The 57,671-nt window shown below is 73.1% G+C and carries 49 protein-coding genes and 1 pseudogene (2 of these 50 only partly in view); 22 read left to right on the forward strand and 28 right to left on the reverse strand.

Annotated elements, in window-relative coordinates:
* On the reverse strand, positions 1 to 1,031 hold the 5' portion of the coding sequence (locus tag QMF98_RS11840; protein WP_337973222.1) for a 5-(carboxyamino)imidazole ribonucleotide synthase. 148 nt of this gene lie to the left of the window's left edge; only the first 1,031 of its 1,179 coding nucleotides appear in the window; it begins with the start codon at positions 1,029 to 1,031; the stop codon falls past the left edge of the window.
* 132 nt (positions 1,032 to 1,163) lie between these two features.
* Between QMF98_RS11840 and QMF98_RS11845 the strand changes: the two genes are divergently transcribed.
* A complete protein-coding gene (locus tag QMF98_RS11845) occupies positions 1,164 to 1,751 on the forward strand; it encodes a GtrA family protein (RefSeq protein WP_337973223.1) in 588 nt (195 codons plus the stop codon).
* 114 nt (positions 1,752 to 1,865) lie between these two features.
* Here QMF98_RS11845 and QMF98_RS11850 read toward each other — a convergent pair whose 3' ends face one another.
* Together QMF98_RS11850 and QMF98_RS11855 are read right to left on the reverse strand one after the other, a co-directional pair.
* Entirely contained in the window at positions 1,866 to 3,188 is a 1,323-nt protein-coding gene (locus QMF98_RS11850; protein WP_337973224.1) for a sensor histidine kinase, read from the reverse strand.
* 3 nt (positions 3,189 to 3,191) lie between these two features.
* Positions 3,192 to 3,890 carry a response regulator transcription factor gene (locus tag QMF98_RS11855; protein WP_263729324.1) on the reverse strand — a complete coding sequence of 233 codons (699 nt, stop codon included), beginning with the start codon at positions 3,888 to 3,890 and terminating at the stop codon, positions 3,192 to 3,194.
* Positions 3,891 to 4,055: 165 nt separating this feature from the next.
* Here QMF98_RS11855 and QMF98_RS11860 point away from each other — a divergent pair, with 165 nt between their 5' ends.
* Complete coding sequence (locus tag QMF98_RS11860) at positions 4,056 to 7,940, forward strand: FtsK/SpoIIIE domain-containing protein (protein WP_337973225.1); 3,885 nt, start codon at positions 4,056 to 4,058, stop codon at positions 7,938 to 7,940.
* Positions 7,941 to 7,950: 10 nt separating this feature from the next.
* On the opposite strand, the gene QMF98_RS11865 is transcribed toward QMF98_RS11860, so the two are convergent.
* A complete protein-coding gene (locus QMF98_RS11865) occupies positions 7,951 to 8,454 on the reverse strand; it encodes a hypothetical protein (protein WP_337973226.1) in 504 nt (167 codons plus the stop codon).
* Positions 8,455 to 8,908: 454 nt separating this feature from the next.
* Here QMF98_RS11865 and QMF98_RS11870 point away from each other — a divergent pair, with 454 nt between their 5' ends.
* Positions 8,909 to 9,157: a WhiB family transcriptional regulator gene (locus QMF98_RS11870; RefSeq protein WP_291759356.1), complete on the forward strand. Its 249-nt coding sequence runs from the start codon at positions 8,909 to 8,911 to the stop codon at positions 9,155 to 9,157.
* 146 nt (positions 9,158 to 9,303) lie between these two features.
* On the opposite strand, the gene QMF98_RS11875 is transcribed toward QMF98_RS11870, so the two are convergent.
* Complete coding sequence (locus QMF98_RS11875; RefSeq protein ID WP_337973227.1) at positions 9,304 to 10,788, reverse strand: sensor histidine kinase; 1,485 nt, start codon at positions 10,786 to 10,788, stop codon at positions 9,304 to 9,306.
* 126 nt (positions 10,789 to 10,914) lie between these two features.
* Between QMF98_RS11875 and QMF98_RS11880 the strand changes: the two genes are divergently transcribed.
* Complete coding sequence (locus QMF98_RS11880; protein ID WP_337973228.1) at positions 10,915 to 11,418, forward strand: DUF2505 domain-containing protein; 504 nt, start codon at positions 10,915 to 10,917, stop codon at positions 11,416 to 11,418.
* Positions 11,419 to 11,446: 28 nt separating this feature from the next.
* Here the strand turns inward: QMF98_RS11880 and QMF98_RS11885 are convergent, their stop codons facing one another.
* The 4 genes from QMF98_RS11885 to QMF98_RS11900 all read right to left on the reverse strand — a co-directional run bounded on the left by QMF98_RS11885 (position 11,447) and on the right by QMF98_RS11900 (position 15,829).
* Entirely contained in the window at positions 11,447 to 12,451 is a 1,005-nt protein-coding gene (locus QMF98_RS11885; RefSeq protein WP_337973229.1) for a LacI family DNA-binding transcriptional regulator, read from the reverse strand.
* Positions 12,452 to 12,510: 59 nt separating this feature from the next.
* The gene (locus QMF98_RS11890) at positions 12,511 to 13,434 is read right to left on the reverse strand and encodes a carbohydrate ABC transporter permease (protein WP_291759363.1); all 924 of its coding nucleotides are present in this window, start codon (positions 13,432 to 13,434) and stop codon (positions 12,511 to 12,513) included.
* Entirely contained in the window at positions 13,431 to 14,438 is a 1,008-nt protein-coding gene (locus tag QMF98_RS11895) for a carbohydrate ABC transporter permease (protein WP_337973230.1), read from the reverse strand. The genes QMF98_RS11890 and QMF98_RS11895 overlap by 4 nt, the downstream gene beginning before the upstream one ends.
* 92 nt (positions 14,439 to 14,530) lie before the next feature.
* A complete protein-coding gene (locus QMF98_RS11900; protein ID WP_337973231.1) occupies positions 14,531 to 15,829 on the reverse strand; it encodes an ABC transporter substrate-binding protein in 1,299 nt (432 codons plus the stop codon).
* A gap of 527 nt (positions 15,830 to 16,356) precedes the next feature.
* On the opposite strand from QMF98_RS11900, the gene QMF98_RS11905 reads away from it, so the two are divergent.
* Together QMF98_RS11905 and QMF98_RS11910 are read left to right on the forward strand one after the other, a co-directional pair.
* A complete protein-coding gene (locus QMF98_RS11905; RefSeq protein ID WP_337973232.1) occupies positions 16,357 to 17,406 on the forward strand; it encodes a LacI family DNA-binding transcriptional regulator in 1,050 nt (349 codons plus the stop codon).
* 40 nt (positions 17,407 to 17,446) lie between these two features.
* A complete protein-coding gene (locus tag QMF98_RS11910; RefSeq protein ID WP_337973233.1) occupies positions 17,447 to 18,697 on the forward strand; it encodes a Glu/Leu/Phe/Val family dehydrogenase in 1,251 nt (416 codons plus the stop codon).
* Between the two features lie 13 nt (positions 18,698 to 18,710).
* On the opposite strand, the gene QMF98_RS11915 is transcribed toward QMF98_RS11910, so the two are convergent.
* The 8 genes from QMF98_RS11915 to QMF98_RS11950 all read right to left on the reverse strand — a co-directional run bounded on the left by QMF98_RS11915 (position 18,711) and on the right by QMF98_RS11950 (position 27,626).
* A complete protein-coding gene (locus tag QMF98_RS11915) occupies positions 18,711 to 19,070 on the reverse strand; it encodes an META domain-containing protein (RefSeq protein ID WP_337973234.1) in 360 nt (119 codons plus the stop codon).
* A gap of 53 nt (positions 19,071 to 19,123) precedes the next feature.
* On the reverse strand, positions 19,124 to 19,822 hold the full coding sequence (gene hemQ, locus QMF98_RS11920) for a hydrogen peroxide-dependent heme synthase (RefSeq protein ID WP_348773367.1): 699 nt from the start codon (positions 19,820 to 19,822) through the stop codon (positions 19,124 to 19,126).
* 52 nt (positions 19,823 to 19,874) lie between these two features.
* On the reverse strand, positions 19,875 to 21,065 hold the full coding sequence (locus QMF98_RS11925) for a ferrochelatase (RefSeq protein WP_337973235.1): 1,191 nt from the start codon (positions 21,063 to 21,065) through the stop codon (positions 19,875 to 19,877).
* Between the two features lie 59 nt (positions 21,066 to 21,124).
* The gene (locus QMF98_RS11930; protein ID WP_337973236.1) at positions 21,125 to 22,024 is read right to left on the reverse strand and encodes a carbohydrate ABC transporter permease; all 900 of its coding nucleotides are present in this window, start codon (positions 22,022 to 22,024) and stop codon (positions 21,125 to 21,127) included.
* A complete protein-coding gene (locus tag QMF98_RS11935) occupies positions 22,021 to 23,058 on the reverse strand; it encodes a carbohydrate ABC transporter permease (RefSeq protein WP_337973237.1) in 1,038 nt (345 codons plus the stop codon). The genes QMF98_RS11930 and QMF98_RS11935 overlap by 4 nt, the downstream gene beginning before the upstream one ends.
* Before the next feature lie 90 nt (positions 23,059 to 23,148).
* Positions 23,149 to 24,540, reverse strand: coding sequence for an ABC transporter substrate-binding protein (locus QMF98_RS11940; RefSeq protein ID WP_337973238.1), 1,392 nt, complete (start codon positions 24,538 to 24,540; stop codon positions 23,149 to 23,151).
* Positions 24,541 to 24,689: 149 nt separating this feature from the next.
* Complete coding sequence (locus tag QMF98_RS11945) at positions 24,690 to 26,342, reverse strand: glycoside hydrolase family 13 protein (protein WP_337973239.1); 1,653 nt, start codon at positions 26,340 to 26,342, stop codon at positions 24,690 to 24,692.
* A 231-nt stretch (positions 26,343 to 26,573) separates the two neighbouring features.
* The gene (locus QMF98_RS11950; RefSeq protein ID WP_337973240.1) at positions 26,574 to 27,626 is read right to left on the reverse strand and encodes a LacI family DNA-binding transcriptional regulator; all 1,053 of its coding nucleotides are present in this window, start codon (positions 27,624 to 27,626) and stop codon (positions 26,574 to 26,576) included.
* Between the two features lie 109 nt (positions 27,627 to 27,735).
* On the opposite strand from QMF98_RS11950, the gene QMF98_RS11955 reads away from it, so the two are divergent.
* Positions 27,736 to 28,587 (forward strand): serine/threonine-protein kinase, encoded by an 852-nt coding sequence (locus tag QMF98_RS11955; RefSeq protein ID WP_337973241.1) that lies wholly within the window; start codon positions 27,736 to 27,738, stop codon positions 28,585 to 28,587.
* A 96-nt stretch (positions 28,588 to 28,683) separates the two neighbouring features.
* On the opposite strand, the gene QMF98_RS11960 is transcribed toward QMF98_RS11955, so the two are convergent.
* Together QMF98_RS11960 and QMF98_RS11965 are read right to left on the reverse strand one after the other, a co-directional pair.
* Entirely contained in the window at positions 28,684 to 29,241 is a 558-nt protein-coding gene (locus tag QMF98_RS11960) for a flavodoxin domain-containing protein (protein ID WP_337973242.1), read from the reverse strand.
* A gap of 100 nt (positions 29,242 to 29,341) precedes the next feature.
* A complete protein-coding gene (locus QMF98_RS11965; protein WP_337973243.1) occupies positions 29,342 to 29,818 on the reverse strand; it encodes a MarR family winged helix-turn-helix transcriptional regulator in 477 nt (158 codons plus the stop codon).
* Positions 29,819 to 29,956: 138 nt separating this feature from the next.
* On the opposite strand from QMF98_RS11965, the gene QMF98_RS11970 reads away from it, so the two are divergent.
* From QMF98_RS11970 to QMF98_RS11980, 3 genes are all read left to right on the forward strand, one after another.
* A complete protein-coding gene (locus QMF98_RS11970; protein ID WP_263729349.1) occupies positions 29,957 to 30,532 on the forward strand; it encodes an NYN domain-containing protein in 576 nt (191 codons plus the stop codon).
* A 102-nt stretch (positions 30,533 to 30,634) separates the two neighbouring features.
* Positions 30,635 to 31,186, forward strand: a complete 552-nt coding sequence (locus tag QMF98_RS11975) for a DUF1697 domain-containing protein (protein ID WP_337973244.1) — start codon at positions 30,635 to 30,637, stop codon at positions 31,184 to 31,186.
* 43 nt (positions 31,187 to 31,229) lie between these two features.
* A complete protein-coding gene (locus QMF98_RS11980) occupies positions 31,230 to 31,679 on the forward strand; it encodes an HIT family protein (RefSeq protein WP_337973245.1) in 450 nt (149 codons plus the stop codon).
* 12 nt (positions 31,680 to 31,691) lie between these two features.
* On the opposite strand, the gene QMF98_RS11985 is transcribed toward QMF98_RS11980, so the two are convergent.
* Positions 31,692 to 32,789, reverse strand: coding sequence for an NAD-dependent epimerase/dehydratase family protein (locus QMF98_RS11985; protein ID WP_337973246.1), 1,098 nt, complete (start codon positions 32,787 to 32,789; stop codon positions 31,692 to 31,694).
* A 519-nt stretch (positions 32,790 to 33,308) separates the two neighbouring features.
* Between QMF98_RS11985 and QMF98_RS11990 the strand changes: the two genes are divergently transcribed.
* The 6 genes from QMF98_RS11990 to QMF98_RS12015 all read left to right on the forward strand — a co-directional run bounded on the left by QMF98_RS11990 (position 33,309) and on the right by QMF98_RS12015 (position 42,262).
* Positions 33,309 to 34,355, forward strand: coding sequence for a DUF4349 domain-containing protein (locus QMF98_RS11990; RefSeq protein WP_337973247.1), 1,047 nt, complete (start codon positions 33,309 to 33,311; stop codon positions 34,353 to 34,355).
* A 229-nt stretch (positions 34,356 to 34,584) separates the two neighbouring features.
* A complete protein-coding gene (locus QMF98_RS11995; RefSeq protein WP_263729354.1) occupies positions 34,585 to 36,495 on the forward strand; it encodes a DUF4914 family protein in 1,911 nt (636 codons plus the stop codon).
* 142 nt (positions 36,496 to 36,637) lie between these two features.
* Complete coding sequence (locus QMF98_RS12000) at positions 36,638 to 37,015, forward strand: hypothetical protein (RefSeq protein WP_337973248.1); 378 nt, start codon at positions 36,638 to 36,640, stop codon at positions 37,013 to 37,015.
* A 110-nt stretch (positions 37,016 to 37,125) separates the two neighbouring features.
* A complete protein-coding gene (locus QMF98_RS12005; RefSeq protein ID WP_337973249.1) occupies positions 37,126 to 39,858 on the forward strand; it encodes a sodium-translocating pyrophosphatase in 2,733 nt (910 codons plus the stop codon).
* Positions 39,855 to 40,922, forward strand: coding sequence for a glycosyltransferase family 1 protein (locus QMF98_RS12010; protein WP_337973250.1), 1,068 nt, complete (start codon positions 39,855 to 39,857; stop codon positions 40,920 to 40,922). Before QMF98_RS12005 ends, QMF98_RS12010 begins: the two co-directional genes overlap by 4 nt.
* A 101-nt stretch (positions 40,923 to 41,023) precedes the next feature.
* Entirely contained in the window at positions 41,024 to 42,262 is a 1,239-nt protein-coding gene (locus QMF98_RS12015) for a hypothetical protein (protein ID WP_337973251.1), read from the forward strand.
* A gap of 105 nt (positions 42,263 to 42,367) precedes the next feature.
* On the opposite strand, the gene QMF98_RS12020 is transcribed toward QMF98_RS12015, so the two are convergent.
* Positions 42,368 to 43,033 (reverse strand): HAD family hydrolase, encoded by a 666-nt coding sequence (locus QMF98_RS12020; RefSeq protein WP_337973252.1) that lies wholly within the window; start codon positions 43,031 to 43,033, stop codon positions 42,368 to 42,370.
* Between the two features lie 211 nt (positions 43,034 to 43,244).
* Here QMF98_RS12020 and QMF98_RS12025 point away from each other — a divergent pair.
* A pseudogene (locus QMF98_RS12025) lies at positions 43,245 to 44,295 on the forward strand (alcohol dehydrogenase catalytic domain-containing protein).
* 79 nt (positions 44,296 to 44,374) lie between these two features.
* Here QMF98_RS12025 and QMF98_RS12030 read toward each other — a convergent pair.
* Positions 44,375 to 46,276, reverse strand: a complete 1,902-nt coding sequence (locus QMF98_RS12030; RefSeq protein ID WP_337973253.1) for a heavy metal translocating P-type ATPase — start codon at positions 46,274 to 46,276, stop codon at positions 44,375 to 44,377.
* 188 nt (positions 46,277 to 46,464) lie between these two features.
* Between QMF98_RS12030 and QMF98_RS12035 the strand changes: the two genes are divergently transcribed.
* Genes QMF98_RS12035 through QMF98_RS12045 form a run of 3 tightly spaced genes read left to right on the forward strand, consistent with a single transcriptional unit; the run spans position 46,465 to position 49,147 of the window.
* Positions 46,465 to 47,871 (forward strand): ferredoxin reductase family protein, encoded by a 1,407-nt coding sequence (locus QMF98_RS12035; protein ID WP_337973254.1) that lies wholly within the window; start codon positions 46,465 to 46,467, stop codon positions 47,869 to 47,871.
* Complete coding sequence (locus QMF98_RS12040; protein WP_337973255.1) at positions 47,868 to 48,386, forward strand: FMN-binding protein; 519 nt, start codon at positions 47,868 to 47,870, stop codon at positions 48,384 to 48,386. Before QMF98_RS12035 ends, QMF98_RS12040 begins: the two co-directional genes overlap by 4 nt.
* 5 nt (positions 48,387 to 48,391) lie before the next feature.
* Positions 48,392 to 49,147, forward strand: coding sequence for an FAD:protein FMN transferase (locus tag QMF98_RS12045; protein ID WP_337973256.1), 756 nt, complete (start codon positions 48,392 to 48,394; stop codon positions 49,145 to 49,147).
* On the opposite strand, the gene QMF98_RS12050 is transcribed toward QMF98_RS12045, so the two are convergent.
* The 6 genes from QMF98_RS12050 to QMF98_RS12075 form a co-directional block, all read right to left on the reverse strand.
* Positions 49,119 to 50,390 (reverse strand): sensor histidine kinase, encoded by a 1,272-nt coding sequence (locus QMF98_RS12050; protein ID WP_337973257.1) that lies wholly within the window; start codon positions 50,388 to 50,390, stop codon positions 49,119 to 49,121. The two genes, QMF98_RS12045 and QMF98_RS12050, sit on opposite strands and share 29 nt — an antisense overlap.
* Positions 50,387 to 51,064, reverse strand: a complete 678-nt coding sequence (locus QMF98_RS12055; RefSeq protein WP_337973258.1) for a response regulator transcription factor — start codon at positions 51,062 to 51,064, stop codon at positions 50,387 to 50,389. The genes QMF98_RS12050 and QMF98_RS12055 overlap by 4 nt, the downstream gene beginning before the upstream one ends.
* Complete coding sequence (locus QMF98_RS12060; RefSeq protein WP_291759430.1) at positions 51,061 to 51,807, reverse strand: ABC transporter permease; 747 nt, start codon at positions 51,805 to 51,807, stop codon at positions 51,061 to 51,063. Before QMF98_RS12060 ends, QMF98_RS12055 begins: the two co-directional genes overlap by 4 nt.
* A gap of 84 nt (positions 51,808 to 51,891) precedes the next feature.
* Positions 51,892 to 52,566, reverse strand: coding sequence for a response regulator (locus tag QMF98_RS12065; protein ID WP_291759433.1), 675 nt, complete (start codon positions 52,564 to 52,566; stop codon positions 51,892 to 51,894).
* Complete coding sequence (locus QMF98_RS12070) at positions 52,563 to 53,987, reverse strand: sensor histidine kinase (protein WP_337973259.1); 1,425 nt, start codon at positions 53,985 to 53,987, stop codon at positions 52,563 to 52,565. Before QMF98_RS12070 ends, QMF98_RS12065 begins: the two co-directional genes overlap by 4 nt.
* A gap of 142 nt (positions 53,988 to 54,129) precedes the next feature.
* Positions 54,130 to 56,073: an APC family permease gene (locus tag QMF98_RS12075; RefSeq protein WP_337973260.1), complete on the reverse strand. Its 1,944-nt coding sequence runs from the start codon at positions 56,071 to 56,073 to the stop codon at positions 54,130 to 54,132.
* 227 nt (positions 56,074 to 56,300) lie between these two features.
* Here QMF98_RS12075 and QMF98_RS12080 point away from each other — a divergent pair, with 227 nt between their 5' ends.
* Together QMF98_RS12080 and QMF98_RS12085 are read left to right on the forward strand one after the other, a co-directional pair.
* Complete coding sequence (locus QMF98_RS12080; RefSeq protein WP_337973261.1) at positions 56,301 to 57,293, forward strand: CorA family divalent cation transporter; 993 nt, start codon at positions 56,301 to 56,303, stop codon at positions 57,291 to 57,293.
* Between the two features lie 45 nt (positions 57,294 to 57,338).
* Positions 57,339 to 57,671: the 5' portion of a GNAT family N-acetyltransferase gene (locus QMF98_RS12085; protein WP_337973262.1), read on the forward strand. Its footprint extends 282 nt past the window's final position; only the first 333 of its 615 coding nucleotides appear in the window; the start codon lies at positions 57,339 to 57,341; its stop codon lies off the right edge, out of view.

Consider the following 57,671-nt stretch of genomic DNA (forward strand, 5'->3'; position numbering starts at 1 on the left):
GCCGCAGCGACCGCCGGCAGGGCGGCGGTGGGGTCGGGCAGCGAGGTACCGAGCACGTTGGCCATCACCGTCCAGCGAGCCCGTGGCGAGGGGTCGCCCAGCGGCAGGTCGAGAACGGCCCGCAGATGCTGCTCGAACTGGCTGGTCACCGCGCCGTCGATGGTCCAGTGGCCGCTGTTGTGCGGACGCATGGCGAGCTCGTTGACGAGAACGCGGGGTGGCCCGCCGGCCTCGTCCGGCACCTCGAACAGCTCGACGGCGAGCACTCCCGTGACGTCGAGGCCCTCCGCGACGGCACGTGCGACGGCCTGGGCGCGAGCCTCGGTCGCCGGGTGGAGACCGGGAGCCGGTGCGGTCACCTCGGAGCAGACGCCGTCCACCTGGACGGACTCGACCACCGGCCAGCCGACCAGCTCGCCGGACGGCCGCCGCGCCACCAGGGCGGCCAGCTCGCGGCTGAACGGCACCCGCTCCTCCACCAGCAGTGGTGCTCCGGAGCCGTCCGCCGCGGCGGCGAACCAGTCGCTCACCTCGTCCGCCGAGGAGACCACCCGGACGCCCTTGCCGTCGTACCCGCCGTGGGACGTCTTCACCACCCCGGTGCCGCCGTGGCCATCGAGGAACTCCGTCAGCTCCAGCTCGGTGGAGACGGGCGCCCACTCCGGGCACGGGACCCCGAGTGCGGTGAGCCGTGACCGCATGACGATCTTGTCCTGCGCGTGCCGCAGCGCACCGGCGGACGGGTGCACCGCGACGCCACGCGCGGCCAGCGCGTCCAGCACGTTGTTGGGGACGTGCTCGTGCTCGAAGGTCAGCACGTCCGCACCCTCGGCGAGCTGTTCGAGGACGCCCGGCTCGCGTGGCATCCCCACCGGCGAGTCGACGACGACCTGCGCCGCGGACGACGTGGCCGACTCGACGAGGACGCGAAGGTGCAGGCCGAGCGCGGTCGCGGCCGGCGTCATCATGCGCGCCAGCTGGCCGCCACCGACCACTGCGACCACCGGAGGGCTGCCCACGGGAGACGTCACGGTGCAGGAGCGTAACTGCGCGGGCTTCGGCAAGGCCTCTCCTGAACGCCACCTGAGAACCGATGTGGGAGTGTGGTGGAGGTCGCAGTCGTTGCCCGGGCCCGCCACACTCTCCGGCGATATGGTGACCGGGTGACAGCCGCCGACGAGACCCTCGTTCCCGCTGCCCTGGACCGGGCCGATGCCCGCACCTCGGTCGCGGACGACGCGCTCCTGCTCGAGGAGCCGCTCTCCGGGCGCTTCACCGTGGGCGGCCGCCTCAACATGGCCGCGCTGCGCGCGTGGCTGTGGGAGATGGCGCGTTTCCTCGCGGTCGGCGGCCTCTCCTTCGTCGTCGACCTCGGCCTGTTCAACCTGCTGCTCTACGGCCCCGGCCACCTGCTGGGGCACAAGCCGCTGACCGCGAAGGTCCTCTCGGTCACGCTGGCGACCCTGGTGTCCTGGGTGGGCAACCGGTACTGGACCTTCTCCGAGCACAAGACGAACCGCGGCGCGCGCGAGCTGGTCGTCTACGGCGCGATCAACGTCGTGGGTGCCCTGGTCCCCGTGGGGACGTTGGCTTTCTCGCGCTACACACTGGCGCTCGCCGGTCCGCTTGCCGACAACGTCTCGACGGTCATCGGCATCGCCGCGGCGACCGTGCTGCGGTACGTCGGCTACAAGAAGTGGGTGTTCACGGGTTCCACGGCCGGCGCGAACGCGCTCGCCGAGACGGTCTGACCCCTCGCGGGCCGGCCGTCACCTCGTGGCGGAACCGACGCGGCGACCCGTGCCGCCTGCGGCTGCACCGGGTGCCGGTGGTCGACGGATGCACCCGCGGGCGCGAGCCGGTGGTCAGCGCCGCCGGCGCTCTCCCTTGGAGGACACCGCGGCGCCCCGAGGCAGCACGACGTCGGGTGCGAGCGCCGCCGGTACTCCGGCCAGGAACAGGGCGAAGACCGCGGGGCGTCGCTGCGCGAGCTCCAACCTGCCGCCGTCAGCGTTCACCAGGTCCCGGGCGAGCGCGAGGCCCAGACCGGTCCCGGCTCCGGACGTCACCTCGCGCTCGAAGATTCGCGGGGCGAGGTCGTCGGGCACGCCCTGACCCTCGTCGGCCACCTCGACCACCACCGCACCGGAGGGACCACCGCTACGAGCCCGGACCGTCGTGGTGCCGGCGCCGTGCTTCAGCGAGTTCTCGATCAGGGTCGCGAGCACCTGGGCGAGCGCCCCCGGGGTGGCCAGCACCTGCGTGGTGCGGTCGACGTCGACGACGAGCTCGCGGTCCGCCACCGCGAAGGGACGCTCCCACTCCTCCTCCTGCTGGTGCACCACCTCCCACAGCACGACCGCCTCCGTGGTGCCGCCCTGCGCCTTGCGCGAGCGTGAGAGCAGGTCGTCGACGACGCGCACCAGCCGCTCGACCTGCTCGAGGCAGATCCGCGCCTCCTCCTTGACCTCGGGCTCGCCCGTGGTCAGCGTGATCTCCTCCAGCCGCATGGTGAGAGCCGTCAGCGGGGTGCGGAGCTGGTGCGAGGCATCCGACGCGAACTGCCGCTCGGCGGCCAGCCGACCGGCCATGCGGTCCGCGCTGCGCGCCAGCTCGGCGGCGACCAGGTCGATCTCCTCCACGCCGGACGGCTCGAGGTGCGGGCGCACCTGGCCGGAGCCGAGCTGCTCGGCCGACGCTGCCAGGTACACGAGAGGTGCCGCGAGGCGGTTCGCCTGCCAGATGGCCATCGCGATCCCCGCGGCGAACGCGACGACGGCTGCGACGACGACGAGGGCGATCACCCGCGCCGATCGCCAGAACACGTCCCACCAGGAGACGTACAACGCCACCGAGGCGCCGTCGCTGCTGGTGACGTCGACGGACAGGACCCGGCCGGACATCGTCGGACCGGCCCTGTACACGGAGCCGTCCGGACCGTGCACCACGACGGAGGAGGCGATGTCCCCGCTGCCTCCGGTGTACGGCTCGAGCATCGTGTCCGTGAGGTCGATCTGCTGGTCGATCCGGAAGTCGACGGCCCGCGCTGCGGAGGTCGCGCGGGCCTCGAGCCCACGCATCTCGCTCTCGCGCACCAGCTGTGCGCCGAGGAAGGCGAGCGGGAACCCCAGCAGCACCACCGCGACGGTGACCGCCGCGATCGTGGCCTGCAGGACGCGACGGCGCACCGGCTAGACCCGGTCGAGCGCGCTGGGTGCGGTCTCGAAGCGGAAGCCCATCCCCCGCACGGTGGTGATGTAGCGCGGTGCGTTGGCGTCGTCGCCGAGCTTGCGGCGCAGCCACGAGACGTGCATGTCGAGCGTCTTGGTCGAACCCGTCGGGTCCGAGCCCCAGACCTCACGCATCAGGCCGTCACGGCCGACGACGGCGCCGGCCGACCCGACCAGGACACGGAGGAGCTCGAACTCCTTGGCCGTCAGGTGCAGCTCGCGCTCTCCCTGGAACGCCCGGTGCGCGGTGACGTCGACCCGGACGTCCTGCGCGTGCAGCTCGTCGTCCTCCACGAGCTCGGCGCCGCTGCGCCGCAGGAGCGCACGGACACGTGCGAGCAGCTCGGCGAGCCTGAACGGCTTGGTCACGTAGTCGTCGGCGCCGGCGTCGAGGCCGACGACGAGGTCCACCTCGTCGGCGCGTGCGGTGAGCACCAGGACCGGCGTGCTCAGGCCCTGGTGGCGGATGGCACGGGCGACGTCGAGGCCGTCCATGTCCGGAAGACCGAGGTCCAGCACGACGAGGTCCGCCGTCGGCGCACCGTCGATCGCGCCTTGACCGGTTCCTTGCACGTCCACGTCATAACCTTCACGCCCGAGGGCCCGGGCCAAAGGTTCTGCAATCGCCGGATCGTCCTCCGCCAGCAGCACCTGGGTCATTGGCCCATGCTAGGTCACGAGCGGGTCTGCTCCGCCACCGGCGTGCAGGTGGGACGGACTTTCGCACGGCACCCGAACCGACCGACGCCCCTGGGGATCGGTGCGCGGCTCCGCGGACCGTCGGGGTGCCCCGACGGGTCGGTGTCTCGACGACAGGGTCGGCGCGTGCGTCTGACCGTCCTCCATGCCGACAAGGGGCCGAACCCGGTACGAGCGACCGACGTGGAGGTCCACGCGGGGACGTCGGTGGCGACGCTGCGCACGGAGGTCGCGCGGCTCACCGGCCGACCGGAATGGGCTTCCCTCACGACCACCCTGACGGTCGACGGCATCCCCGTGGACGACTCGCACCCCGCCGGCCTCACCCCGGTGCTGCCGGGGGCTGTGCTGTCGGTCGGCGCTCCCAGCGCCGTGCCGCCGGAACGGCGCTGGCCGACGTGCGCACGCCACCTGGCGGTGGTCGCCGGGCCGGACTCCGGCACCGTGCTGCCGCTCGGGCTCGCGCGCAGCACCACCGTGGGCCCCGGCGAAGAGCTGGTGGTCCGGGACGACGTCTGGCAGTCGCCGCTGCGGCTCCGCGTGCGTGCGGCGCGCCGGCGGGGGACGCGTACCGGACGGCGGCACGGGCCCGTGGTGCTCGTGCGGACCACAGGTGACGCTGTCCTGGCGCGACGGGGGTCCACCCGCACCCGGCGCCTGCCCCTTCGGCACTGGGCGCGCTGGCCGCTCGGGGCCGCGGTGCACGTCGGGAGCAGCGTCCTCGAGCTGCGGGACGTCGCCGCGCCACCGGGATCCGGTGCACCGCCGAGCCAGGACACCGCCCCGCACGGTCCGGCACGCACCGCGGAACCGAGGGGCCGACGTGGCCGCCGCGGCGGCGGGTTCGCGGCGATGGCGGCGTCGACCGTGGGCACCACGGTGACCGGCGTGGTCCTCGCGGTCGCCGTGCACCAACCTCTGCTCGCCCTGACGAGCCTCACGGGACCGCTCCTGTGGTGGGCGAACCGACGGACGGTGCCGGCGGCACCGGAATCGCCGGAGAACGCGGTGGACGGCGGACCGCCCGACATCCCGGCCCTGCGCGTCGCCGTGGCGCTCGGCGCTCCCGGGACCGATCTGACGGTCCCGGCGCCGTGGGACGACGACGGCTGCCTCGCGGTGGTCGGTGCGGCGGAGCCCGTCCTCGCGGCGGCGCGGGCCATCGTGCTGGGCGAGCTCGGCAGCCGTGGGGCGTGCAGCGTCACGGTCCGCGGTCGCCACGTGCCCGACTGGGCCTGGCTGGTCTGGAGCGGTGCTGCCTCCCGCGCGCTCCCCGGCACGGGTACGTCAGGGGCCCACGCGGGCCCGTCGCCACGGGCTCTGGTCGTGGTGGACGGTGGCGAGAGTGCCGCGGAGGTGACGCGGTGGCGCGCTCACGCCCCGGCGACGCAGCGGCTGCTCTGGGTGGGCAGAGGAGGCGCCGCTGCGCCGGCGTGGTGCCGGAACGTGCTCACCGTGACGGCCGCCGGTTCCGTGCTGCGATCGGGCGACGGAGCTCCACGGGTCGTGCCGAGCGTGGGGGTCCGGGCCGACGTCGCAGAGGCGCACGCGCGAGCGCTGGGCCGTGCGATGCAGGCACCGGGTGCAGCGGTCGCCGAGCCGTCGACCGCCGTGGACGGCATCCGGCTCAGCCGTTGCCCCGACGCGACAGCGCTGGTGGACCTGCCCGGGACGGCCGCGGCGGAGCCGTCAGCGGTCGCGGCGGCCTGGTCGGCACCGCCGCCCGGGCTGAGGACACCTTTCGGGGAGGGGCCGGACGGCCGCGCCGTGTGGCTCGACCTGGTCCGCGACGGACCCCACGCCGTGGTGGCCGGCACCACCGGTGCGGGCAAGTCGGAGCTGCTGACCACGCTCGTGCTCGGGCTGGCCCTGACGTACCCACCCCGGCGCCTGGCCGTCCTGCTCGTCGACTTCAAGGGCGGCACTGGCCTGCCGGGACTCACCACCCTTCCGCACGTGGTCGGCCGGCTCTCGGACCTGGACGCGGCCGGCGCGCGGCGCGTGCTGCTCGGCCTGGGGGCGGAGCTGCGGCGCCGCGAGCGGATCGTGGCGCGCGCGGGGGTGCGTGACGTCGACGAGCTGCAGCCCGCCGTCGGCTGCCCTGTCCCGCCGCGGCTGCTCGTGGTGATCGACGAGTTCCGCGCACTGGCCGACGACCTGCCGGAGCTCGTGCCCGGGCTCGCGCGGGCCGCCGCGCAGGGCCGCTCGCTCGGGGTGCACCTGGTGCTGGCGACCCAGCGCCCGGCCGGTGCCGTGCCGGCAGAGCTGCGAGCCAACGTCTCGCTCCGGGTGGCGCTCCGGGTGGTCGACCCCGCCGACTCCGTGGACCTGGTCGGCGTCCCGGACGCGGCCCGGATCGATTCCGGCACGCCGGGTCGGTGCGTCCTCGTCCGTGGTGGGGGTGCCGCGGAGGCCGTCCAGGTCGCACGGGCTGGCGCATCCGGCCGACACCGCCGCGTCCAGCTCGCCAGGCCCGCGGCGGAAGCGGTCGGCGCCGGGCGGGCGGGACCCGCGTGGACGCCTCCCGCGCGGGACGCCGGAACTGCGCCCGACCCGGTCGCCCGCTGGGTCGCCGCGGTCAGGGCTGCCGCGGTCGACATGCCTCCTCCCGACGTCCCCTGGCTTCCCGAGCTGCCCGAACGCGTCGCCCTCGCGGACCTGACGCCCGGCCCCGGACTGGCGCTCGCGCTGGCAGACGTGCCGGAGGAGCAGCGTCGGACGACCGTCCGCTGGCGGCCGGACGACGGCCACCTCCTCGTGCTGGGAGGGCCGCGCTCCGGGCGCAGCACGACGTTGGTCGCCGTCGGCCGGCAGGCTCTCGTCTCGGGCAGGGACGTGCACGCCCTGGGCCTGCCACCGTCCGCGGTCGAAGCGCTGCGAGCAACGGTCCCGGAGGGGCTCGGCACGGTGGCCGCGGTCGACGACGTGGTGACGGCTGCTCGGCTGCTCGATGCCCTGACGCGCGGACTTCCGGCGTCCGAACGTCCGGTGCTGCTGGTCGACGGGCTCGACCGGGCGCTCGACCAGCTCGCCTCGGTGGCGCGCGGTGCCGGGGTGCCGCTGCTCACCTCGCTCTGGGAGCGCTCGGACCCACCGGTCTGCGTGGCGGCGAGCGCGCCGGTGTCGCCGCTGAGCAGCCGGCTGCTCGGCGCCTTCCCCGACCGCTTGGTCCTGGGGGTCGCCGATCCGACGCTCGACGCGCTGGCAGGTGTCCCCCCGGCACTGAGCGCGCCGCGCCTCGCGCCGGGCAGGGCGGTCCACGTCCGCGCTGCTGGAGCCCTCCTGTGCCAGGTCGCCCTCCCCGACGCCGACCAGGCGACCCCGCCCGCTCAGCGGCGGGCGAGCCCTCTGCGGCTCTGTGCGCCCCCGAGCACCGCACCCTGGAGCGGCGCACCGGCGCGTCTGACCGCGGACTGCCGCCTGCACGTCCCGCTCGGGCTGGGCGGGGACGGGCACGGCGTCGTCGAGGTCGACCTGACCGACTCGCTGCTGGTCGCAGGGCCCGCCGGTTCTGGGCGCAGCACCGCTCTGGCGGGCATCGCCAGAGCCCTGGAGCACCTCGGCATCGCCACGTGCGGAGCGGCGGAGCTGCTCGATACCTCCTCCGGCGCGCCACCGGGACGGCTGCTCGAGACGCTCCGTCCGGGTGGTGAGGTGGTCCTCGTCCTCGACGACCTCGACGACCTCGAGCGGATGGACGCTCACCTCGCCCAGGAGCTCGCCGAACGGCTCGGCGCGCAGCGTCGCGCGGCCGGCGGGGCACCGCTTCTCCGCGTGGTGGCGGCGACGTCGACCGCGCACGCCGTCGCCAGCTACCGCGGGCTGGTCCCGACGATGCTGCGTTCCCGCCGCCTCGTCGTCCTCGATCCGCGGGAGCCCGGTTCCCTCGACCTCATCGGTTCGCAGGCACGCTGGCTCGTCGACCCCGTCGGAGGACGACCCGGGCGCGGGGTGCTGCGCCGGGACGGGGACGTCGCTCCCGTGCAGCTCTGGGGCCCGCACGCCGACTGACCGGCGACGCTCAGCGCCGCCCCTCCTGACCGGCCGCCGCGCGCGGAGGGCTCGTGCGGTCGGTCCAGGACACGACGGACCGCTGCAGCAGGAACGCGACCACGAGGACGCCCAGAGCGACTCCGACGGCTGGCCACGGCGCCGGCGCGGTGCGCCATGAGGCCACCGCCATGGCGGCGATCAGCACGTGCACGGTGATCACCGGGCTGCGCGCCCACCGTCGCCCCGCCAGCAGCGCCCGACCGGCGGCGCCGAGGACCGCGGCCAGACCGGTGGCGAGGACGGCGAGCGCCACCGACGCGGCAGCGAGCTCGGTCCCGCGCACAACCACCACGACCAGGGCGACCACGGCGGCTGCCGCGCCGAGCGCCTCCACCCAGACGGCCACCACGACCGCCCACACCAGCCGAGGCCTGCCGGCGGTCTCGTCGGACTGCCGTGAGGTACGACGTCCCGACGGCGAGGACCCGGAGGGCCGCGACCCCGTCGAGCGGGCGTCCGAGGAGGGTGGCACGGCGACGACCCTACGGCCCCCGGGGCCGTATAGCAGATCCCAGACGTGGCGATGACCAGACCGTCACCAGATTGCCTAGGTCCTTTGTCCTACGTTCACCAGTCGGCAACCTTCGCCCGCCGGCGTGACCTGGCCCACATCGCCTCGACGCCACTGCCGGGCGGGTCGCGATCGCTGCGGCACCCCTGGTCAGCGCCCTGATTTGGAAATTCATGGGCTGACCTGGACGAACGTCCGGACGTGCCCCCACCCGGTGCCGTCCCGTCCGCTCAGCACGTGCACAGGTGTGACGAACGCCTCACTCGTCACGGGGTCGAAACGTTCCCGTAACCCTTGTGCGGGCCCGCCGCGGATGTGAACCTTGACGCAGCAAGTCATCCCACCCCCACTTTCTCGCGGCTGTCCGCCATGCCCCCGACCGGGCAGCCGGACCGTCGTGTGCCAAGGAGATGTCATGGACTGGCGCCACCGCGCAGCGTGCCTCGACGAGGACCCCGAGCTCTTCTTCCCGATCGGCAACACCGGCCCCGCGCTCGTGCAGATCGAGGAGGCCAAGGCGGTCTGCCGTCGCTGCGAGGTCGTGGACACCTGCCTGAAGTGGGCGATCGAGACCGGTCAGGACGCCGGTGTCTGGGGCGGTCTGTCCGAGGACGAGCGCCGGGCCCTCAAGCGCCGCACCGCACGCCAGCGCCGCGCCAGCTGAGCCGAGCGCCGCACCCCAGCAGCCCGCCCGCGTCGGCGTCCCGCGCGGATTGACCGCGGGCGGCCGCTGCTTCGCACCCGATCGAGCCTCAGGACCGGCCGCCTACCGGCGAGCCGGTCCTGCTGCTCTCCGGGCAGCACCGCACGTCAGGCCACGGTGGCCGCATCCCGGTTGACCCGCAGCCGAGCCTCGAGCTCGACGCTGGTGCCGCCGCCGGGCCGCGGACGCCACGCGATGGACCCCCGCAGCTCGTTCCGCACCAGCGTCGACACGATCTGGGTTCCGAGCCCGCTGCCGGCCCCCTTCTCGCTCGGGACGCCGGCACCGTCGTCGGCCACCGTCACGTGCAGCAGGTCGCCGGCCCGCTCCGCGGTGATCTCCACGGTCCCCACCGCGCGGCCGCTGAACCCGTGCTCGACGGCGTTGGTCACCAGCTCGGTCAGCACCAGGGCGAGCGCCGTCGCGTCCTCCGCCCGGACCAGACCGAACGACCCGTGGACGCGGGTCCGCACGTGCGCACCGTCCTGCGTGGCCACGTCGGCCGCGAGGCGGAGGCTGCGCCCGATCAGGTCGTCGAACGGCACCGTCTCGTCGAGCGTCTGGGACAGCGTCTCGTGGACCAGGGCGATGGTGGCCACGCGGCGCTCCGCCTCGCCGAGCGCCTCCCGCGCCTCGTCGCTGCCGACCCGCCGGGACTGCAGCCGCAGCAGCGCCGCGACGGTCTGCAGGTTGTTCTTCACCCGGTGGTGGATCTCCCGGATCGTCGCGTCCTTGGTGATCAGCTCCCGTTCCCGGCGGCGCAGCTCGGACACGTCCCGGCACAGCAGCACGGCGCCGACGCGCTCGGTGCCCTCCGTCAACGGCACGGCGCGCAACGAGAGCGCCACACCCCGCGTCTCGACGTCCACCCGCCACGGCGCACGGCCCATCAGCACCAGGGGCAGCGACTCGTCGACCGTGGCGTCGGCGTCCAGCAGGTCGGTGGTCACCTCGATCAGGGAACGCCCGACGAGGTCGCCCAGCGCGCCCAGCCGGTGGAAGCACGACAGCGCGTTCGGGCTGGCGTAGAGCACCTCGCCCTCGCCGTTGAGCCGGATGAGACCGTCGGCCACGCGAGGTGCGCCGCGGCGAGGGCCGGTCGGCGCGTCCGCAGCGGGGAACTCGCCGCGCGCCACCATCCCGAGCAGGTCGTCGGCGGCCTCGACGAAGTTGAGCTCGAGCCGGCTCGGTGTCCGCGCGCCGCCCAGGTTGGTCTGGCGGGCCAGCACCGCGACCGCCCGTCCCTTACGGACCACCGGCACGGCTTCCTCCCGCACGGCGTACTCGCCGAACCAGCGAGGCTCGCGCGACCGCTGCGACCGCTGCTCGTCGAGGGCCCGGAGCAGCTGCGCCCGCTGCCCCTCGGGCACCAGGGAGCCGACCACGTCGTCGTAGTGCACCGTCGCGGCGGTCGACGGGCGCACCTGGGCGACCGCGACGAAGTCGCCCTCGGCGGTGGGCAGCCACAGCACCAGGTCGGCGAACGCGAGGTCGGAGATCACCTGCCAGTCCCCGACCAGCAGGTGCAGCCACTCCAGGTCAGCCGGCTCGAGGCTGCCGTGCTTGTCGGCGAGCGTGCTCAGGGTTGACACCGGACCAGGGTAGGCGGCGAACGACCCGCCGCCGTGACCCGCGGCGGGATACCCTCACCCTCACCGACAAGCGCCCAGCGTCCCGCGGGCGCGGGTGGTGACGGACCCCCTCCGAGGAGGCTCACCGTGCAGCTGCGCGTGACCCTGGACCTGCCCACCGACCTCGCCGGCGCGGGTCGGATGCTCGCGGACCCCGGCTACGTGCGCGCCAAGGTCGCCGCGACCGGTGACCCCGACGGTGAGGTGGTGGTGGCCGGCTCACCGGCGGACGGGTTCACCGTCACGACGCGACGCTCGCTGCCGACGGACCAGATCCCGGCACAGCTGCGGTCCTTCGTCGGGGCGCGGATCGACGTGCGACAGGTCGAGGCGTGGGACGAGCCCGACGAGGACGGCCGCCACGGCACCGTGGTGGTCGAGGTGGTCGGGGCCCCGGTGCGGCTGACGGGGCGCACCAGCCTGCGTGCCGTGACGCCGTACAGCTGCACGCTGACCTACGACGGTGAGCTGAGGGCCGCGGTGCCCCTGTTCGGCGCCGCGGTGGAGAAGGCGGCAGCAGGCGCCGTCCGGGACGCGCTCGAGGCCGAGCAGGCCATCGCGGTTCGGTGGCTCGCGGAGAACGCGCGGTAGGGCGGACGAGGCGGGAAGCCCCGCCGGATCAGCTCGAGGCCCGGACCACCAGGGTCGCCGGGAACACCTCGGGCTCCCGGGGCGGTCCGCCCGCGAGGAGGTCCAGCAACCGCTCGCCGGCAGCCCGTGCCATCGCCACCGCGGGCTGCACGACCGTCGTCAACGGCGGGTGCGCGGTGGCCGCGACCCCCAGGTCGTCGTACCCGACGACCGCCACGTCCTCCGGCACGCGCTTCCCCCGCGCGGCCAGCGCAGCCATGGCCCCGACGGCGATGAGGTCGGACGCGGCCACGATGCCGTCGACGTCCGGGTGCTCGTCCAGCAGTCGGTGCGTCGCCGCCTGCCCGCCCGCGAGCGTGAAGTCGGCGTGCACGATGGCGTCCACCGGCCGGCCCTTCTCGGTCAGCGCCTTCCGCCAGCCCGCGAGCCGGTCGACGCCCGCCGACATGTCCGGCGGCCCTGCGATCATCGCGATCCGCCGCCGGCCGGTGTCGATGAGGTGGCGGGTCGCCTGGACCGAACCGTCGACGTTGTCCGTGTCGACGTACTGCTCGAGCCCGGTAGAGGCGCCGACCAGCGGCCGGCCGACGAACACGAGCGGTTGGGGCAGCTGCGCCAGGACGGCGTCGAGGTCTCCCCCACGGTGGTGGGAGACGACGATGGCACCGTCGACGTGACCGCCCTGGAGGAACCGCAACGTCCGCTCGGACTGCCCCGGCCGCGCGATCACCAGCACCACCTGCACGTCGGAGTCGGCGAGCGAGCTCGACAGCCCCTGCAGCACGGCCAGCACGAACGGGTCGGACAGCGCCAGCTCGTCGGGCTCGGGCACCACCAGCGCGATCGAGTCCGTGCGGCGCGTGACCAACGACCGTGCCGCACGGTTCGGCGAGTAGCCGAGGTCCAGCACGGCGGCGTTGACCGCGGCGAGGGCCGCGGGCGAGACGCGATCGCCGCCGTTGATCGCCCGTGACGCCGTGGACCGGGAGACGCCCGCCCGTGCCGCGACCTCCTCGAGGGTGGGAGGGACCACGGCGACCCCACCGTGCTGGTGCGTCTGGCGGGGCCGCCCGTCCCTCAGCCGCACGGTGCTCAGCCCTTCACCGCTCCCTGCATGATGCCCGACACCAGCTGGCGACCGGCCAGGATGAACATCACGAGCAACGGGAGCACGGAGACGAACACACCGGCCATCACCTGCGAGTAGTCGGCGTAGTAGTGGGCCTGGAGCATCTTCAGCGCCACCGGCAGCGTGGTTCTTCCCGGCACCGCACCCAGCACGACCAGGGGCCAGAAGTAGTTCGTCCAGTTGGCGACGAACGCGAACAGGCCGAGCATCGTGGCAGCAGGACGAGCCGCGGGGAGCGCGATCGACCAGAAGGTGCGGAACATCGAGGCGCCGTCGACGCGTGCGGCCTCGATCAGCTCGTACGGCAGCGCGCCCTCGAGGTACTGGGTCATCCAGAACACGCCGAACGCCGTGACGAGCGCCGGGAGGATGACCGCCGGCAGCTTGCCGATGAGGTGCAGCTGCTTCATCACCAGGAACAGCGGCACCACACCGAGCTGGGTGGGGATCGCCGTGGTCGCGATGACGAAGACCAGCAGCGGCCCGCGTCCGCGGAACCGCAGCTTGGCGAACGAGTAGCCCGCGAGGGTGGAGAACAGCACCACGGACACGGCCGTGACGGTCGACACGATGATCGAGTTCACCAGTGCGGACCAGAACCCGATGTCGGAGTTGATGACCGAGAGCATGTTCTCGAAGAGGTGCGATCCCGGGACCAGCGACGGGATCGGGTGACGTGCCACGTCCTCCTTGGTGGAGGACGCGATCAGGAACGCGTAGTACAGCGGGTAGATCGCGATCAGCAGCACGATCGTGAGGATCGTGTAGGTCAGCCAGCGAGGCCGCCGCTCGGCTCCGGATCCTCGGTGGTTCTGGCGACGAGCCGCCGCCCTGGCCGCACCGCGGCCGGCGAACTGCTCGATCGAGGGGATGGACGGCGCGCTCATGACCGGACCTTCCGTGCCCGGCGCACGGCACCGGAGTCGGACGCGATCCGGTTGGTGAACCAGTAGTTCACCAGCGAGATCGCGAGGATGACGAGGAACAGCAGCCACGCGACCGCAGCCGACCGCCCGAGGTTGTTCTGGCTGCCCCAGCCCAGCTGGTACAGGTACATGGTCACCGTGACGAACTGGCCGTCGGCGCCGCCGGCGGTGGTCGCGGAGTTCTGCTGGTCGAACATCGTCGGCTCGTCGAAGATCTGCAGGCCACCGATGGTCGACGTGATGATGACGAAGATCAGCGTCGGCCGGATCATCGGGATCGTCACCGAGAAGAACTGCCGCACCCGGGAGGCGCCGTCGATGATGGCCGCCTCGAAGATGTCGTTGGGGATGGCCTGCATCGCGGCCAGGATGACCAGCGTGTTGTACCCGGTCCACCGGTAGTTGACCATGTTGGCGATCGCCAGGTGGCTCGCCAGCACGTTGGAGTGCCAGCCGACAGGGCTGATGCCGACCTTCGAGAGGATCGCGTTCATCATGCCGGACTGGTCGGAGAAGATCTGGCCGAAGATCATGGCGACGGCGACGGGGGCCACCACGTAGGGAACCAGCACGCCCATCCGCCAGAACGTGCGCGCGCGCAGGTTCGCGTTGAGCACGGCGGCGATGACCAGGGCGATGATGACCTGCGGGATCGTCGACAGCGCAAAGATGCTGAACGTGTTCCGCAGCGCCTTCCAGAAGAAGGGCTGGTGCAGCACGTCGACGTAGTTCTTGAGCCCGACGAACGGACCCTCACCGGTCAGCAGGTTCCACTTGTGGAGCGAGACGACCGCCGTGTAGAGCAGCGGGAAGAGACCGGTGATGGCGAACAGGACGAAGAACGGCGAGATGTACAGGTAGGGCGACACCTTGACGTCCCAGCGGCCGAGCCGCTGACGCATGCCGATCCGGCGGCGAGGCCGTACGTCGCGCGGGCGCGTCGGCAACTCAGTGATGGTGACCATGGGAGCAACTCCTCGTCCGACTTGACTGCGGGTGCGCGGGCGACCAGCGGGGTCGGGACGGCGACGCCCCGACCCCGCTGGTCATACCGTTGTCAGCCCAGCTGCTTGACGGCGTCGAGGAACTTCTGCCACGAGGCCGCGGCGTTGTCCGTCTTGTCGACGTCGACCCGGGTCAGCGCCTTGCCGAACTGGTCGTTGATGTCGAAGTAGTGCGAACCGCGGTACGGCTGCTTCGAGACGGCCGAGAACCGGTTGGAGAAGATCTGGCCGGTCGGGGCGTTGTTGAAGTAGGTGTCCGTCTTCGCGGTGACCGTGGCGTCCTTGACGGCGTCGGTCTGGCTCGGGAAGTTGCCGAACTTGACGAACACCTTCGCGGCCTGGGCCGGGGCGGTCAGCCAGTCGGCGAGCGCCTTGGCCTCGGTGACGTTCTTGCCCTTGGCCGGGACCAGCAGGAACGAGCCGCCCCAGTTGGAGGAACCGCCGGGCAGGACGTCGGCGATGTCCCAGTTCTTCTGGTCGGGAGCGTCACCGGCGATGATCTGCGTCATCCACGCGGGGCACATGACCGTGGCGAACTTGTCGGAGGCGAAGGCCTTCGTCCAGTCGTCGGTCCACTGGGCGAGGTGCGCGGACTGGTCGGTGTGCGAGGTCAGCATGGTGAAGACCTTGCTGGCGTTCGAGTCCGACTTGGCGACGGTGATGGAGTCGTCCGACTTGGACTCGAACGGCTCGGCCTGCTGGTTGTTCGCCACCTGGGCGAGGGCCCCGAGGGAGTCGAACCAGGCAGCCCCGGTGTTGGCGGCCATGAACTTCTGGCCGGTGGCGAAGTACTGGTCCCACGTCGCGCTGGAGCCGCCGAGCAGCGTCGCGACCTGGGCGCGGTCGGTCGGCAGGCCGGCCTTCTGGAACAGGTCCTTGCGGTAGCAGACGCCCTGCGGGCCGGAGTCGGTGCCGAGGCCGATCAGCTTGCCGGACGCGTCGGTGGCCTGGGCCATCTTCCAGTCGGGCCAGCGCTTGGCGTTGTCCGTCGTCTTGACGTCGGCGAAGAAGTCGGAGGACTTCAGCAGCTCGGGCATCCAGTCGACGTCCGCGGCGACGATGTCGTCGGTGACGGTGCTGGTCGCGATGGAGTTCTTGACCGAGGCGCGCGCGTCGTCGGACTTGGCCGCCTTGTCGCTGACGATCGTGACGTTCGGGTGGTCCTTCATGTACTCGGTGAAGAGGTCGGCGTAGCCGAACTCGTTGAAGGTCTGCACCTTCAGGGTGACCTTGCCGCCGGACGACGCCGTGCTCGCGCTGTTGCTGCTGCTGCCCGTCGAGCATCCGGTCACCGCCAGGGCGATGCCGGTCAGGCCTGCGGCCGCGGCCCACACCGTGCGTGACTTGTGCACTGCTGACTCCCTCGTCGTCTTGACGGCAGCTCTGCCGTCAACCGGTCGTCGTCCGCACCACCCGGCGCGGACGAGGGCTGATGCCCCGTGGACTCGCTCCCACCACCTTGCGGGAGCGTTCCCACGCGCTGCCGGAACCCTCTTGCGTCCCCCGGGGGCTGTCAAGCAGCGATCAGGTGACGTTGCAGTGTGGGAACGCATCCATGCAGGTCAGCGGCTTGCACGGCCGACTGGCGTTACCGAATCGTTAGCCCTCCGCAGCCGCGCGGAGACCCGGCACGCGGGCCCGGGACCCCAATTTCGTAGGAGCGCTTCCAAGGTGACCGAGGAGAGCGCTCCCAAACCGGAGCCGCGCCGTCGGTCCGTCTCGGCACGCGCCGCGCCCGGTGCCCACGGCGCGCAGAACGAGACGCGGGCGGCCCGGATGTGGATCGACGGGCGCGCCGCGCTAGGTTCCAGACCAGGAGGGTGACCTGACCGGGACGGATCTCGTCCCCGGCTCATCCCCAGGCAGTGGAGGAGGCAGCATGGCCGATCGCCTCGTGCGCGGCGTGGATGCCGCACGCCCGGCCGTCCCCACGCTCGAGCAGGTCGCCGCGAAAGCAGGCGTGTCCAGGTCCACGGCGTCGCGGGCGATCAACGGAGGGCTGCGGGTCTCCCCCGAGGCCCTGCTGGCGGTCGAGGCCGCCGTGGCGGACCTGGGCTACTCCCCCAACCGGGCCGCGCGGTCGCTGGTCACACGACGGACGGACTCGATCGCCCTCGTCGTGCCGGAGCCGGACGAGCGGGTGCTGTCCGACCCGTTCTTCGCGGGCACCCTGAACGGTCTGGCGAGCGCGCTGGCGGACACCGAGATCCAGGTGGTGCTCGTCATCGCTCGTCCCGGGCAGAACGAGCGGACGGTCCGCTACCTGCGCAACGGCCACGTGGACGGCGCCATCGTGGTGTCGCACCACCGCGACGACACCCTGGACAGGGCCCTCGTCGAGCTGCGGCTGCCGAGCGTGTTCGTCGGGCGACCGCTGTCCGCGACGCCCGAGGTGGACTCCCGGCTGCAGTACGTCGACACCGACAACGTGCAGGGCGGCCGGATGGCCACGCAGCACCTCCTGGACCGGGGCTGCCGGCGGATCGGCACGATCGCCGGACCCGAGGACATGTCCGCCGGCATCGACCGCCTCATCGGCTGGCGGCAGGCGATGACCGCCGCAGGCCAGCGCGACGACGCCGTGGTGCACGGCGACTTCACCATCGTCTCCGGCGCCGAGGCGGCCCGGCGGCTGCTCACCGAGCACCCGGACGTCGACGGCATCTTCATCGCGTCGGACCTGATGGCCGCCGGTGCGCTGCCCGTGCTGGCGGAGCTCGGCCGGGAGGTGCCCAAGGACGTCGCCGTGGTGGGCTACGACAATCTCGGGGTCGCTGCCTCGACCCAGCCGCCGCTGACGTCGGTGATCCAGCCGGTCGTCGCGATGGCGCGGGCGGCCGGCCTGCGCCTCCTGGACCAGCTGCAGGGCGCGACGCCCACGCCGCCGCTGATCTTCGCCCCCGAGCTGGTGGTGCGCGCCTCGGCGTAGGCAACCGGCCCGGTCAGCAGGTGGGTGGCATCGTGGCCCCATGAACCCCTCTCCCTCTCCGCTCGCGACGGCGCGAGCGCAGCTGGCGACAGCCGTGCAGATCCTCGGGTACGACGACGGCATGCACGCCGTCCTGCGCCAACCCCGGCGCGAGCTGCACGTGGCCGTGCCGCTGCGCCGTGACGACGGCCACGTCGAGCTGCTGCACGGCTACCGCGTGCAGCACAACATCTCCCGCGGCCCCGGCAAGGGCGGCCTGAGGTACGCGCCCGGTGTCGACATCGACGAGGTGCGGGCGCTCGCGATGTGGATGACCTGGAAGTGCGCCGTCGTCGAGCTCCCGTACGGCGGTGCGAAGGGCGGTGTCACCATCGACCCGCGGGCCTACTCCTCCTCCGAGCTGGAGCGGGTCACCCGCCGGTACACCAGCGAGATCATGCCGATGATCGGCCCGGAGCGGGACGTGATGGCCCCGGACATCGGGACCGACGAGCAGATCATGGCCTGGGTGATGGACACCTACTCGGTCAACCGCGGGTTCACCATCCCGGCCGTCACCACCGGCAAGCCGCTGGCCGTCGGCGGGTCGCTCGGCCGGGCGACGGCCACCTCACGCGGGGTGCTGCACGCCGCGACCGCGACCCTGCGCGACGCCGGTGTGCGTCTGGACGAGGTCAGCGCGGCGATCCAGGGATTCGGCAAGGTGGGCGGTCCGCTGGCCCGCTTCCTGCACGAGAAGGGCTGCCGCGTCGTCGCGGTGGGCGACGAGCGAGGTGCGATCGTCCGGTCCGACGGGCTGGACGTCGCAGCGCTGTCGGCACACGTGGCGCGCACCGGGTCCGTGGTCGGGTTCCCCGACGCCGATCCGCTCGACCCTGCCGAGCTGCTGGCGCTCGACGTCGACGTGCTGTTCCCGGCCGCCGTCGAGGGTGTGCTGGACGAGGAGAGCGCCGCGCGGGTGAAGGCACGGTGGGTCGTCGAGGCCGCGAACGGGCCGACGACGACGGAGGGCGACCGCGTGCTGGCCGACCGAGGTGTCGTCGTGGTGCCGGACATCCTCGCCAACGCAGGCGGCGTGGTCGTCTCCTACTTCGAGTGGGTGCAGGCCAACCAGGCGTACTGGTGGACCGAGCGGGAGATCGAGGAGCGCCTGGAGCACCGCATGCTCGAGGCCTACGCCGCCGTGTCGCAGGTGTCCCGTGCCGAGGGCATCTCGCTGCGGGACGCCGCCCTGGTGATCGGTGTGCGCCGGGTGGCCGAGGCGCACCTGATCCGCGGCCTGTACCCCTGACCGGGGACGCAGGTCAGACGAGGACGACGGACGGGTCGGCGCGCGCCAGCAGCGCGGTCGACCCGTCGTCGGCCGCGAGCCGCAGACGGTCCTCGTCGACCGTCACCTGCAACGGCTCGCGGAGCAGGGCGACGAGGGCCTGCTCGGTCGCCATCGGCTCGGGGTCGCCGGCGAGCAGCGTGGAGACGAGCGGGCCCAGCTGCAGCCGGCCGTCCTCGAGCGTCCACGTGCCGCGGACGCTGTTCACGCCCGCCATCCCGTACACCTGACCGTCACCGTCGAAGGTCAGGTGCACGGGGCCTCGCGGTCCGGCGGCGGGCGACGAGTCGTCCAGCTCCACCAGCGTCCACGTGCCACGCAGGTCGATGGTCATGCGCCGATCATGGACCGCCGCGGGCGCATGCGCAGCGGCGCCGCGACCGCCGCTCAGCGGAGCGGCCGCTTGTCCGCCCAGTCGGCGAGCGCGGTGCGGGGTCCGGTGAAGAAGGGGATCTCCTCGCGCACGTGCAGCCGGGCGTCCACCCCGCGCAACGTGCGCATCAGGTCGACGATCCGGTGCAGCTCCGGCGCCTCGAACGCGAGCAGGAACTCGTAGTCCGACAGCGCGAACGTCGCGACCGTGTTGGCGCGCACGTCAGGGAAGGGGGCGGCGGCGCGGCCGTGCTGCGCGAGCATCCGGCTGCGCTCCTCCTCCGGCAGCACGTACCAGTCGTACGAGCGGACGAAGGGGTAGACGGACACGTAGGCCCCGGGCTCCTCACCGGCCAGGAACGCCGGCACGTGGGAGCGGTTGAACTCCGCCGGTCGGTGCAGGCCCACGACGGACCACACCGGGGTGAGCACGGAACCGAGCTCGCTGGCCCGCAGCCGCTGGTACGCGCCCTGCACCTGCTCCACCGTCTCCGCGTGCCACCACACCATCAGGTCGGCATCGGCCCGCAGGCCCGAGACGTCGTACCACCCGCGGACGACGAGCCCGGGATCGGAACCGACGGCCCGCTCCGCCTCCGCGACGAGGGCGGCACGCTCCTCGTCGTCCGCAGGCAGCGCGTCCTCGAGCGCGAAGACGGCCCACATCGTGTAGCGCAGGCTGGAGTTGACGGTCTCGGCGTCGACGGTGGTCACAGGGTCTCCTCGGTCAGCTGGGTCAGGGGCTTGGTCGCGCGCGGCCGGACGGTCAGGACAGCGGGTCCGCCGAGCACGCGGCCGGCACGCCCGACGGCGATCCGGCGCGCTGCAGGCAGCAGCCGGGGCGGCAGATCTCGGACCAGGCTGGCAGGTCGCCGACAACGGGTCCCGGCTCGGGCAGCCGACCGGCCGATCGGTCCCGCTCGTGCGCCGCGCGTTCGAGCAGCAGGTCGACGAGCCCCGACACGAACTGTGCCCGCACGCCGACCGTGTCGGCGCGGACGGCCGTCATGCCCAGCTCCGCCGCCGTGGCGAGCGCCTCGGTGTCCAGGTCGTACACGACCTCCATGTGGTCGGACACGAAGCCGATGGGCGCCAGGACCACCGCACGGGTCCCCGCCGCGTCCAGCGCGCGCAGGTGGTCGTTCACGTCGGGCTCCAGCCAAGGCTGGTTCGGCGGGCCGGAGCGCGAGCAGAACGCCAGGTCCCAGTCGAGCGTGCGGCCGAGGCGCTCGGCGGCGGTCGCCGCGACAACGGTGGCGACGTCGCGGTGCTGGTCCGTGTAGGTCGCCCCGGACACCGCGGACGCCTCGTCCATCGTCGTCGGGATCGAGTGGGTGACGAAGACGAGGCGGGCTCCGTCGCCGTCCTGCGGCAGCTGCGCGAAGGCGTCGACCACCGCGTCGGCGGCCGCCCCGGCGAAGCCGGGATGGTTGAAGTACGCCCGGATCTTGTCGACCTGCAACGGGTGGTCGGCGCCAGGGCCGGCCACCTGGGCGGCGAGCCCGTCGAGGGCCTTCCAGAGGTCCTCGCGGTACTGCCGGCAGCCGGAGTACGACGAGTACGCGCTGGTCACCACCGCCAGCACCCGGCGGGCGCCGGCCGCGTACGCCTCCGTCAGCGCATCCAGGGTGAAGGGTGCCCAGTTCCGGTTCCCCCACACCAGCGGTGTGCCCACGCCGCGCGCGTCGAGCTCCGCTCGAAGGGCCGCCAGCAGGGCCTTGTTCTGGCCGTTGATCGGGCTGGCGCCGCCGAAGTGGTGGTAGTGCTCGGCCACCTGCTCCAGCCGGGCGTCCGGGATGTTCTTCCCCGCGGTGACGTTCCGCAGGAACGGCATGACGTCGTCGGGACCGTCGGGCCCGCCGAAGGAGAGCAGCAGCACGGCGTCGTAGGGTGCGAGCGGCTGCGCGGGCGGGGCGTCGGCCCCGGACGGACGGGTCAGGTCGGGCGAGGTGGGCACACCCCGATCATCGCATCGTCACCGTTGCGCTCCGCCCCGGGGTCCGCCGGCGCCGACGCTCAGCCCTTGACCGCCCCGCCCAGGCCGGCCCCGCGCAGGAACATCCGCTGGAACAGCAGGAACAGCACGACGGGCAGCAGCGTCGAGATCGCCAGGGCGGCCATCAGCACGCCGAGGTCGGTGGTGGCCTGCAGCGACGGCAGCCGCACCGACAGCGGCTGCAGGTCGGGGTTGCGCAGCACCAGCAGCGGCCAGAGGAAGTCCTTCCACGACGCGATGACGGCGAACACCGAGACGACGCCGAGGATCGGCTTGCTCATCGGCAGCACCACGGACCAGAACAGGCGGTAGGGACCCGCTCCGTCGACCCGCGCGGCCTCGAACACCTCCCGGGGCAGGTTGTCGAAGAACCGCGTGATCAGCACGACGTTGAACGCGCTCGCGCCGGCCGGCAGCCACACGGCCCAGAACGAGTTGACCAGCGAGTGCCCGATCACCGGTGGATGCAGGATCACCAGGTACAACGGCACCAGCAGCACGACGGCCGGCACGAAGAGCGTGGCCAGCACGGCACCGTTGAGCACGCGGGCCCACGCCGGCCGCAGCACGGACAGCACGTAGCCCGCCGTCGTCGCCACGACGATCTGCGACGCCCACGACCCCGCCGCCAGCACGACCGTGTTGAGGAAGTACCGACTGACGTGGACGTCGTTCCAGGCGGCGGTGACGTTGCTCCACGCGACGCCGTGCGGGAACAGCGCGAGCGGGTGGGACAGGATGTCCTGGGTCGGCGTCACGGCGAACTTCACCAGCAGCACGAGCGGCCCGAGGCACCACACGAGGAGCAGGCCGAGCAGCACCACGTGCATCCCCTGCCACGGCAGCCGGACCCGTGGGCGGCGCCACTCGACGTCGGAGACGGCGGTGCGGGCGGTCGGCTCGGCGGTGCGGGCGCTCATGTGGTGCTCCAGCGGCGGGTCAGACGGAAGTAGACGACGGACAGCACGGCGAGCACCGCCGCGAGCATCAGCGACAGCGCCGTCGCCTCGCCGTACCGGCCGCCCAGGCTGTTGCCGAAGGCGTAGCGGTAGATCAGCAGCAGGATCGTGACGGTCGCGTTGTTGGGGCCGCCGCCGGTGAACAGGTAGGGCTCGAGGAACACCTGCGCGGTGCCGATCACCTGCAGGATCAACGTGATGAACAGGACGCCGCGCAGCTGCGGCAGCGTGACGTGCCACACCTTGCCCCAGACGGAGGCGCCGTCCACCTCGGCGGCGTCGTACAGCTCCGCCGGCACCGACGTCAGCGCTGCGAGGTAGATGATCACCGTCCCGCCGGCCGCGGCCCACGTCGCCTCGAGCACCAGCGACGGCATCGCCAGCGAGATCGACTGCAGCCAGGGCACCGGGGCGATGCCGACCCAGCCCAGGACGGTGTTGAACACCCCGGTGGGACGCGGGTCGTAGAAGAACTTCCACAGGAGCACGGCGACCACCGGCGGGACGACCACCGGCAGGTACGCGAGCGCGGAGTACAGCCCCTTGGCGCGACGGACCTCGCTCATCAGCACGGCACCGACCAGCGGTACGGGATAGCCGAACACCAGGGCGAGGAGGGCGAACCACAGGGTGTTGCGGACGGCCATCGGGAGCACCGGGTCGGCCAGCACGCGGTGGAAGTTCGCCAGGCCGACCCAGTGCGTCGTGACCAGGTTGGTCCGTTGCAGGCTCATCACGACGGCCTTGACGATCGGCATCCAGGAGAAGACACCGAACACCACGATCGCCGGCAGGCCGAACACCAGGGCGGACAGCCCGCCGCCACGGACCCACGTCGCGGGTCCACGGCGTGGCCGGCGTCCCCGGTCGGCGGCCGGACGCGGGGTGGGAGCGCGGTGAGCGTCCGTCCGGGCGCCCGTCGTGCGGTCGGCCCGTCGGCTGCCGCGGGGACCCGCAGACCGGGAACGGACCTCGACGACGTCGTCGGTGGTCATGGTGGCGTCCTTCTCGTCTGCGCCGGCCCGTCGGGCGGCGCTGCGGCGGCGCCCGGCCGGTCGAGGTGGACCGGCCGGGCGCCCGGGCGGTCAGCTGCGGTCGAGCAGGGCCTGGCCCTGCGTGTTCGCGTTGGCGAGCAGCTTGTCGACGTCCGCGTTCTTGTCGGTCAGCACGGCCTGGACCACGGGGAACAGCAGGGCGTACGTGTCCTGCGTGGCATGGCTCGGCTCGCCGACCAGCTTCTGGGTGAACATGACGTCCGTGTAGCCCTTCATGTTCTCCAGCGGGACGTTGACGTAGTCCTTGATCCAGCCGAGGGACTTCGTGTACTGGTCCTTGCTGAAGATGGGCAGCACCGGCGTCCCGACGGCCTGGCCGGAGGCCGACTGGGCCTTGGCGTCCGCGACGGCCTGGTCCTGGTCGAGCAGCTTGGACAGGTACCAGAAGTCGATCCACTTGACGGCAGCGTCCTTCTCCGCCGCCGTGGCCTGCACCTTCACCGCCGCGAGCGTGCCGCCACCCAGTGCGCCACCGCCGTTCTCCGTCGGGATGGCCGTCAGGCCGTAGCCCCAGTCCTTGGTCAGCCCCTGGTTCTGCACCAGCGCGGTGTAGATGTCCGAGCCGGACGTGTACATGGCGAGCTGGCCACCGGCGAAGGCCTGGTTGATCTCAGCCCAGCCGAGGGTCACGTCGGGGAAGACCGAGTTGTCCTCCCAGCGCAGCGCCTTGAGCCACTCGAGGTGTGCCTTGACCGCCGGGTCGTTCAGCGTGGCGGTGTACGTGCCCTTGCCGTCGGTGGTCTGCACCGTCCCGCCGCGCGAGTTCGCCGCCGCCACCAGCTGCCACCCGCCTGCGTTGTCGAGCGCCATCATCCCGTAGCCGGCAACCCCGGTCTTGTCGTGGATGATCTTGGCGTCCTTGCGGACCTCGTCCCACGTGGTCGGCGGCTTGTCCGGGTCCAGGCCGGCCTTGGTGAACAGGGTGCGGTTGTAGTGCAGCGCCACGCTGTAGAACGACTTGGCGGGCACCGCGTAGAACTTGCCGTCGTCGCCCTTGGCGTTCGAGACCACGGCCTGGTTGAAGTCGTTCGCGTACGGCAGCTGCTTGACCTGCGCGTCGATGTCGGCGAGCTGGCCGTTCTGGATCAGGGTCTTGCCGTCCGTCACGGGGATCTCGAAGACGGTGGGCAGCGTCCCGCCTGCCAGCTGGGCGGCGAACGTCGTCGCGAGCCACTGGTACTCCTGCGGCTGCACGGTGATGTTCGGGTACTTCGCCTCGAACTCCTTGACGCGGGTGTTCAGCGCGTCGACGGCGTCCTGCTTGGCGCCGGGGAGCAGACCGGCGACCGTGATGGTGACCTTCTGGGGCGCGGCGCTGGTCGACGACGCCGACGTGGCGCCCCCGGCCGAGCTGCACGCGGCCAGCAGGCCGAGGCTGACCACGCCGGCGATACCGAGCGCGGCGGTGCGTGAGGACCTCATCGTCACTCCTTCTGGGACGTCCCGGGTTGGCCGGAACACGGGTGCTGCATCGGTGTGGTTCATCTGGGTGGTGCGCCCGGCGTGCTGCACCGGGCCTGGTGCATCGGTGGCGCGTGGACCAGAGCGGGCGGCCGTGGTCCCGCGGGCGGTCAGACGACGACCGGAGGTGCGGTGCGCAGCCACGCGGCGGTGTCGCGCGGCAGCCGGCCCGACTCGAGCGGTTCGCTCGAGAGCAGGACGTCGGTGTGCGGCGGCAGCTCCACCGCTGCTGCGCCGAGGTTGACGACGCACGTCACGTCGCCCCGGGCGAACGCCAGCACGTCGGGCGACGACGACAGCCAGGACAGCGACCCGTCGCCGAGGCTCGGCTCGCCGTGCCGGACGCGGATCGCCTCGCGGTAGAGGTGCAGCATCGACCGCGGGTCGGCCTCCTCCGCCTCGACCGTGAGCGCGCCCCAGTCCGCCGGCTGCGGGAGCCACGGCTCGTGGGTGGCATCGGGCGGGCTGAACCCGTAGGGCGCCGCGGTCCCGGACCACGGCAGGGGCACACGGCAGCCGTCGCGCCCGGGGTCGGCTCCCCCGGACCGGAAGTGCATCGGGTCCTGGAGCACCTCCGGCGGAAGGTCCTCGACCTCCGGCAGGCCCAGCTCCTCGCCCTGGTACACGTACCAGGGGCCCGGGAGGGCGGCGGCCAGGAGGGCGGCGGCGCGCGCCCGACGACGCCCCAGGTCGAGGTCGGTCGGGGTACCGAAGCGTTTCGCGGCGAACGAGAAGCCGGTGTCGGCCCGTCCGTATCGCGTGACCGGCCGTGTCACGTCGTGGTTGGACAGCACCCACGTCGGTGGCGCACCGACCGAGGCGTGCGCGGCGAGCGTCGAGTCGATCGACTCCCGCAGCGCGGCGGCCTGCCAGGGCCGGGCCATGAAGTCGAAGTTGAAGGCGGTGTGCATCTCGTCGGGCCGCAGGAAGCGGGCGAACCGCTCGGGGTCCGCGAGCCACACCTCGCCGACCAGAACCCGCGTGTCGGGGTACGAGTCGGCGACCGCGCGCCAGCCCCGGTAGATGTCGTGCAGCTCGTCGCGGTCGACGTGCGGGTGAGCACCTGGTCCCGGGTTCAGCGGGACCTCCGGGAGTGCCGGGTCCTTGACGAGCAGGGCCGCGGAGTCGATCCGGATGCCGGCGGCGCCCCGGTCGAACCAGAACCGGAGGATGCCGAGGTGCTCGGCCACCACGTCCGGGTTGGACCAGTTCAGGTCCGGCTGCTGCGGGGTGAACAGGTGCAGGTACCACTCCCCCGGCGTCCCGTCCGGCTCGGTGGTCCGTGTCCAGGTGCTGCCGGCGAAGTCCGAGCGCCAGTGCGTCGGCATGGTGTCCCCGTTCGGACCCTTGCCGGGGTGGAACCAGAACCGCGCGCGCTCGGGAGAGCCCGGAGCCGCGGCCAGTGCGGCCCGGAACCACGCGTGCTGGTCGGACACGTGGTTGGGGACGACGTCGACGATGGTCCGGATACCCAGCGCCCGTGCGTCGGCGATCACCTGCTCCGCCTGCTCGAGCGTGCCGAAGGCGGGGTCGATCCGGCGGTAGTCGGCCACGTCGTAGCCGCCGTCGGCCATCGGCGACGCGTACCAGGGCGTGACCCACAGCGCGTCCACCCCGAGACCGGCCAGGTACGGCAGCCGCGCCCGCAGACCGGTGAGGTCGCCCGTGCCGTCGCCGTCACCGTCCGCGAAGCTGCGCGGGTAGACCTGGTAGATCACCGCGTCCCGCCACCACAGGGCGTCGGGACGGTGCTGCTGCGGCACAGGGTCCTCGTCTCGTCGGACCCGTTCGGACACCGGGCGCTCTGCCCTCCGGACGGGACGTCATCGTCTCGCCACAGACCATAAAGCCGACGACTGAATCAACGCAAGAACTTGACACGCACTCAATCGAAACGTGACAGCCCCGAGGACGGGCGCGCTTGACCGCGCGCCGACACCGCTGGCATGCCGCCGGGCGGTCAGCGGGGACGTCGGGGCAGTCGGTACGGACGGTCAGCGCGCGACGGCGGCCGACCGCTCGTCGACGTCGGCGGCCGGCGCGGTCGGGGCCGGGCCCGTGGAGCCCCGCACCACCAGCTCCGGCTCGAACAGCAGCTCGTCGTTCGCCACCGCTGCACCGCGGATCTGGGCGACGAGCAGGTCGATCGCCGCCCGGCCCATCGCGTCGATCGGCTGCCGCACCGTGGTCAGCGGGGGCTCGGTGCAGTTCATGAACGCCGAGTCGTCGTACCCCACCACCGACACGTCGTCGGGCACCCGCCGCCCGGACCGCCGGACCGCGCGGATCGCGCCGAGCGCGAGCGGGTCGGACGCGCAGACGATCCCCGTGACGCCGTGCCGCAGCAGCCGCGTCGCGGACGCCTGACCGCTCTCGAGGGAGTAGGTGGACCGCGCCACCAGGCGGTCGTCCAGGTCGAGGCCCAGGCGCGCGGCAACGTCCCGAGCCGCCTGCAGCTTGCGCTCCGACGGCACGTGGTCCTCCGGCCCGAGCAGCAGACCGATCCTCGTGTGGCCCAGCGAGACCAGGTGACCGAGCGCCTGCTCGACCGCGACCACGTCGTCGCAGGAGACCCTCGGGAACGCGAGCTCCTCGATCGACGCGTTGATCAGGACGACCGGCAGCTTTCGGTCGGACAGCAGGCGGTAGTGCTCGTGGCCCGCGTCGCGCTGGGCGTAGTGGCCGCCCGCGAAGACGATGCCAGACACCTGCTGACCGAGCAGCAGGTCGACGTAGTCCTCCTCCGAGACTCCGCCCGCCGTCTGCGTGCACAGCACCGGAGTGAAGCCCTGCTGGGCGAGGGCGCCTCCGACGACCTCGGCGAACGCCGGGAAGATGGGGTTCTGCAGCTCGGGAAGCACCAGGCCGACGAGCCGCGCCCGCTCTCCGCGCAGCTTGGTGGGCCGCTCGTAGCCGAGCACGTCCAGCGCCGTGAGGACGGCCTCACGCGTCTGCTCCGACACGCCGGGCTTGCCGTTCAGCACCCGGCTGACCGTCGCCTCGGACACACCGACCTTGCGGGCCACCTCTGCCAGACGTCGTGACATGCCCAGATCCTACGCGGATCTGACGCAAGCGGCTTGCAAGATCGCGCAAGTGGCCGCAAGTCGCCCCTCGGCGTGCGGTCAGACCCGCACGCTCCTACCGTCGTGTTCCGTGACCCCTGCCCCAGGCACCCGTCTGGCGCACCGATACCTCCTGGGCCACGCGCTGGGGCACGGGGGCCAGGCGCACGTGGTCCAGGCGACCGACCTTCGGTTGCGCCGACCTGTCGCCGTCAAGCTGTTCCCACTCGACTCCGCGTCGCCGGACCAGATCCGCCGGTACGCGCAGGAGGCGCGCGTGCTCGCGGGACTGAGCCATCCCGCGCTCGTCGCGCTCCTCGACGTCGGCTCCGACGTCCTCGAGGACGGCAGCTCGGTCGCGTTCCTGGTGATGGAGCTGGTGCCCGGGCCCACGCTCCGCGACGTGCTGCGGGACGGTCCGCTCGGCCCGGCGGTCACGGCGGACGTCGGGCGCCAGCTGGCGCTGGCGCTCGCCCACGCGCACGGTGCCGGGGTGCTGCACCGGGACGTCAAGCCGGCGAACGTGCTGGTCGCAGACCCGCGCCCCGGTGGTGCGACCCACGGGCCCGAGCTGCCCGTCGTGCTGGCGGACTTCGGCATCGCGGTGCCGTCGGAGCGGTCGCACAGCGAGGACTCGGCGGCCACCGCGGGCTACCAGAGCCCCGAGCAGGCGCTCGGTCGACCACTGACGGCAGCGACGGACGTCTACTCGCTCGGCCTGGTGCTGATGGAGTGCCTCACCGGCGAGCGGGCGTATCCCGGCGACCCGATCGCGAGCGGCCTCGCGCGGCTCCTGCACGCGCCCGACGTGCCCACCCGCTTCGGCCGAGACTGGGAGCGGCTGCTCCGCGGCATGACGGAGCTGGAACCGGCGAACCGCCCGCCGATCACGGCCGTCGCCGCGGAGCTCCGGGCCCTGCGGTTCGCGCCGGCGGCCGGCTGAGCGAGCCGGGTACCGCGACATCGACCTCCGGCCGCCGCCGCGAGGCGCCGTACGGCCGTGGGTGCCCGCCGCGACGGGCGAACGGGCCGACCGGGCTCAGACCGCGGCGTGCCGCGGCTCGTGGAGCAACGACGCACCCTCCGCCGAGGCGGGCAGCGACTCGGGGCGCGCGATCAGGTCGTCGGCCACCTCCGCCGCCCACGCGCGGACCGCACCCATGTCGCGATGGTCACCCTCGCGCGCACGAGCGCCTGCGATGGCGGCGCGCTCCGTGAACGTGAGCAACGAGCGGTCCAACCGACCCCGGAAGCTCCTGTGACCCCGGGCCTGCAGCTGGTCGCGCAGCGCGAGGAGCTCGTGGGGCGAGTTCGCCGACGCCGCCGGCTGCACCGCGAGACCCGAGGAGAACAGCCACACGGGACGCTTCCGCAGCTCCTGGGTCTGACGGTCGGCCAGGTCGCGTGCGGACGGCATCCAGTGCGCCAGGTACACCGCGGAGCCCAGGACGACCGCGTCGATCCCGTCCAGCGTCGCGACGTCCTCCGGCGCGCGGGTCTCCACGTCGAGACCGCGGTCGGTGAGGACCTCGGCGATCACCTCGCCGATCTCCCACGTCGCGCCATGGCGGGACGCGACCGTAACCAGGACTCTCATCAACCCTCCCCGGGATGCGCTGCGCTTCGTGGCGAGGTGATCCATCGTCTCCTGCGGTTCCCCGCCGTGCGATGGGCCGGAGGTCCCGCGATCGGTGGCCTCACGGCCGCTCGGGCGGGGTCGTGGCGGCACCGTGCCGGAGCCGGTCCAGCAGCGTCCGGAGGGCTGCCAGCTCTTCGGCGTCGAGGGTGCCGCCCAGGAGCCGTTCGATCGAGCGCACGTGCCGGCGGCCCACCGCACGCTGCACCTTCAGGCCCTCGTCCGTGAGGTGCACGCCCACCCCACGTCCGTCGCCGGGCACAGGGCGACGCTCGACGAGGCCGGCCGCCACCAGCCTGTCGACCAGGCGGGACAGGCTCGGCTGGCTGAGCAGCGACGCGTCCTGGAGGTCGCGCTGCCGCAAGGTGAGGCCCGGCGCCCCCGAGAGGGCGAAGAGGACGTCGTACTCGCGCAGCGAGACCTCGTCCCAGATGTCGTCGTCCTGGAGCCGACGGAGCACGGTCACCTGGGTGCGGAACAGCGACTCCCACGCGTCGGCGACCTCGCGGGTCGTCGGCCGCCGCCCTGCGCCCTCCATGGTCGCCGCCTCTCCCGTCCGGTCCTCGCCACCGTCCCGACCCTCGCCGAGAACACCGTCGTGGGCCTCCCGGCGCCACCGGCGGGACTGCGGACCGGCGCGCGGCGTCCCATTGTGCCCGCTGGCTACAGTGACCGGATGAGCACGATCCCGGCCGCCGGTCCGACGACGTACCTGCTGGTCGACGGCGAGAACATCGACGCGACGCTCGGATCCTCGATCCTCGGCGGACGGCCCAGCCCGGACCAGCGACCGCGGTGGGAACGGGTCCTGGCGTTCGCCGAGCAGCGCTGGGGTCAGCACGTGCGGGGCCTGTTCTTCCTCAACGCCTCCAGCGGCTCGCTGCCGATGTCGTTCGTGCAGGCGCTGCTGGCGATCGGCTTCCAGCCGATCCCGCTGGCGGGCGACGCCACCGAGAAGGTGGTCGACATCGGCATCAAGCGGATGCTCGACGCGATCGCCGAGCACGGTGGCGACGTCATGCTCGCCAGCCACGACGGCGACTTCGCGCCCGAGGTCCAGCGGCTCGTGGAGGGTGACCGCCGGGTCGGCCTGCTCGCCTTCCGCGAGTTCACCAGCACCGCGCTGGCCTCGCTGACCGCCAAGGGTCTGCAGACGTTCGACCTCGAGCTCGACGTCGCCGCCTTCAACGTGCAGCTGCCGCGCCTGCGCATCATCCCGCTCGACGAGTTCGATCCCACGCGCTACCTCTGACCGGTCGGTCGGGGCGCCGTACCGCACCCTCGCCCGGAGCGGACGCAGAGCGAGCGCGTGGCGCACTGGCTGCGGTGACGCGAGCGCGGCACAGTGTGGACCGTGCCCGAGGTGACGGTCGCGCTGCTGCGCGCGGTGAACGTCGGCGGCCGGACGGTCCGCAGCGCCGACCTGCGCGCCGCCGCCGCGGAGCTCGGTCATCAGCGCGTGGCGACGTACGCAGCCAGCGGCAACGCGGTGCTGGTCCCGTCACCCGACTCGAGTCCCGAGACGATCGGTCCGCGCCTGTCGCGGGCCCTGGGCCGGCTGTGCGGCTTCGCGGTGCCCGTGCTGACCAGGAGCGGGACGCAGTGGGACCGGCTGGTCGCGGACGTGCCGTTCACCGACCACGCCGCCGACGACCCGTCCCGGCTGACGGTCGTCTGCTGGGAGGGCACGCCCGACGAGGAGAGCGTCGGGACGTTCGACGCCGCCCGGTACGGCGAGGAGCAGGTCGCCTGGCACGGCGAGGAGACGTACGTCTACTACCCGCACGGCATCGGACGGTCCCGGCTGACGCTGGACGTGCTCTCGCGTGCCGCCGGCCGGGTGGGCACCGCGCGCAACTGGCGCACCGTGCTGGCGCTGCAGTCGCTGGTCGACGAGCGCCGCTGACCTCCGCCCGGGTGGCTCCGGGGACGGCGCTAGCGTGAGCCTCATGGCGACGCTCTTCACCCGGATCATCGACGGCGAGCTCCCCGGGCGGTTCGTCTGGGCGGACGACCAGGCCGTCGCCTTCGCGACGATCGCGCCGATCACCGACGGCCACGTCCTCGTCGTGCCACGTGCGGAGTACCCCGAGCTGACGGCCGCTCCGGACGATGTGCTGGCGCACCTCATCGCCGTGGCGAAGACCATCGGGCTCGCGCAGCAGGCGGTGTGGGGTGCTCCGCGCGCCGCCGTCCTCGTCGCCGGGTTCGAGGTGCCACACCTGCACCTGCACGTGCTGCCGGCGTGGGACGAGCGCAGCCTCACGTTCGCCAACGCCCGGACGGACGTGCTCCCGCAGCAGCTCGACGCCTCGGCGGAGGCGCTCCGGACGGGGCTGCGTGCTGCGGGGCACGCCGACCACGTTCCGGCCGCGCTGGGTTCGCCGGCGCTGGGCTAGCCCCAGGGCCGGTCAGGGGCGTCGCTGGCGCCCGATGCCGGTCTTCGGAACCGGTCGTCCCCTCGCCGGGTGCCGCGGCACGTACCGGGGACGCAGCGGCGGGCTCGCGGTGCCGGCGCCGTCGGAGATGCCCCGCACCGCCTCCGCCAGGGTCGTCGCGGCGTCGCGTCCCGCCTGCCATCCGAGCTCGCGCCGAGCGCGCCCGGTGTCCAGGACCGGCGCCGCGAACGCCATGTCCAGCCAGCCCGGGCCGACCGGAACCAGGCGCAGGTGCCAACCGGCCGCGACCGCTGCCCGTGCGGCGGCCCGGGAGACCTCGACCACGCGCTCGGCGCCGACCAGCGGCGCGACGTCCTCCGCGTGCAGCACCCCGGGCGCCGCCACGTTGAACGGTCCGCTCACCCTGCGGACCACGGCCTCGCGGTAGGCCGCGGCGACGTCGTCGGCGTGCACCACCTGCAGCCGCAGGCCGGCGGGCCACGGGAGCACCGGCACGTGGCCGAGCGCACGTTCGGGGAGGAACGGCCCGAAGAAGTACCGGCCGATCTCGCGGCCGGACGCCCGCTGGAAGATCAGCGCGGGCCGCAGCCGGGCGATCGCGAGGCTGGGCAGCCGCTGCACGGCCTCGTCCAGCATCCGCTCCACCGCCGCCTTGTCCACGCTGTACGACGACGACCGCACGCCGTCGGTCGGCCACTCCTCGGTGCGCGGCCGGTCACCCTCGGCGGGCGAGTAGGCGCCGACGGAGGACGCCACCACCAGCTGCGGGACCCCGGCCCGCCGCACGGCCTCCAGCACCCGACGCGTCCCGACGACGTTGGTGGCGCGCAGCCGCGCGCGGTCGTGGCTCGGCTGGATCGCCCAGGCCAGGTGGACGACAGCATCCGCCCCGGTGACGACCTCGGTGAGCCGGTGCACGACCGGCTCGTCCGGACCGGAGGCCCCCAGGTCGACCCCCTGCCACGAGGCGATGTCGTACGGCGCGGGCGGCACCCGGTCGGGGACGCGCCGCGCGACGCCCACGACCGAGGTGACGGTGGCATCCGTCGCGAGGCGGCGCAGCAGCGCCGTGCCGACGTTGCCGCTGGCCCCGACGATGACGACCCTCATGAGCGCTGCCGATCGCCGACCGTGTCCACGCCGCTCCTCCCGGGCCCGGTCCGTCGCGGGCGCCTGCGGACCACGGTGACACCGCCCACTGCGTGTCGCATCCGGGCTGGCCACCACCGAGTGTGCCGACGCGCACGGCACCGATGCGGCCGACCCCGGACGCTGTGACGCCCCGTCTCCACCTGTGGAGACGGGGCGTCCACGGGAGGCGTCTCGCCGGCACGAGACGTGGCGCGCTCCTGCACCCTGACGGGCGGTCCGGCTCTCGCCGCGACCCTCGACCCTCGAGCAGGGCCGGCACCCGCTCCCGGCCCGCCTCCTTTCTAGCACCACCTCTGAGGTCGCGCATAGGGAACGTCCGCCTCGGACCAAGAGACCTTCACGCTCGCAGCGAACAGCACCGTCCGCGCCACGAGGGGCGAGCCGGCCAGCGACCTGCATCGACAGAACGGTGACGGTCGGGTCACGATCAGGTCAACTGCGTCACACCGAAGGCCCCGCGGTCGTTAGCGTCTCGGCATGCGTTCGTCGACGCCGCTGACCTGGACCTCCGTCTTCAGCCGCACGCGGTGGCGCCCCCGGCGTCGCGCGGGCGGCCTCGTGGTGGCGGCGCTGGTCGTGGGGCTCGTCGGGCTGGCCGGCGGGTGCTCGGCCGACCAGCGCTCCTCCTCGAGCTCCCAGCCGAACAGCGCTGCGCAGGGCGACGTCAACAAGGCGCAGGCCGGTGGCGGTGCCGCCGCGCCAGCAGCCGGCTCCAACGCGGCCGCCGGCGTCAACCGCCAGGTGGTGCAGACGGGCGAGCTGCACCTGACCGTGCCGGACCCGGTCGGCACCGTGACTCGGGTGCTCGCGGTCGTCGACCAGGCCGGCGGTCGGGTCGACGCGCACGAGGAGACGGGACGAGGGCCGGGGACCGCCGGCAGCGCCACGCTCACCGTGCGCGTCCCCGCGGCGCAGCTCGAGAAGACCGTCCAGACGCTGCGCAGCCTCGGGGACGTCACCTCCTTCACGCTGCAGGCGACCGACGTCACGGGGACGGCGGAGGACCTGGACGCGCGGATCGATGCGGCGCGGTTGTCCGTCGCACGCATGCAGGACCTGATGTCGAAGGCCACGACCACGGCCGACCTGATCTCCACCGAGCAGGCGCTGTCGGAGCGCCAGGCAGCCCTCGAGCAGCTCCAGGGCCAGCGCGCGGTGCTGGCCGACCAGGTGGCGCTGTCGACGCTGCGGGTGGTGCTGACCTCCCCCGGGGAGGCTCCCGCGCCGAGGATCCAGCTGCACAGCTTCGCCGACGGCTGGTCCGCAGGCCTGAAGGCGCTCGGGGCCGTCGCCCGCGGCGCCCTCGTCGCCCTCGGAGTGGTGGGTCCGTGGCTCCTCGTGGCCGCGCTGGTGGCCGCTGCCGCGATCGCCGTCCGACGCGCGCTGCACCGGCGCCGCGGGGGAACCACGACACCGCCTCGTCCGGAGGAGCCCGGCGTCCCCTGGAGCCCCGGGGGTCCGACGAGTCCCGGCGGACCAGCTGTCCCGGCAGCGCCCATGCCGCAGGCTCCGCCGGTCCGATAGAACCAAGCTGGACGATGCCGTCTCAGATGCAGAGACGATCCTCGACCTCACGCCGGGCTGCGCCGCCGTCCGCAGCCTAAGGTCCCACTGGCTGCTGGCCATCCCGTCGTAACGTCCAGGCAAAGCAAGTGCTGGGCCGGGGCTTCCTCCCGGACCGCCTCGCAGCCCCGGCGCCGTGGCGGCAGCCGCCGCCGACCCGCCGGTGCCCCTTTCCGAAGAAGGAGCTGCCGTGAGCGTCACCACGTCCGCATCCCTGGCCGACGTCGCCCTGCCCGAGGGCGTCCGTGCCGCCCTCGAGGCGAGCCCGCGCCTGATCGTGCCGGAGAGCCGTGCCGAGCTCTACGAGCTGGCACTCGGCCCCGCAGGAGGCCCCAGCTTCACGGTGGAGTACGAGGTGGACGGGGCGCCCTACCCGGAGGCCACCGTCACCCGCTGCCGCAACGGAATCGCGGTCAACTACCTCGAGGACTACATGCGTCGGCGCGACCCCGACTGCATGCGCATCGCGGACGACCTGCCCACGGACAAGCCCCGCTACCGCGACGTGTTCGGCGAGGCGTTCGCGCCGGTGAAGGCCGACACCCTCGAGTGGCTCGGCACGCAGGAGCTCGTCGTCGTCCCGTTCAAGGCCGGCGGCCCGGTGTACGGGTACCCGTCCGTGGCGATCGTCCCCGCCAACGCGGCCTTCTTCGCGCTGGTGCTGGTCGACCTGCAGGGCTGGGTGACCTTCGACGAGATCGGGCCGTTCACGCCGCGGTCGATCCTGTACGTCGCACCGCCGTTCCGGCACACGCAGTTCGGCGGGCGCCAGGTGGTGGTGCACGACCGCACCGACACGCTGCACGAGGTGTTCGCGTACAACCTGTACCCGGGACCGAGCGCCAAGAAGGGCGTGTTCTCGGTGCTGCTGGACATCGGCCAGCACGAGGAGTGGATCACCGCCCACGCCTCGTCGGTGAAGGTCACGACGCCGTACGAGAACGAGACCGTGATCATGCACGAGGGCGCCTCCGGCGGCGGCAAGTCGGAGATGTGCCAGGAGATCCGGCGCGAGGACGACGGCCGCATCCTGGTCGGCACCAACGTCGTCCGCAACGAGCCGTACCACATCACCCTCGGCGAGACGAGCGCCCTCGCTCCGGTGACGGACGACATGACGCTGTGCCACCCGTCGATCCAGAAGGGCGACCACCGGCTGGTCGTGGCCGACGCGGAGGCGGGCTGGTTCGTCCGCGTCGACAACATGACCAGCTACGGCGAGGACCCGGCGTTCGAGCGAGCGGTGATCGAGCCCCAGGAGCCCCTGGTGTTCCTGTCGATCGACGGTGTGGCCGACGCGACCGCGCTGCCGTGGGAGCACACGCTCGACTCGAACGGCAAGCGCTGCCCCAACCCGCGCGTGGTGATCCCCCGCCAGTTCGTCAAGAACGTGGTCAGCGAGCCCAAGAGCGTGGACGTGCGGACGTTCGGCGTCCGGATGCCGCTGTGCACGCGCGAGGCGCCCACCTACGGGGTGATGGGGATGATGCACATCGTCCCGCCGTCGCTCGCCTGGGTGTGGCGGCTGATCGCGCCGCGCGGGGACAAGAACCCGTCCATCGGTGAGAGCGCCAAGGAGAAGTCGGCGATCTCGCACGGCGGGATGGTGGCCGAGGGCGTCGGGTCGTACTGGCCGTTCTCGACGGGGACCAAGGTGGGCTCGGCGAACCTGCTGCTCAAGCAGATCGTCGAGATGGACCACACGCGGTACGTCCTCACCCCGAACCAGCACATCGGTGCCTACAAGGTCGGCTTCGCGGCCGAGTGGCTCACCCGTGAGTACCTCGCCCGCCGCGGCGGCGGCCGCATCGGCAAGGACCAGCTCGAGCCGGCGCGCTGCGCCCTGTTCGGCTACCGGCCGCGCGAGATCAAGATCGACGGTCAGCAGATCCGGCCGACGCTGCTCACGCCGGAGTCCCAGTCGCAGGTGGGTGTCGAGGCGTACGACGCCGGGGCAGCCATCCTCACCGGCTTCTTCAAGTCGGAGCTGGAGCAGTTCGCCACGGACGAGCTGGACCCGCTCGGCCGCCGGATCATCGATCTGGTGCTCAACGACGCCTCCGTCGCGGAGTACGAGGCCCTGACGCCGCTGTACATCTGAGCTGCCGCACGCACGACGCGCGGTGGGACCGCGGACGGCCGCGCCCCCACAGGGGTGCGGCCGTCCGTCGCGCGCACGTACCCGGCGACGCGCCGGAGGGTGGTCCCGGGCACTGTCGGTGGTCCGACCTACCGTGGCGAGCATGGCAACGAGCACCGTGGACACCGTCCGGATCGCACCCGGTCCCGCGCTCACCGTCGCGACCGCACCGGACGCCGGCGCCGTCGACGAGCTGCTGGTCGGCACCGGGTACGTGATCGAGGTGGAACGCTGGCCGGACGAGCGGCCCGCCGGTCTGTTCCCGGCCGACGACCCCGAGTTCCGGGACGCGACCGACGAGGGGCTGCTGCGCTGCTACGAGGTCACGCTCGCCACCGCGTCGGGTGCGGAGCTGGCTCGCACGCTCGTCTGGTCCGCGGCCGGGGTGGTCTGCGGTCCGTACACGTCGTGCACCGCCCTGGGAGCAGCACTCGCCGACGAGGTCGCGCACGTGCTCGGACGTGCGCTGACGTCGGTCTGAGCGCACGTCCGCGACCTGCACGGAGCCCTGGGCCGTAGGTCACGCCCGCTCGCAGCGCCCCGCTCCTAGCGTGGAGAACGACAGCAACGACGCTCTCCTGGGATCGGACCGTGCGCACACTTCTGGATACCCGCACCCACCTCCTCACCCCCACCGCTCCGCCCCCCGGGAGCCCCGATCCAGGCAGTCGCAGGCGGCGTCGACCGCTGCTCGGGCTCGCCGTCGGCGCACTGGCGGCGACGTCGCTGGCCGGCTGCGCCTCGTCGGGGAGCGCCGGCGCCGGCCACGGCGGTGAGGCGAGCCTCCGGCTGCCGGACCTGTCCGCCGTCACGATCGCAGGTGGCTTCTCCGGTCGGGTGCTGCTGGTCGCCGGCCTGCTCGTCTGCCTGCTCGGGCTGGCCTTCGGGCTCGTCGCGTTCCTCCAGCTGCGGCGCCTGCCGGTGCACGTCAGCATGCGGGACATCTCCGAGCTGATCTACTCGACCTGCCAGACGTACCTGCTGCGCCAGGGCCGGTTCCTGCTCACGCTGTGGGTGTTCATCGCGGCGGTCATCGTCGTGTACTACCGCGCACTCGTGGGCTTCACGTGGGGCCGCGTCGCGGTGATCATCGGGTTCAGCCTGCTCGGCATGGGCGGCTCGTACGCGGTGGCGTGGTTCGGCATCCGGGTGAACACCTTCGCCAACTCGCGGACCGCGTTCGCAGCGCTGGACGGCAAGCCGCTGCCGGTGCACCGCATCCCGATGAAGTCGGGCATGAGCATCGGCATGGTGCTGATCAGCCTCGAGCTGCTGATGATGCTGGTCATCCTGCTGTTCCTGCCGGCGGACATCGCCGGTGCGTGCTTCATCGGCTTCGCCATCGGTGAGTCGCTCGGCGCCTCCGCCCTGCGCATCGCAGGCGGCATCTTCACGAAGATCGCCGACATCGGCTCCGACCTGATGAAGATCGTCTTCAAGATCAAGGAGGACGACGCCCGCAACCCCGGCGTGATCGCCGACTGCACCGGTGACAACGCGGGCGACTCGGTCGGCCCCTCCGCCGACGGCTTCGAGACCTACGGCGTCACGGGCGTGGCCCTGGTGACGTTCATCCTGCTCGGCGTCGCCGACACCAAGGTCCAGGCGACGCTCCTCGTGTGGATCTTCGCCGTCCGGGCCGTGATGCTCGTCGCCTCGGCCGTCTCCTACCTGGTCAACGACACGCTGGTGCGGGCGCGCTACCGCGACGCGACGCGGATGGACTTCGAGAAGCCCCTGACCTCGCTCGTGTGGCTCACCTCGGCGGTCAGCATCGTGCTCACGTTCGTCACCACGTGGTTCGTGCTCGGCGACCTGCAGGGACCCGGCGCCGGCGCCTGGTGGAAGCTGGCGACGATCATCTCCTGCGGCACCCTGGCGGGCGCCCTGATCCCCGAGCTGGTCAAGGTGTTCACCTCGACCTCCAGCCGCCACGTGCGCGAGGTGGTGAAGAGCTCCCGCGAGGGCGGTCCGTCGCTGAACATCCTGTCCGGCCTGGTGGCCGGCAACTTCTCCGGGTACTGGCTCGGCATGGCGATCGTCGCCCTGATGAGCGTCGCGTACCTGATCAGCGGGCAGGGTCTGAGCGCCCTGATGACCGCGCCCGCGGTGTTCGCCTTCGGCCTGGTGGCGTTCGGCTTCCTCGGCATGGGCCCGGTGACCATCGCGGTCGACTCGTACGGCCCCGTGACGGACAACGCGCAGAGCGTCTACGAGCTGTCCCTGATCGAAGAGGTCGAGAACATCGACGCCGAGCTGGCCGCCGACTTCGGCATCGAGCCGAAGTGGGACAGCGCCAAGCAGATGCTGGAGGAGAACGACGGCGCCGGGAACACGTTCAAGGCGACCGCCAAGCCCGTGCTGATCGGCACGGCCGTCGTCGGCGCCACCACCATGATCTTCTCGATCATCATGGCGCTGACCGCCGGCCTGACGAAGGACGTGCAGAACCTGTCCCTGCTGCACCCGCCGTTCCTGCTCGGCCTGATCGCCGGCGGGGCCGTCATCTACTGGTTCACCGGCGCGTCCATCCAGGCGGTGACCACCGGCGCCTACCGGGCGGTGGAGTTCATCAAGAACACGATCCGCCTGGACGGCAGCACGCGTGCCAGCGAGTCCGACTCCCGCAAGGTCGTCGACATCTGCACCCAGTACGCCCAGCAGGGCATGCTCAACATGTTCCTGGCGGTCTTCTTCGTCACGCTCGCGTTCGCCTTCGTGGAGCCGTACTTCTTCATCGGCTACCTGATCTCCATCGCGATCTTCGGTCTCTACCAGGCGATCTTCATGGCCAACGCGGGCGGCGCCTGGGACAACGCCAAGAAGGTGGTCGAGGTCGACCTGCACGCCAAGGGCACCTCGCTGCACGACGCGACGATCGTGGGTGACACGGTCGGCGACCCGTACAAGGACACCTCCTCGGTGGCCCTCAACCCCGTCATCAAGTTCACGACGCTGTTCGGCCTGCTGGCCGTCGAGCTCGGTGTGAGCCTGACCGGGGACGGCAACGGCACGCTGGTGCGCATCCTCGCCGGGGTCTTCTTCCTGGTGTCGGTGTTCTTCGTGCACCGGTCGTTCTACGGGATGCGGATCCGGGCGTCGCTCGACGACGAGCAGCCCGCCGAGCCGTCGGCACCGCGCGGCTCCGACGACCGGCCCGAGGCGCGGGACCTGCCGAGCACCACGCGGCCCGCACCGACCCCGGTGGAGGCACCTGCGGCAGCCGCACAGGGTCAGCAGCTGGTCACCCCGGCCGGCAGTCCGGACGACGCCGCCCTCGCCCACGCCGGCGCGACCGACACGGTGGGGGGCGACGCACGATGATCACCAAGGTCGCCATCAAGCACGACGCGGCGCTCGTCGACGGCAGCGGCCACGTCGTCGGGCACGACGCCGGCTCCACGCTGGTGCGGCGGCTGCTGCGGGTGTTCCCCGGCTCGGAGCTGATCGGGCCGGGACCGCGCAGGTGCGCCGGTTTCGACCTGATCCCGCTCGAGTTCGTCGACCCGGTCACCACCGTGGTGATCAGCATGGACGTGCTCGACTCGGTGGACGTGTGGCGCACGCTGCGCCCCGCGGGCGCCGAGCCACGGCTGATGAACTTCCTCTGGTGGCCCACCACCACGTACCCGCACCCGGTGGAGCAGGCCGCGCTGGCGTTGTCCTGCGCGCTGTTCCCGACGTTCGCCAACTCCGAGCGCACGGCGAACGAGGCGCGCGAGGTGGTGTCCCGGTGGACGGTCCAGCCGCTCGCCGAGAAGGCCCGGCTGGCGTGGGTCAACCTCGGCTTCCGGCTGGAGCACGTCCGGCCTCGCCACGAGCCTCCGGTGCCGCTGGTGCTGTACCCGGCCATCTACGTCTCGGAGCGCAAGCAGCCACGGCTGTTCCTCGAGGTGGTCGAGCGCGTGCGCGAGCGGACGCCGATCCGCGTCGAGGCGCGCCTGCACGAGTCGCACCTGGTGTCCGAGCTGGCGATGCGCATGTCGTCGCGGGAGTGGATGTGGGTCGGGCCCCTGACGGCGACCCGCGACGGTTACTGGGACGCGCTGTCCCGCACCACGGCGTTCCTCGCGACCGCCACCGAGGAGTCCTACGGTCTGGAGTACGTCGAGGCGCTCGCCGCCGGTGCGGTCGGCATCTTCCCCGACCTGCCGTGGGCGCACGCCCTGCTGCCCAGCGGCTACCCGCTGTTCTACCGCTCCCCCACCGAGGCGGAGGAGCAGCTCTACCGGGCCGTCACCGACCCGGCGGGGTGCTGGCGGGACATCGACGCGTCGGCGGGCGGCAGCCTGGCGCGGTGGCTCCGCGACCAGCACAGCGACGACCTGTTCGAGAAGGCGATCACCGATCGCGTCCACGAGTGGTTCGGCGTGGGCGCGGCGGTCTGACGGCGGCACGGCAGGGGGCGGTGGGGGCCCACGACGGCCCCACCGCCCCCTATCATCGTCACGCGCCGGCCGGCCCCGTGGCCGGTACCCCGAGGAGCGCCGTGACCGATCTCGCGCCACGGGTCCGCCGTGCGCTGCTCGGCAGGCCCTGGTGGGCACAGGCGCTGCTGGTCTACCTGCTCACCCGGGTGTTCACCACGGGGGTGCTGCTGATCGCCTGGTCGCAGCAGGGCTTCGGTCCCCCGCACTCCTGGCGGGTGCTGGCCCAGCCGCCGTTCGACCTGTACCTCAGCCGGTGGTGGGACGGCTGGTGGTACCACCAGGTGGCGACCACCGGGTACCCCCACACGCTCCCGCTGGACTTCCGCGGCCGTGTGGACAAGAACACGTGGGCCTTCTTCCCGCTCTACCCGATGCTGGTGCGCGGCCTGATGACGTTGACCGGCGGCAGCTGGGACCTGCTGGCCCCGCTGCTGTCGCTGGTCCTCGGCTGTGCAGCGGCCGTGGTCGTGCACCGCCTGGTGACCGAGGGCGCCCCGCGGGCCGTCGCAACCCGGCCCGGCCTGCCGGTGCTGACCGTTGCCGCCATCGGCCTCTACCCGGCGGCCACCGTGCTGCAGGCGGGCTACACCGAGTCCCTGGCGCTGCTGCTGGTGGCCGGGAGCCTGCTGCTGGTGCTACGACGGCAGTACCTGTGGGCGGCCCTTCCGGTCGCCGCGCTGGGGTTCACCCGGGCGGTGGCTCTGCCGATGGCGGTGGTGGTGCTGGTGCACGCATGGCTGCGCTGGCGCGAGCAGCGCGCGGGGCGCGACCGGCTCGGCGTGCGGGAGCTGGTGCGGATCGGGGTGCTGCTGGCGGTCGCGGGGGTCTCGGGGCTCGCCTGGCCCGCGATCTGCGGCTGGGTGACCGGCATCCCGGACGCGTACCTGCTGACCCAGAAGGCGTGGCGGGTGGGCCGCGGCGCGTACCCCTTCGCCGGTTGGGCGCGCCTGGGGATCATGCCGTGGCCCGTCGCGGTGGGCATCGTCCTCATCGTGCTGGGGATGTTCGCCATGCTGGCGAGCCGCTCGGCGCGGCGGCTCGGTGCGGAGCTGTACGTGTGGAGCGCCGCGTACCTGGTCTACATCCTGTCCGTCGGCGACATCATCTTCAGCCTGGTCAGGTTCTTCCTGCTGGCGTTCCCGTTCGGCGTGGTCGCGCTCGGCCTCGAGACCGGAGACCGTCCACGGGCACGGCGCTGGCCGGTGGTGCTGCTGGGCATCTCCGCGGTGCTGCAGGTCGCGTGGATCTGGACGGTGTGGAAGTACACGCCGCACGAGTTCTCCATCGGCGCTCCCTGACGTCCGCGGCCGGTTCACGGCAGGGCCGAGCCGACACGACGGGCGGACACGACGGGCGGGCACGACGCGGGCGCGACCGGGTGCGGCCGCGCCCCGGTCCGCCGGTCAGCGCACCGAGCGCTTGACCACCGTGAGGAAGTCCTCGAGCTGGGTGGTCCAGTCGTCGACGACGAGGACCGGACCGAATTTCGCCAGCTTGCCGGCGTCCGTCCCGCCGGTGGTGACGGCCACGAAGGCGAAACCGCCCGCGTTCGCGGCGACGCCGTCGCCCTCTGTGTCACCGACCAGCACCCCGTTGTGCACCGCACGGGCGGCCGCCCACGCGAGCGCCGCCCGGTCCGGGTAGATGGCGCCGAAGAACGAGTGGCCCCAGTCGAACAGGGCGAGGTCGTAGCCCGCGCTCGTCAGCTTCACGCGGGTGCGCTGCTTGGAGTTTCCCGTGATCAGCGCGTTGGTCCAGCCGTTGGCGTGCACGGCCGCGAGCGCCTCCTGGACGCCCGGTACCGGGTCGCACGCGTTCTCGGGCTGCGCGTACCAGGCCTCCGACAGCTCGACGAAGCGGCGCGTCAGAGGGCCCGCGACCGTGTCCGGCTGGCCCGCGCCCCGGCGCATCTCGTCGAGGATCTGCCAGTCGACCTTGCCGTGCCGCTCCGGGACCGTGACGTCCGTCAGGCCGGTGACGTCGCGCAGCGCCTGGGCGAACACGCTCTCGCCGCCCTCGGGGCTGTTGTCCAGCAGCAGGGTCCCGTCCAGGTCCCAGAGCACGATCATCGTCGTCGAACCTCTTCCTCTGTCCACGCGCCGGCGGCAGCCGGTCGCGACCGATCACCCGCAGGCCCAGAGTTCAGGCCCGGGGGTCAGGCCCGGAGTGCAGACCACTCCCCATCCGACCACCGGCGCGTGCCGTCGGACCGGGACCATGGCCGCATCTTCGACGGCCCTCGAGGGCGGCCGTGCCCGCGCCGGCTGGCACGATCGGGTCGTGCGCGCGCTGCTGATCGAGGAGTTCGGGGCCCGGCCCGCCGTCGTGGACGTCCCCGACCCGGTGTGCCCGGACGACGGCGTGGTGCTGCAGGTCGGGGCGACGGGGGTGTGCCGCAGCGACTGGCACGCCTGGCAGGGGCACGACGACTCGGTGGTGCTGCCGCACGTGCCTGGCCACGAGCTGGCGGGCACGGTCGTGACCGCCGGTCCCCTGGTCCGCCGGTGGCGCGTCGGGGACCGGGTGACCGTGCCGTTCGTCTGCGCGTGCGGTACCTGCCTGACGTGCCGCAGCGGCGAGCAGCAGGTGTGCCCGCACCAGACCCAGCCCGGTTTCACGCACTGGGGCTCGTTCGCCGAGCTGGTCGCGCTGCACCACGCGGACACGAACCTGGTGCGGCTGCCGGACGGCATGGCCGCGACGACGGCCGCCGGGCTCGGGTGCCGGTTCGCCACCGCCTACCGGGCGCTGACGGTGCACGGCCGGGTGCGGGCCGACGACCAGGTGGTGGTGCTCGGGTGCGGGGGCGTCGGGCTGTCGGCGGTGATGATCGCCCGCTCGCTCGGGGCGCGGGTGGTGGGCGTGGACACCTCGGCCGCCGCGCGGACGGCCGCCCTCGAGCTGGGGGCCGATGCGGTGCTCGACCCCGGTGACGGCAGCCCCGAGGAGGTGGCCGGCCGCCTGGTGGAGCTGACCGGCGGAGGTGCGCACGTGAGCGTCGAGGCACTGGGTGACCCGCGAACGGCGGTGACGGGCGTCCTGGCGTTGCGGCGACGTGGCCGTCACGTCCAGGTGGGGCTGCTGCTCGGCGAGCACTCGCGGCCACCGCTGCCGATGGGCCGCGTCGTCGCGTGGGGAGCTGGAGCTGTACGGCAGCCATGGCATGGCGGCCCACGAGTACCCGGCGATGCTGGCCGCGATCGCCGACGGACGGCTGTCCCCTGACCGGCTGGTGGGGGCGGTGGTGGGCCTGGACGAGGCCGCCGACGCCCTCGCGGCGCTCGGTGAGCCGGGCACCGCGAGGGTGGGGATGACGGTGGTCGTGCCCTGAGGTGCGCCGATCCGGTCGGGCCCGGCGTGGGCTCGGCGTGGGTCCGGCCACGCGGTGGGCGTGCCGCCTCAGGGGCGGCTCACAGCACGGCGGCGGCGACCGGCGGCGTGTGCTCCACCGGGGGGACGTCGGCGTGGGTGGGTGCCGGCTCCGAGCGGCCCGGGCGGACGGCCCGCAGCGCACCGAGGATGGCGACGAGGTCCACCAGCTCCTGGAGCGAGGCGCCGACCACGGCCGGGATCACCCCGAAGGCGGCGACGACCATCAGGCCGACGCTCAGCACGATGCCCATCCAGATGGACTCGAGGGCCACCCGCACGGTGCGCTGAGCGATCGCGACGGCGGAGGCCACGCGGCCGAGGTCGTCCAGCATGATGACGACGTCGGCCGACTCGCTCGCGGCCGTGGCGCCCTTCGCACCCATCGCGACGCCGACGTCCGCCGCCGCCAGCACCGGGGCGTCGTTGACGCCGTCCCCGACCATCATGACCGGGCGGTCCTGCAGGCCGACCACGGCGGAGACCTTGTCCGCCGGCAGCAGGCCCGCGCGCACGTCGTCGACGCCGATCGCCGCCGCGACGTGCAGCGCCGTGGGCTCGGCGTCGCCGGTCAGCATGACGACGTGCCGGACGCCGAGGTGGTGCAGCGTCTGCAGCGTCGGCGCGGCGTTGTGGCGGATCTCGTCGGCGACCACGAGCCGCCCGGCGTGCCGGCCGTCCAGCCCGACGTGCACCGCCAGACGACCCGGCGGCAGCTCGGCCGCCAGCACCGTCGTCCCGGTGACCTGCTCGACGTGGCTCGCCTTGCCGACCACCACCCGTCGTCCGTCCACGGTGGCCGTCACGCCGGCCGCGGTCGTCTCCGTCACGTCCGACGCGTCGGGGACGTCGAGCCCCCGGCTCTGCGCGGCGTCGACCACGGACTGGGCGAGGACGTGCGGCGAGAACTGCTCCGCGGCGGCGGCGAACCGCACCAGGTCGTCGGACGCCGTGCCGAGCACCGGCTCGACCGACTCGACGCGCGGGTGGCCGTACGTCAGGGTGCCGGTCTTGTCGAGGGCGACCGTGCGGATCCGGGCCATCTGCTCGAGGATGCCGCCGGACTTGATGACGACGCCGTTCTTCGCGGCGCGGCTCATGCCGGCGATGAAGGCGACGGGCGCGGCGATGAGGAGGGGGCACGGGGTCGCGACGACGAGCACCTCGGCGAAGCGCACCGGGCTGCCGCTGAGCCACCAGGCGACGCCGCCGAGCACCAGCGCGACGGCGGTGAACGGCACGGCGTACCGGTCGGCCAGCCGCACGATCGGTGCCTTGGAGTCGGCTGCCGCCTGCACCAGCTCGATGATCTTCTGGTACTGGCTGTCCTTGGCCTCGACGGTCGCGCGGACCATCGCCACCTGCTGGTCGCTGACCGAGCCGGACAGCACCGCCTCGCCCGCGAGGTGCTCCACCGGGAGCGACTCGCCGGTCAGCGAGGACTCGTCGAACGACGCCGTCTCCCCCTCGAGCACACCGTCGACCGGCACCGCCTCACCCGGCTTGACCAGCAGCAGGTCGCCCACGCGGACGTCGGTCACGGCCACGTCGGTCAGCTCGCCGTCCGCGCCCACCACGTGCGCGAAGTGCGGTGCGCGCGCCAGCAGGGCGGACACTTCGCGGTGTGCGCGCGCGGAGGCGTAGTCCTCCAGCGCGGAGCCACCGGTGAGCATCAGCACGACGATCAGCGCCGCCCAGACGTCACCGACCGCGACGGTGGACACGACGGCGGTGACGGCGAGCACGTCGAGGCCGAAGTTGCCCCGCAGCATGTCCCGCACCATCTGGTAGGCGTGCATCCCGGCGACGACGAGCGCGTAGCCCCCGACCACCCAGCGGGTGGCGGCGGGCGCCGTGAGCGTCAGGACGAGTCCGGCGAGGGCCACGACGAGCGTCGCGGCCACCATCGGGTAGCGGCGCAGCCAGTCCTCGATCTTGGTCATGCGTCCGTGATACCTGAACCAAGGGTAGGTGCGATAGCAAGGATCGGCTGGCCTTGGCGCCGTCCCGATGCTGCCGTGGGGCCGCCCGGCGGGGCGCCCCGACCGCCACGGAGACGGCCGATCGCCGCACAACCGACACACAGGTGGCTCGGAGAGAACTCTGAGAACGGCTCGGAATGATCCTTGCCATGACGACCTCCACGATGACCCGGACGGCCGGTCCGGCAGCCCGAGGCAGCCGCCCGGCCGCCTCGTCGCGCAGCCGTCAGGCCGCACCCGTACGGGGGCCCGGTGCCCGGTCGGTCCGTGCCGTCATCTGGCTCGGCTCGCTCGCCGTGCTGTGGTTCTGGTGGGCCGGGACCTCACCGTCCATGGGAAGCACGCCCGGCACGGCGATCACGGCGTTCGGCGAGCTCGCCGGACTGATCGCGTCGTTCCTGGTGTGCGCCCAGGTGCTGCTGGTGGCGCGGGTGCCGTGGTTCGAGCGGGCCGTGGGGCTGGACCGGTTGGTGTCCTGGCACCGGTCGCTGGGCACCACGGTGCTGCTGCTGGTGCTGACCCACGTCGGCGCGATGATCCTCGGCGGGATGCTGACCGACCACAAGACGCCGTGGGCCGAGTTGATGGCGCAGCTGCACACCTACTCGGACATCCTGCCCGCGATCGTCGGGACCGTCGTCTTCCTGGTCGTCGGGCTGACCAGCGCGAGGCTGCTGCGCCGCTACCTGAGCTACGAGTGGTGGTTCGGCATCCACTTCACGATCTACGGCGGGATCTTCCTGACCTTCCTGCACCAGATCTCCTCCGGCGCGCACTTCGTCGGCTCCTGGCCGGCCAAGACCGTGTGGTTCACCATGTACGCCGGCACCGCGCTGGCGATCGTCTGGTGGCGCGTCGGGCTCCCGCTGGTGCAGCACGTGCACCTCGGCCTGACGGTCGAGTCGGTGGTCAACGAGGCCAAGGGCACCACCAGCGTGTGGCTGAAGGGCAGCGGCCTCGATGCGCTGCAGGCCCGGGCCGGGCAGTTCTTCCTGGTGCGGTTCCTCACCCCCGGGCACATCTGGACCGCGCACCCCTACTCGGTGTCCGTCGTCCCGACGGACGAGCGCGTGCGGTTCACCATCGGCGCGCTGGGCGACCACTCCACGGCCGTGCGGCGCATCCGCCCCGGCACCCGGGTGCTGCTCGAGGGACCGTTCGGCACGTTCACGGCCGACCGGGCCCGCTCGCGCCGCGTGCTGCTGGTGGCCGGCGGCGCCGGGATCGGCCCGGTGCGGGCGCTGGCCGAGGAGCTCGTCTCGCAGGGGCGTGACGTCGTGGTGGTGCACCGGGCGCACGACGCCGAGGGGCTGGCGCTGTCCCGGGAGTTCCCCGACTACGACACCCTGCACTACGTCCCGCTGCCGGGCCGCCGGCGCGACCTCGGGTACGACCCGCTGTCGCCGGCCGTGCTGGGCCGTGTGGTCCCCGACATCCGGCAGCGCGACGTGTTCGTCTGCGGCCCGGCCGCGATGACGGACACCGTCGTCAGGTCGGCGCGGGCGCTCGGCGTCCCGCGTGCCGCCATCCACCACGAGGAGCTGAGCCTGTCATGAGCACCCAACCCTGGCGCGGGACCCTGATCTTCGCCGGCACGCTGGCCGCGATCGCGGCGACCGCCGCCGCCCGGTTCTCCGGGTCCGACGGTCTCGCGGCGTCCGGCGCCGTGCACACCGGCACGGGTGGCACCTCGACCGGGCAGTCCGCCGCGGGTACGACGGGCGGCTCGACGGGGACGTCGTCGGGCACCTCGGGCTCGTCGAGCGCGACCGGCACCCAGTCCGGCACCACGAGCGGGACCAAGACGATCGTGGGCACCACCGAGCAGACGCCCTACGGGCCGCTGCAGCTGTCGGTCACCTTCACCAACGGCAAGGTCTCCGCGGTGCAGGCGCTGCAGACACCGAACCGCCACGGGGAGAGCGTGCAGATCAATGCGTACGCCGTGCCGATCCTGACGAAGGAGGCCATCGCGGCCGGCTCGGCGAACATCGACACGGTGTCCGGCGCGACGTTCACCTCGCAGGCGTACGCGCAGTCGCTGCAGTCGGCGATCGACAAGCTCGGCTGAGCTCGGTGCGTCGCGTCGAGGAGGTCATGGGCCTGCCGATGTCCGTGGACGTGCGGCGGGCGCAGGGCCCGGACGTCCAGGCTGCCCTCGATGCGGCGTTCGCCGTGCTGCACCAGGCCGACGAGCGGTTCAGCACGTACCGGCCCGACAGCGAGCTGCGGCGGCTGGAGCGCGGTGAGGTGCCCGAGGACGACGTGTCCGCCGACATGCGCGAGGTGCTCGACCTCGCGGCGCGCGCCCACGAGGAGTCGGGCGGCGTGTTCGACGTGTGCACGCCCGAGGGACGGCTCGACACGAACGGCGTGGTCAAGGGCTGGGCGGCGCAGCGGGCTGCCGACGTGCTGGTCGCCGCCGGACTGCGCGACTTCTGCCTGAACGCCGGCGGGGACGTGGTGACCCGCGGCGAGCCGGAGCCCGGGCGGGCGTGGGACGTCGCGGTGCGGCACCCCGACGACCCGCAGGCGGTGCTCGCCGTGCTGTCCGTGACGGACGGCGCGGTGGCGACCTCCGGCACCTACGAGCGCGGCGCCCACGTGTGGGACGGTCGCAGCGGCTCCCGGCAGCTCCCCCTGGTGGCGGCGACCGTGGTGGCCGCGGACCTGACGGTCGCCGACGTGCTGGCCACCACCGTGCTCGCGATGGGCGAGGACGGGCCCGCGTGGGCGGTGGAGCACGGAGCCGCCACGGTGATCGCCGTGACGACCGACCGGCGCGTGATCACCGCGGCTGCCGTCAGCGGAGCGCCGGCAGCTCGAGCGTGACCTGAGCCCCGCGGCGCTGGTCGTCCCGGGGACCGGCGGCCACGCGCCCGCCGTGCTGCGTGGCGATCTCGGCGACCAGCGCGAGGCCCAGGCCGTAGTGCCGACGGCCGTCGGCCGCCGGCCGGTGCGAGGCGAAGCGCTCGAACACCCGGGTGCCCGGGGCTATGCCCGGGCCGTCGTCGAGCACGCGGGCGCGTACCAGGTCCCCGTCGCGCACCACGTCGAGGGCGACGGCCGACTCCGCGTGGTCGAGCGCGTTGTCCACCAGGGCCGTCAGCGCACGACGGACCGACACCCCTCCGGCCAGCGCGACCGCCGCGGACTCGCCGGTGGTGCGCAGCGCGATGCCGCGGGCCGAGGCGGACGCAGCAGCGGCCGCGACGACCTTCGCCGCGACCGCGGCGACGTCCACCGGCTCGGGAGCGACCCGACGGTCGTCGGCCGCGAGCAGCAGGTCGTCGAACAGCGCGGCAAGGGCCGCGGTGTCTCCGTGCAGGCCCGTCACGTCGGCGCGAACCCGTGGTGGCACGTCGGAGACGTCGGCGTCGAGGTGGCGCCCGAGGAGCTGCACCCGCGTGCTCAGGAGCGTCAGCGGCGTCCGCAGCTCGTGGCTGGCGTCGGCGACGAACCGCCGCTGGCGCGCCAGGGCATCGGCCAGCGGGCGGACCGCCCGACGGCCGAACCAGGCGCCGGCCACCCCGGCGAGCACCACCCCGGTCCCGCCGGCGAAGGCCAGGGCCGTCAGAAGCCGCTCCAGCTCGTCGTGCTTCTCGTTCGGGTCGACCGCGACCTGCACGACCACCCGGTCCCGCTCGACCGTGACGACGGGAACGCGCCCCTCCCCGGTCGCCACCGTGCTGCGCACCTCGTGCCGCCCCTCGGCGACGGCGCTGAGGGCGCCGACGTCCGGCAGCCCCTGCGGGAGGCCCGGGCTCGACGTCATCGAGCCGTCGACCGTCGACATCACGGTCACCCACAGCCCCGGCGGGACGTCCCGGGTGTCGTCGATGCTGTGCGCGACCTGCTCGAGCTTCGCCTCGGCGTCCCGCGCCTGTCCCTGCAGCACCGCGACGAGCACCACGGCAGACATCAGCACGACGCTGGCGAGCACCACGACGGCGGTCTGCCAGCCGAGGCGCCGCGCGGCACGTGCCACCTCGACGTCCTCGGGGGACTGCCGCGGGCGCGGCGCGCCGGGGCGGATCACGACGCCCTCGTCGGGCGCGGGCTCGGCGGCGCTCACGACGCACCGAGCCGGTACCCGACGCCGCGGACGGTCGCGACGACGTCCCGGCCCAGCTTGCGGCGCAGGTAGTAGACGTAGGTGTCGACGACGCCCACCTCCCCCGCGTCCGGGAACACCGTGTCGAGCAGCCGCTCACGGTCGTACACGCGGCCCGGGTGCCGCGCGAGCACCTCGAGCAGCTCGCTCTCGCGCACCGACAACGCCACCCGCTCGCCGTCGTCGCGCACCACCTCGTGCGTCGCCGGGTGCAGCGTGCCGCCGAGCACCGGGAGCGTCAGCGCGTCCTCCGTGTGCCGGCGGGTCAGGGCTCGCAGCCGGGCGGCGAGCTCGTCGATGTCGAACGGCTTGCCGAGGTAGTCCTCCGCGCCCGCGTCCAGACCCTCCACGCGGTCGGCGGGGTTGCCGAGCGCCGACAGCACCAGCACGGGCGTGGTGACGCCCCGGCTGCGCAGCCGGCCGAGCAGGTCCAGCCCCTCGATCGCCGGCAGCCCGCGGTCCAGCACCATCACGTCGTAGCTGCGCGTCAGCCCCAGGTGCAGGCCGCGCTGGCCGTCCCGCGCGACGTCGACGGAGTAGCCCTCACCGGTGAGCAGCTCCGCCAGCATGTCGGCCAGGTCGGCGTCGTCCTCCACGACGAGCAGCCGACGCTCGGTGCCGGGAACGGCAGTCATCTCAGGGCCTCCGGACGGGTACGGATCGGTTGCAGCCAGTGGGCCAGGAGCACGGCGGTCAAGGAGCCGGCGGCGATGACGGCGGCGAGCACGACGATCTGGAAGCGCCCCGCCTCCAGCGGGGACACGCCCCCGAAGATCGCGCCGACGAACGCGCCGGGCAGCGTCACCAGGCCGGTGGTCTTGGTCTGGTCGGTGATCGGGATCATCGCCGAGTAGACCGCGTCGCGGGCGATCTGGGCGGTGGACTGGGCCGGGTGCGCACCGAGCGCGAGCCAGCCCTCGACCTCCTCCCAGTGGTCGATCACCCCCTGGGTGAAGCGCCGACCGGCGAGCGTCGCCATGGTCATGGAGTTGCCGACGACGATGCCGCCGATGGCCAGCGTGTAGCGCGCGGTGAAGCCGATCGCCCCGGTGAGGAAGACGACACCGAGGGCCAGGAGCACGCCGGCCGCCATCGCGAGGACGACCTGCCGCATGCGCTGCGGGGTCCAGCCGAGCCGGCGGGTGGCCGTGGTCGCCGCGACGGAGAACATCACCAGCAGCGCCGCGGCGACCCACAGGTGGGAGGTGATCACGCCGGTGAGCACCAGGCTGATGGCCGCGAGCTGCAGCGCTCCCCGCGCCACGGCCGTCGCCGGGGCCCAGGGGTGCCGCACGCGGAAGGTCCGCAGCACCACCGCGGCGGCCACGACCAGCGTCGTGATGCCGACGAGCACCCGCAGGAGCTCGGCCGACGACATGGGGCGAGCCTACGGCGGCGGGCTGTGCCGGCCGTCGAGCCGCTCGTCGCCGCCCCCGGGCCGTCGCGAGACACGTCCGCCCGCTCACGGCACGAAGCGGTACCCCACCCCGGGCTCGGTGACCAGGTGCCGCGGCCGGGACGGCTCCCGCTCCAGCTTGCGCCGCAGCTGCGCCATGTACACCCGCAGGTAGTTGCCCTGCTCCTCGAAGCCGTGGCCCCACACCTGCGCCAGCAGCTCCTTCTGCGTCACCAGCCGCCCGGCGTTGTGCACCAGCACCTCGAGCAGGTGCCACTCGGTGGGGGTCAGCCGGACGTCGGCACCGTCCCGGGTGACGCGCCGGTCGGCGAGGTCGACGGTGAAGGCGTCGGTGGTCACCAGGGGCTCGGCCACCGGCTCGGGGGTGGCCCGGCGCAGCGCCGCACGGATGCGGGCGAGCAGCTCGTCCATGCCGAACGGCTTGGTGACGTAGTCGTCGGCACCGGCGTCGAGGGCGTCCACCTTGGCGGCCTGGGACTCGCGTGCGGACAGCACGATGATCGGCACCTGCGACCAGCCCCGGATGCCGGCCACCACGTCGACGCCGTCGATGTCGGGCAGGCCCAGGTCGAGCACGACGACGTCGACCCCGGCCGCCGCGGCGCGCAGAGCGGCCCGCCCCGTGGCGGCCTGCTCGACCTCGTACCGGCGGGCGCGCAGGTTGATCGTCAGGGCGCGCAGGAGCGTCGCGTCGTCGTCGACCACCAGCACCTTGGTCACGCCGTCTCCCCCAGGGTCGGTTCGGCCTGCCGCCCGGCCAGCGGCAGCCGCAACGTCATCGTCAGCCCGCCGCCCGGCGTCCGCGACGGTGCGAGCGAGCCGCCCAGCGCCTCGGCGAACCCGTGCGCGATCGCGAGCCCCAGCCCGACGCCGGTCGACCGGTCGTCGAGCCGGCGGAACGGCTCGAACAGGTGCCGCCACTGCCCCTCGGGCACCCCGGGACCGTGGTCCACCACGCGGAGCTGGACCGCGTCGTCGACCACCTCGGCCTCCACCCGCACCCGTGAACCCGCGGGCGCGTACCGGCGGGCGTTGTCCACCACGTTGGCCACCACCCGCTCCGCCAGGCCGGGGTCGGTCAGCACCGGCGGCAGCCCCGCCGGGACGTCCACCTGGACCTGCTCGTCGCTGAGCGTCAGCAGCGCGCGGCCCACCACCTCGTCGAGGTCGACCGGCACCCGGTGCACCGCGAGCGCCCCGGCCTGCAGCCGGGACAGGTCCAGCAGGTTGGCCAGGAGGTCGGACAGCCGGTCGGCACCCTGCTCGACGGCCTCGAGCAGCTCGGCGCGCTCGTCGTCCGACCACTCCACCTCCGTGGACCGCAGGCTGCTCACCGCCGCCTTGATCCCCGCCAGCGGCGTGCGCAGGTCGTGTCCGACGGCCGCGAGCAGCGCGGTGCGGACCTGCTCCCCCTCGGCCAGCTCGCGCGCCCGTGCCGCCTGCTCGGCGAGCACCTGCGCGTCCCACGCACGCGCTGCCGCGCCCGCGAGGCCGGTGAGCAGGGACCGCTCCGCCGCGAACGGCTCCGGTCCGTAGCCGACCAGCTGCAGGTCCGAGCCGGCGTCGAGCACCAGGTCCGGAGCGCCGGTCGGCGTGGCGCCGACGCGCGCCAGCGGCGCCCCGACGCCCCGCCGCACCAGGGCCATCGTGTCCATGCCGAGCACGCGACGAGCCTCGTCCAGCACACCGACCACCGAGGCGTCGGACACCGGCTCGGCGGACAGCCGCGAGAGCACCTGCGAGCCGAACCGGCTCCGGGCGGCGGCGGCCTGCTCCCGTGCCGTCAGCTGCACGGTCAGCCCGACGACCCCGCCGACCAGCACGAACACCGTGAGCTCCACCACGGCGTCCCGGCTGTCCACGGCGAGCGTGTGCCGCGGCGGCACGAAGAACCAGTTCGCCAGCAGGAAGCCGACCACCACGGCGAGCCCCGCCGCCTCCAGGCCGCCGACCGCAGCGGCGATCACCACCATCAGCACGTAGAGCATCAGCACGGCGCCGAGCGACAGACCGGTACCCAGGCGCACCAGCGCGAGCGTGCCGAGCGGGCCGCCGACGACCACCAGACCGATCCCGGCCAGGCGCCGGGCCCTGGTGAGCCGCATCCCCGCACGTGGCAGGGCGGACGGCGCGGCGCTCATGGCGTCAGCGTGCCACGCCCGCCCGGACGGTGAGGGGACCGCGGTCACCCCCAGGGGGAGCGCCGCGCACCGTCCGGGCGGGCGAGCTGGAGGCGCCCGGTGCGGGCGCGGGTGGTCGCGCCCGGTGCGGGCACGGAAGCGGTCAGCCGGCCACCTGCACCGGCGCCGGCGTCTGCTCCGGGCTGAGCACCCACGGCACCGAGGTGACCATCACCCCGGGCTGCACCAGGAGCCGGGCCTTCAGCCGCAGCGCGCTCTGGTTGTGCAGCGCCTGCTGCCACCAGTGCGCCACCACGTACTCCGGCACGAACACCACGACGAGGTCCCGCGGCGAGTCCCGGCGGATGCGGGCGATGTACTCCAGCACCGGCCGGGTCAGGTCGCGGTACGGGGAGTCGAGCACGGTGAGCGGGATGGGGACGTCGCGCTCCGCCCAGTCGGCCAGCAGCGCGGCGGCCTCCTTCTCCTGGGTGCGCACCGTCAGGGCCGTCAGGGTGGACGGCCGGGTCGCGCGAGCGAACGCCAGGGCGCGCAGCGTGGGCATGGTCAGCCGGGAGACCAGGACGATGCCGTGCACGCGGCTGGGCAGGGGGACGCCGCCCGGCGGAGGCGTCAGCGCCCGGTCCACGGACGCGTAGTGCCGGTGCACGCCCTCCATCGCCAGGAACACGACCGGCATCGCGATCACCACCAGCCACGCGCCGTGCGTGAACTTGGTGACCAGCACGATGACCAGGACGATCGCCGTCACCACGGCGCCGAGCCCGTTCACCAGCCGGGCCCGCACCATCCGCGGCCGCTCGTCGCGCAGCGCGGTGGCGCGGATGGCCGTGGTCCAGTGCTTCACCATGCCGGCCTGGCTCAGGGTGAACGAGACGAACACCCCGATGATGTACAGCTGGATCAGCCGGGTGGTGCTCGCGTCGAACACCCACAGCAGCAACCCGGCCAGCAGCGCGAGGATCACGATGCCGTTGCTGAACACCAGCCGGTCGCCCCGCCGGCCGAACTGCCGCGGCAGGTAGCCGTCGCCGGACAGGATCGAGGCGAGGATCGGGAAGCCGTTGAACGCCGTGTTGGCGGCCAGCACCAGGATCGCGGCGGTGAACGCCTGCACGACGTAGAACGCGATGCTGGTCGAGCCGAAGACGGCCCCGGACAGCTGGGCGATCACCGTGCCCTGGTGGTAGCCGGCCGGCGCGCCGACCAGCTGGGAGGTGTCCTCGGCGATGTGGACGTGGCTGATCATGGCCAGCGCCGTGATGCCGATGAACATCGCGATGGTCAGCCCGCCCATCGCGGCCAGCGTGTTCGCGGCGTTGCGCGGCTTGGGCTCGCGGAAGCTCGGCACGCCGTTGCTCACGGCCTCGACGCCGGTCAGGGCGGTGCACCCGGAGGCGAAGGACCGCAGCGCGATGCCCACCACCAGCAGGGGGCCGAGGGTGGCGGTGGAGTGCACGCTGATCGCCGCGGAGGCCGCGACGGGCGCGTGCCCGGCGAACGTCCTGGCCAGGCCCACGCCGATCATCGCGAGCACCGCGACGACGAACCCGTACGTCGGGATCGCGAACGCCGTGCCCGACTCGCGCACGCCGCGCAGGTTGATCACCGCGAGCAGCGCGACGAACCCCAGCGTGATCGGCAGCGCCGAGTGCGCCAGCCACGGGAACGCCGAGACGATGTTGGCCACGCCCGCCGCCACGGAGACGGCGACGGTCAGCACGTAGTCGACCATCAGCGCGCTGGCGGCCACCAGGGCGGGCCGCGCCCCGAGGTTGGCGCGGCTGACGGCGTAGGCGCCGCCACCGGTCGGGTACGCGTAGCAGGTCTGCCGGTAGGAGGCGACGACCACGACGAGCAGGACGATGACGGCGAGCGCGACGAACGGGGTCAGGTGCAGCAGGGACGCCCCACCGACGGACAGCACCAGGAGGATCTCCTCCGTGGCGTAGGCGTTGGAGGAGAGCGGGTCGGAGCAGAACACCGGCAGCGCGATGCGCTTGGGCAGGAGGGTCTCCCCCATCCGCTCGTTGCGCAGCGGGTTGCCGACGAGCAGGCGCTTGGGCGCCGTGAGCAGGCTTGTCACGGTTCCATGGAACGGCCGGCGCGGGCCGGGCACGTGCCGTCCTGACGCCGTCTTGACGCCGTCGCGCGGATCCTGACGCCGCCTTGACGGGCAGCCGCGCGGCGACGGGACCATCGGCCCAGCGCCCCGGATCCATCGGATGCGGAGTGCCGTCCCTGCCAGGACACTCGTGCCACCGCCCACGTCGGACGACCGTCCAGCAACGTGCGGCGCACCAAGGAGGCACCGTGCTCACGCATGCCGTCCGGTTCGACAGCGCCGGGGAACCGCACCCGCTGGACACGGACCCGACGCCGGACGTCGCCGGGGAGCTGAAGGAGGCGCGCCACGACGGCGGCTTCCTGTGGCTGGAGCTCTGGATGCCCGACGAGGCCGAGATGGCCTCGGTCGCCGAGCCGCTGTCGCTGGACCCTCGTGCCACCCGGGACGCGGTGACGGGCCGTCAGCAGCCGAAGATCCAGCGCTTCGGCGACCACCTCGCGGTGGTGCTGTGGACCCTGGAGCTGACCCGGACCTACCCCACGGTCACGGTCGGCGAGGTGTTCCTGTTCATCGCCCCCGGAGCGCTGGTCACGGTGCGACGCACCCGGGCGCAGGGTGACGCGGTGCAGAGCTCCGACCTGGCCAAGCCCGACGCCCGGGTGCGGGGCGGGGCCCTGGGAGCCGCGTTCTCCGTGATGGCCCAGGCGGCCGGCGACTACGCCCGGCTGACCGACACGATCGAGGACGAGCTGCAGGAGCTGGAGCGCGACGTGTTCGACGACTCCGTCCGCGAGAGCCGCGAGCGGATCTACCGGCTCCGCGGGCAGATCGGCAAGGTCGACCGGGCGGTCGCCACCCTGAACGCCTCCCTGAAGGCCAGCGAGGGCCACTTCGAGGAGCTCTCCGTCGACGACGAGGAGGTGGGGCCGTGGATCCGGGACCTGATGGACGACCTGGCGGGCACCGCCGTGCTGGCCAACGAGCAGAACCTCACCCTGGACGCGGTGGTGGCCAGCCACGAGAACAACGTGGCCGCCCAGCAGAACGAGGACACGCGCAAGATCTCCGCCATCGCGGCGATGCTGTCCATCCCCGCGGTGACGTCCGGGCTGTTCGGGATGAACTTCAAGGACCTGCCGCTGGTGAACACCACCGGTGCCTGGGCGTGGGTGATGGGCGCCGTGGTGCTGATCGACCTCGGGGTGTACGTCGTGTTCAAGCGGCGGCACTGGCTGTAGGGCAAATCCCGTGACCGGCCCCGGAGCCGCCGGCACGATGGGTTCGTGACGGCGCTCGACGACCCCTGGCCCTCTCCCGCCCGGCCGGAGGTGCAGCTGGTCCAGGTGCCTGCCCCGGCGCTCGCGGCCCTCGCCGCAGGCCACGCGGACACCGCGGAACGCGCGGTGCCGGGCCTGCACATCGACCCCGAGCTGGCGACGGACCACTGCCGTCGGGTCTGGCAGATCCGCGCCGAGCAGGTCCGGGAGCGGCCCGCGGACGCGTCCTGGGTGACGCGGCTGCTGGTGGACTCCTCGCTCGTGGCCGGCACGAGCGAGGGCGCGGTGACGGGCCCCGGCGTCGGCGCCGGTCCGGCCGCCCACGCCGGGACCGCCGTC

It is taken from the genome of Cellulomonas sp. NTE-D12 (genome assembly GCF_027923705.1).
Lineage (GTDB): Bacteria > Actinomycetota > Actinomycetes > Actinomycetales > Cellulomonadaceae > Cellulomonas.

Bases quoted from the DNA above. Each gene is read 5' to 3' on its own strand.
- QMF98_RS11855 (WP_263729324.1), bottom strand. From the start codon at position 3,890: ATGACCCAGGTGCTGCTGGCGGAGGACGATCCGGCGATTGCAGAACCT.
- QMF98_RS11870 (WP_291759356.1), top strand. From the start codon at position 8,909: ATGGACTGGCGCCACCGCGCAGCGTGCCTCGACGAGGACCCCGAGCTC.
- QMF98_RS11890 (WP_291759363.1), bottom strand. From the start codon at position 13,434: ATGAGCGCGCCGTCCATCCCCTCGATCGAGCAGTTCGCCGGCCGCGGT.
- QMF98_RS11895 (WP_337973230.1), bottom strand. From the start codon at position 14,438: ATGGTCACCATCACTGAGTTGCCGACGCGCCCGCGCGACGTACGGCCT.
- QMF98_RS11905 (WP_337973232.1), top strand. From the start codon at position 16,357: ATGGCCGATCGCCTCGTGCGCGGCGTGGATGCCGCACGCCCGGCCGTC.
- QMF98_RS11910 (WP_337973233.1), top strand. From the start codon at position 17,447: ATGAACCCCTCTCCCTCTCCGCTCGCGACGGCGCGAGCGCAGCTGGCG.
- QMF98_RS11915 (WP_337973234.1), bottom strand. From the start codon at position 19,070: ATGACCATCGACCTGCGTGGCACGTGGACGCTGGTGGAGCTGGACGAC.
- QMF98_RS11930 (WP_337973236.1), bottom strand. From the start codon at position 22,024: ATGAGCGCCCGCACCGCCGAGCCGACCGCCCGCACCGCCGTCTCCGAC.
- QMF98_RS11935 (WP_337973237.1), bottom strand. From the start codon at position 23,058: ATGACCACCGACGACGTCGTCGAGGTCCGTTCCCGGTCTGCGGGTCCC.
- QMF98_RS11940 (WP_337973238.1), bottom strand. From the start codon at position 24,540: ATGAGGTCCTCACGCACCGCCGCGCTCGGTATCGCCGGCGTGGTCAGC.
- QMF98_RS11950 (WP_337973240.1), bottom strand. From the start codon at position 27,626: ATGTCACGACGTCTGGCAGAGGTGGCCCGCAAGGTCGGTGTGTCCGAG.
- QMF98_RS11960 (WP_337973242.1), bottom strand. From the start codon at position 29,241: ATGAGAGTCCTGGTTACGGTCGCGTCCCGCCATGGCGCGACGTGGGAG.
- QMF98_RS11965 (WP_337973243.1), bottom strand. From the start codon at position 29,818: ATGGAGGGCGCAGGGCGGCGGCCGACGACCCGCGAGGTCGCCGACGCG.
- QMF98_RS11970 (WP_263729349.1), top strand. From the start codon at position 29,957: ATGAGCACGATCCCGGCCGCCGGTCCGACGACGTACCTGCTGGTCGAC.
- QMF98_RS11980 (WP_337973245.1), top strand. From the start codon at position 31,230: ATGGCGACGCTCTTCACCCGGATCATCGACGGCGAGCTCCCCGGGCGG.
- QMF98_RS11985 (WP_337973246.1), bottom strand. From the start codon at position 32,789: ATGAGGGTCGTCATCGTCGGGGCCAGCGGCAACGTCGGCACGGCGCTG.
- QMF98_RS11990 (WP_337973247.1), top strand. From the start codon at position 33,309: ATGCGTTCGTCGACGCCGCTGACCTGGACCTCCGTCTTCAGCCGCACG.
- QMF98_RS12000 (WP_337973248.1), top strand. From the start codon at position 36,638: ATGGCAACGAGCACCGTGGACACCGTCCGGATCGCACCCGGTCCCGCG.
- QMF98_RS12010 (WP_337973250.1), top strand. From the start codon at position 39,855: ATGATCACCAAGGTCGCCATCAAGCACGACGCGGCGCTCGTCGACGGC.
- QMF98_RS12020 (WP_337973252.1), bottom strand. From the start codon at position 43,033: ATGATCGTGCTCTGGGACCTGGACGGGACCCTGCTGCTGGACAACAGC.
- QMF98_RS12030 (WP_337973253.1), bottom strand. From the start codon at position 46,276: ATGACCAAGATCGAGGACTGGCTGCGCCGCTACCCGATGGTGGCCGCG.
- QMF98_RS12035 (WP_337973254.1), top strand. From the start codon at position 46,465: ATGACGACCTCCACGATGACCCGGACGGCCGGTCCGGCAGCCCGAGGC.
- QMF98_RS12040 (WP_337973255.1), top strand. From the start codon at position 47,868: ATGAGCACCCAACCCTGGCGCGGGACCCTGATCTTCGCCGGCACGCTG.
- QMF98_RS12055 (WP_337973258.1), bottom strand. From the start codon at position 51,064: ATGACTGCCGTTCCCGGCACCGAGCGTCGGCTGCTCGTCGTGGAGGAC.
- QMF98_RS12060 (WP_291759430.1), bottom strand. From the start codon at position 51,807: ATGTCGTCGGCCGAGCTCCTGCGGGTGCTCGTCGGCATCACGACGCTG.
- QMF98_RS12070 (WP_337973259.1), bottom strand. From the start codon at position 53,987: ATGAGCGCCGCGCCGTCCGCCCTGCCACGTGCGGGGATGCGGCTCACC.